Origin of the sequence: Nocardioides sp. NPDC101246, from assembly GCF_044767415.1 — a bacterium.
In the GTDB taxonomy this organism is placed as follows: Bacteria; Actinomycetota; Actinomycetes; order Propionibacteriales; family Nocardioidaceae; genus Nocardioides.
In genome coordinates, this window is record NZ_JBIWNX010000011.1 from 202,163 (window position 1) to 251,742 (window position 49,580).

Below are 49,580 nucleotides of genomic sequence, written 5' to 3' on the forward strand. Positions count from 1 at the left end.
CCACCGCCGAAGGAGTCGGCGACGGCACGGTCGGTGAAGATGCGGTACTCCATCGGCGAGGGCGACCCGAACGGCGCTTCCGGCACCGCGCCACAGACGATGACCAGGTTGCCGGAGCGGCGGCCCTTCATGGTCGCCGGCTCGACACCGACGACCATGTCACCGAGGTCTCTGGCCGCCGCGACGAAGTCACGCGCCTGAGGGAACGGCGCCCGGTCCACGAGGTTGGCGACGAAGACACCGGAGGGCGCGAGCACGCGGCGTACGTCCTCCACGAAGGCCGCGGAGGTGAGCTCGGCCGGGGTCTGACCGCCGTCGAAGGCGTCGAGGATCACCAGGTCGGCGAAGCCGTCGCGTACGCCCACGATGCCGCTCTTCCCGTCGACGGGGCGCACCTTGATGCCGCTGCGCGGCGGGAGCGGCGCCTCGCTGCGTACGCGCTCGATGACCTCGACCGACGGCTCCAGCACGATCTGCGAGGAGCGCGGCCGGGTCGCATGAACGTAGCGCGCCAGCGTCATCGCGGCGCCGCCGACGTGCAGAACTCGCACTGGCCCTGGAGGCAGTCGGTCGATAACATCGCCGATACGCCTCATGTAGTCGAACACGAGGCGGGTCGGATCCCCCAGATCGACAGCCGACTGTTGCATCTCGTCGAGCTCGAGCACATATACATCGTCGGCCATAGCGGAGATACCCTACCCCCCACATGGAAATAGGGGACCTGTTCCTCTATTGTGACCTGCGCTACAACGGCACCATTGCCCGCTATGGATGCATCTCGGATACCCCTAGGGGCATCCATGCGTGTTTCCAGATCTACCTCGCCGATCCCCCACACCCCGTCCGGCGAGGAACGAGAGGAAGTCAAAGCAGCGTGACAAGCATCGAGGAAGTCACGATCGGGGCGTTCAGCCAGCCCCTGGTCGGGATGTCGTTCATCATCTCCGTACTCGGTTCATGGGTCGGTCTGACCTGTGCGACCCGCGCTCGCCGGCGTGGCTCAGGCACCGGTGCCTGGCTCTGGCTCTTCGGCGCGGCCGCCTCGATCGGCGGCGGCGCGATCTGGTCCATGCACTTCATCGGCATGCTCGCCTTCGACAGCCACGTGGCGTACGCCCTCGACGTCGGCACCACCCTCATCTCGCTCGCCGTCGCGATCATCGCGGCGATGGTCGGCATGCTCATCGCGACCGCCATGCGCGGCAACGCGGGCTACATCGTCGGTGGCCTGGTCACCGGTGCCGGCGTGGGCGCGATGCACTACACCGGCATGTACGCGATGGACATGAGCGCCCAGATGGTCTGGAAGCCGCCGATCGTCATCCTCTCGATCGTGATCGCGCTGGTCGCCTCGGCGCTCGCGCTCTTCTTCGCCTTCAACGTCACCACACTGCTGATGCGCGTGGGCGCCGCGGTCATCATGGGCATCGGCGTGTGCGTCATGCACTACACCGGCATGCTCGCTCTCGAGATCCACAGCTCTCCCGAGGACAAGCTCGGGCACGTCAGCGGCGCCGACCCGGTCTATCTCGCCATGCCGATCTTCGCGATCTCGGCCGGCATGCTCATCGTGATCGGGTTCGCCACCATGTTCGCCGGCATCAACGACGACCTCGAGGACCCCTGGACGCCGGTCAAGCGGACGACCTCGGACTCGGGCTCCCACGCGATGATGCCGCAGCGGCCGGAGATGGCACAGCGCTACAACACCGGGCCGCAGCCGATCACGGGCCAGCAGCCGGCCCTGTCACAGCTGCAGCAGCCGCAACAGCCGCTCCAGCCGCTCCCGACGCGGCAGCCCGCAGCCTCGGGCAGCCCGCAGGCGGGTCAGCCCAACGGTGAGCCGGTGAGCGAAGGCTTCGGCAACGCGTTCGCCCAGCGCCCGCAGCGTCCGACCCAGCTGCGGCCGCAGAACGGACGCTGGACGCCCCGGCCCTACGCCCAGCAGGCCTCCAACAGTGCCTCGGAGCCCCAGCCGGACTTCTTCAGGCCCCAGGGTGGGCAGCCCGCCGACGAGGCGGGCAACGAGCCGCCGGCCCAGCCGCAGCAGCCCCGGCCGCAGCGCACGCCGGGCTGGCTCCCGCCGCGCAACGACAACAACCTCTAGAGCTCACTCCCAGAAGACGCGCTCGACCACACCGTGGGCGAGGCGGGTCATCCGCAGGTAGTCGTTGACCAGCTCGTCGGTCGCGCCCGCCGGATAGCCGAGGATGGCCGCTACGGCGTGCTGTTCGACCGGCCCGGCGGGCAACGAGTCCGCCGGGCGGCCACGCGCGAGCGTGACCGCGTTGCGGACCCGACTGACCATCCGCCACGCCTCGATGAGCGTCTCGGCGTCGTGGGCCTCGATCAACGAGGCGTCGCGGGCGGCCTGCAGCGCCTCGACGGTGCGTGGCGTGCGCAGCCCCGGGACGGCGTACGCATGCCGCATCTGCAGGAGCTGGACGGTCCACTCGATGTCGGCGAGCCCGCCGCGGCCGAGCTTGAGATGGGTGTTCGGGTCGGCGCCGCGTGGCAGCCGCTCGTGGTCGACACGGCCCTTGATGCGGCGCACCTCGACGACGTCGTCCTCGCTCAGCCCGCCCTCGGGGTAGCGCAGCGGGTCGATCATCTCGGTGAACGCATCGCGCACCTGCTGGTCGCCGACGACGGCGTCGGCACGCAGCAGCGCCTGCGACTCCCAGATGCCCGACCACTTGGCGTAGTAGGAGGCGTACGCCGGCAGTGTCCGCACCAGCGCGCCCTGACGCCCTTCGGGGCGCAGGTCGGCGTCGATCTCCAGTGGCGGGTCGGCGCCCGGCAGAGCCAGCAACCGGCGCAGGTCGGCGATGACCTTGAGCGCGAACTGGGTCGCCTCTCCCGGATCGGCCCCCTCGACGGGCTGATGGACGAAGAGCACGTCGGCGTCGGAGGCGTAGGAGAGCTCGAACCCGCCGTAGCGGCCCATCGCGATGATCGCGATCCGCGTCGGGGGCCCGTCGACCCCACGGCGGGCGACCTCCTCGGCCACGACGGTGCGCAGCGAGGCCTCCAAGGTGGCGTCGGTCAGCCGCGACAGAGCGGCACCGATCGTGTCGATCCCGGCCTCGCCGAGGAGCTCGGCGGCCGAGATCCGGAACAGCTCGCGACGGCGGATCGCCCGGATGTGGCGTACGGCCTCCTCGGCGGAGGTGGTGGTGCGACGGCGGGCGGCGCGGGCGACCATCTCGTCGGTCAGCGCCTCGGCGGACAGCGGCGCCAGATCGTGGCCCAGGAGGCGTAGCGCCTCGGGCTCCCGCTCGAGCAGCGCGGTGGTGTAGCGCGAGGTGGACAGGATCGTGGCGAAGTGCTGCGCGACCAGGCCCTCGTCGCGCAGGGAGCGCAGATACCAGGGCGTGGCGCCGAGGGCGTCGGAGATCCGGCGGAACCCGAAGAGCCCGGCGTCGGGATCGGAGCCCTCGGAGAGCCACTGCAGCATCACCGGCAGCAGCGCCCGCTGCAGCGCCGCGCGCCGGGAGACGCCCGTGGTGAGCGCCTCCAGGTGGCGCAGCGCGGCCTTGGGGTCGGCGTAGCCCAGCGCGGTCAGCCGCTCCTCGGCGGCCTTCGCGGACAGGTGTGCCTGACCGGACGGGATCCGGGCGACCGCGTCGAGGAGCGGTCGGTAGAAGAGCTTCTCGTGGAGGCGGCGTACCTCGATCCGCTGGTGGCCCCACTCCTTCTCCAGCCGCACCACCGGGTCGCGCAGGTAGCCGAGCGAGCGCGCGAGCCAGCGCAGCGATTCCTCGTCGTCGGGGACGACGTGGGTGCGCCGCAGCCGGTGGAGCTGGAGCCGGTGCTCCATCCGCCGCAGGAACGCGTAGGCCTCGTGCATGGCCTCGCCGTCCTCGCGCCCGACGTAGCCGGATCGGGTTAGCGCCGCCAGCGCGGAGAGCGTGGTGGGCTGGCGGATCCCGGTGTCGGTGCGGCCGTGGACCAGCTGCAGCAGCTGCACCGCGAACTCCACGTCGCGCAGCCCGCCGGCGCCGAGCTTGAGCTCGCGGTCGGCCTCCCGGGACGGGATGTGGGCGATGACCCGGCGCCGCATCTTCTGGGTGTCGGAGACGAAGCCGTCGCGCTCGGCGGCCTTCCACACGAACGGGTTGACGGCGTCGACGTAGGCCTGGCCCAGAGCGAGGTCACCAGCCGCCGGCCTGGCCTTGAGCAGCGCCTGGAACTCCCAGGTGCTGGCCCAGCGCTCGTAGTAGCCGACGTGGCCGGCGATCGTACGCGAGAGCGCGCCCGCCTTGCCCTCGGGACGCAGCGCGGCGTCGACCGGCCAGATCGTGCCCTCGCCGGTGTGGGCCGAGCAGACCTGGATCAGATTGCTGGCGAGCTGGGTGGCGACCCGCAGCGAGACGTCGTCGCCGACCCCGTCGGCGGCCTCGTGGACGAAGATCACGTCCACGTCGGAGACGTAGTTGAGCTCGTGGCCACCGCACTTGCCCATCGCGACGACGGCCAGCCGGACCTTGTCGGCCTCGGCGCCCACCCGCGCGCGGGCGACCGCCAGCCCGGCGTCGAGGGTCGAGCAGGCCAGGTCGGAGAGCTCGGCCGCGACGTCGTCGACCGGGAGCTGGTGGGCCAGGTCGCGGGCGGCCAGCCGGAGCAGCCAGCGGCGGTACTCCACCCGGAGCGCGTCGACCGCCTCCGCGTCCGGGACCGTGGCCACCGGACTCTCGTCGCCCGGCTTCGCGCCGACGGCCTCGAGCAGCGAAGCCCTGAAGACGTACGCGGCGGGCCTGGTGGTGCCGAGGGTCGGGTCGGCCAGCTCACGCCAGTGAGCGGGATGGCGGGCCAGGTGGTCGCCGAGCGCGGGCGAGGCACCGAGCACCGAGATCAGCCGCATCGCGGTGCCCTCGTCGCCGGCGAGCTCCTCGACGAAGCCGGCGCCCTGGGACTCGGCGAGCATGACCAGGCCGGCCAGCGCCGCGTCGGGGTCGGCCGCCTGGCCCAGGATCGCCAGTAGCTCTTGGGCGCAGGGGCCGAGACCTGCCAGATCTGCCAGGGCCGTGTCCGGATCGTTGAAGCCGAGCCGGAGCAGCTCGCCCTTGCCTGGCAACGTCATGGCCCCGATTGTGTCACTGGCCGGTTTTCAGGCGCTCCAGGGCCTAGGGGTCGAGATGACGCCTCCGCGGGTGCCGCCCGGGGCGACGGCGGCGCTGCGTTCACGAACCAGGCGAGCGAACCCGAAGGCCAGCGGCTGCCAGGTCTTGATCAGCTCCTTCTCGGCGAAGGTGGCCGTCGCGACCACGTCCTCGACGCTGCGGCCGATCTGCTCGAGGTCCTCGACGGACTCCTCGGCCCAGACCGCGACCGCGGCGGCGTCGACCTCGGGGTGGAACTGCACGCCCCACACGGTCGGGGCGAACCGCGCCGCCTGGACCTGCCCGTCGATCGAGCTGGCCAGCTCGACGGTGCCCTCGGGCAGCCGGCCGACGACGTCGCGGTGCCAGTGCATGGCGCGGTCATCGCCCGCCAGCAGGCGCATCAGCGGGTCGAAGAGCACCTCGGGCTCCCAGGTGACCTGGCGTACGCCCACGGTCAGCCCGAACGGGCTGCGCTCCACGCTGCCACCCAGGGCCATCGCGGCCAGCTGATGTCCGAGGCAGATCCCGAGCGTCGGGATCCCGGCCTCGGCGGCCTGCGCGATCCGCTCGCGGGTGACCCGGAGCCAGGGGTGCTCGTCGTCGGAGTCGGCGTCCATCGAGCCGCCCATGACGAGCAGCCCCGAGTAGGAGGCGTTCAGCGACGAGAGCGGCGGGATCGGCTCGGCGTACGCCCGACAGACGTCGACGCACATGCCCGCCTCAGCCAACCAATGACCGAACAACGCCGGCGGAACTGTCTCCTCGTGCTGGATGACAAGCACTCGGGGAAGACTCACGACATCACTCCCACTCTCCCGTTCGATCCAGTGTGGCAGCACCGGATCGGAAGTGTGGAATCGGGCTTGAGTTGCCCTGACAACCAGTTATCGGAGGTCAGATGACCGGCAGCATCCGGGAGCGCTCGTAGGCGGTCACCTGCTCGCGGTAGGCGGCCCACTCGGCGCGCTTGTTGCGCAGGAAGAAGTCGAAGACGTGCTCGCCGAGGGTCTCGGCGAGGAGCTCGGAGTCCTCGGCCATCCCGATCGCCTCGTCGAGGTTCTCCGGCAGCGGATCGATGCCGAGGCTCTTGCGCTCGCGCTCGGTCAGCGCCCACACGTCGTCCTCGGCCTCGCGCGGCAGCTCGTAGCCCTCCTCGATGCCCTTCATGCCCGCGGCCAGGATCACGGCGAAGGCCAGGTAGGGGTTGCAGGCGGCGTCGAGGGACCTGACCTCGATGCGGGTCGACTGGCCCTTGAGCGGCTTGTACATCGGCACCCGGACCAGCGCCGAGCGGTTGTTGTGGCCCCAGGCGACGTGGGCCGGCGCCTCTCCCCCGCCGATCAGGCGCTTGTAGGAGTTGACCCACTGGTTGGTCACCGCGGTGATCTCGCCGGCGTGACGGAGCACGCCGCCGATGAAGCTGCGCCCGGTCTTGGAGAGCTGGTACTCGGCGCCCGGCTCGTAGAACGCGTTGGCGTCGCCCTCGAACAGGCTCAGGTGGGTGTGCATGCCCGAGCCCGGGTGCTCGGTGAACGGCTTGGGCATGAAGCTGGCCCAGATGCCCTGGCTCAGCGCCACCTCGCGGATGACGGTGCGGAAGGTCATGATGTTGTCGGCGGTGCTCAGCGCGTCGGCGTAGCGCAGGTCGATCTCGTTCTGGCCCGGACCGCCCTCGTGGTGGCTGTATTCCACCGAGATCCCCATCGCCTCCAGCATCGTGATCGCCTCACGCCGGAAGTCGGCGCCCATCGACTGGGCGGTGTGGTCGAAGTAGCCGCTGGAGTCGACCGGGGTCGGCTCGCTGCCGTCCCTCGGGTTGTCCTTGAAGAGGTAGAACTCGATCTCGGGGTGCGTGTAGAAGGTGAAGCCCTTCTCCGCGGCGTTGGACAGCGTGCGCTTGAGCACGTAGCGCGGGTCGGCGTAGGACGGCGAGCCGTCGGGCATCACGATGTCGCAGAACATCCGGCCGGTGGACGGGCCGTCGGTACGCCACGGCAGGATCTGGAACGTGCTCGGGTCCGGCAGGGCCAGCATGTCGGCCTCGGTCACCCGGGCGAACCCCTCGATCGCGCTGCCGTCGAAACCGATGCCCTCCGCAAAGGCGCTCTCGAGCTCGGCCGGAGCCACCGCGACCGACTTCAGATAGCCGAGCACGTCGGTGAACCACAGCCGCACGAAACGTACGTCCCGCTCTTCGAGTGCCCGGAGCACGAAGTCCTGTTGCTTGCCCATGCGTGAACACTAACGGTCCGACGTTACGGCCGAGACGTCCGCGCCACGCTGTGGCCGGGCTCAGCCTCGAGGACCCTTGAAGATCGAGATCACCAAGGCGACCCCGAACCCCGCCAGCGCCGCTCCGAGGACCGACCAGGCGGTGCTCGTGCCGCCTCCGCCGAGATAGCCCATGCCGGTGAGCGCCAGCGCTCCTCCGGCCAGGAGAAGCACCGCGGCCACCAGAAGTCCAAGAGCCTTACCCACAGTCATGACACCGCAATCTAGTCGCGGGCTAGGTGATGACCAGGGCAAGGGTCACCAGCGAGGTCATCCAGGAGACGAAGCTGCCGACCAGGAAGTATTCGGTCACGTCGTTGATGCTCGGCCCGTCGTTCCCACGGAACGACTGCAGCTCCGGCCAGCGGATCAAGCCCTTGGCCGCGACCACCAGGCCGGCGGCGGCGAGGTTGCCGGTGAGACCGAGCCCGAAGATCGTCAGCCGCTCGAGCGGGCCCAGGAGGCGGCCGCCCTTGAGATTGTTGCCGTCGACACCGTCGAGCGGGTTGGCCACCTTGGCGACGTCGAGGACGAGCTGCACCACGACGTTGCCGGTCGAGACCTGGACCAGCAGGCCGCCGAAGACGAGCAGCACGGCCTCGGGGCGCGCCGACTCGACCCAGACCCAGGGCGCCTGCTCCGCCCACGCGGCGACCGGTCCGCCGACCTCACCGGCCACCGGAGCCAGCAGGATCCCGACGAAGATCGTCCCGCCGAGCAGGGCCAGCGGGATCCCCGGCCGGGGGTTCGCGTCCGAGCCCTGGGGCGGGTGGGCCAGGAAGCCCCACAGCACCGTGATCCCGGCGATCACGATCACCGCCGCCAGGTCACCTCCGAAGAGAGCCGAGAGCAGGCCGAAGGCGATCACCGCGACCGCCCCGATCGCCTCGGGGACCCAGCGGATCCGCTTGAGCGGGTCGAGGATCGAATGGGCGAAGTCGACCGTCCCGATCCCGATCAGGAGCAGCGCTATCCAGCTCATGCCGCCGCCTCGCCTGCTCGCCGACGCCCGCTCATCGGACCTCCCCCAGAAGCTCGTCGGCGCGCACGATCACGGCGATGCCGTCACGGCGGACGCGCTGGGAGACCGCGGAGGGGGTGATGTCGAGCTCGGCGGCGATGGCCTTCTGAGACATGGCGGAGAGCATGCCAGAAAGCACCGACACCGAGGACCGATCCAGGCGAGAAAAGAGCTCGTCGCGCGCGACCAGAGCGGCGTTGACCGCGGCCGGCTCCGGCCCACCCGCGTCTTCAGCCGGCTGATACCAGGTCCGTACGCTGCGAGAGGCCGCCCTGTTCTCGGCGTTCTCCGCGGTCTCGATCGCCGCCCGAGCGGACCACCACCCCGGCCCGTCCTCGACCCGGGGGTCGTCGCGGAGCACCCGGGTCTCGCCCCAGCCGATGCCGTGGCGTACGCCGACCACGGGGTCGAGCGCGATCCGCAGCCGCAACGTGGCCCGGATCGCGGCGCCGACGGTCTTGAAGGCTCCCTGGTACTCATCGCCGACCGTGATCCGCAGCGGCGTGACCGGCTGCCACTCCCGGTTGATCTCCTCGATCGCGTCGGCGAACGCCTCGTGAACCTCGGCGCGGTCGGCCTTGGTGCGCGAGCCCACGAGGTCGCCGATCACGGTCGCCACTGACGTCATATGAAGATGATACCTTCATTCTCGCGTGATGAAGGTATTTGATTTACTTGATGCGAATGAAGCCATGAGCTTCAGGTGGCAACCACCGCGGCCGCGCCCGGCCCGGTGAGCTCGTCCGGCCCAACCTGACGCCCGGACAGCGCGAGCACGATCGTGATCGCGGTGCCGCGGACCTCAGGGCCGGTCCCGATCACCGTGTCGGCGTCGGTGGCCACAAGGCGTACGCGCTGGGCTCGCTCCTTGCCACCACCCCACTTCTGCGAGGTCTTGGCCAGGTAGCCCAGCGCCGTGACGACGTGCTCGACCGGGTAGTCGCGCCGCAGACCCAGCGGGCGCCGGATGTCCTCCCCGTGGGCGAACTCCTCGACCAGGCGGGTCGCGAGCGGAGCGGGCGGGGTCGCCGTCCGACCGGCGACCCTTCGGAACGCGGCCAGCGTCTCGGCCGGATCCTCGGCGCGCTCCCGGTCGACACCGGTCTGGTTGTCCCGGTCGAAGTCCCCGCCGGCGGCGACCAGGCGGCGTACGAACCCCAGCCGTGTCGTCGTCGCGACGTCGATCATGTGGGCGAGCACGTCGTGGACGGTCCAGCCCGCGCACAGCGACGGCGTCGCCCACTGTGCCGGGGAGAGGGTCTCGAGGTCCCGGATCAGCGCCTGTCGCTCGGCGTGAACGACGGACCAGACCAGGCTCTTGGACGACATGGTCACGACGCTACCGCGACTCCGGACCCACGCCCCGGCATGAAGGACCCGCTACCTCACCGGCTGCTGGAGCTCGGTGACCCAGGCATCCTGGTCCTCCGGCATCTCGAGGTAGATCTCGCGGCACGGGCCCGTGAACTCGAGACCGGCGTCGCTGACGTGGCGGGACAGCTCCTGCCAGGCCTCGCCGATCCCCGTCATCGCCCCGCGGTAGATCGCGGTGACCGCGCGGTCGTGTGCCGGCAGAGTGCCGATCTCGAGGCCGTCGACGGCCTTGCCGCCGAGCTCGGCCCCGGCGCCGAAGGCCATCCCGTCGCCGACGGCGTCGTACCAGCCGATGGCCGGCCCGGACGGCTCGATCCCGGCGGCCGCGAAGGCGCCGTAGACCCGTCCGAAGAGCGGGCCGACGCGGGTGCCGACCTCGTCGACGTCGTCGACCTGGTCGGTCAGCTGGGTGAGGCTGAGGGCCGCGAGCGGCTTCTCGGTGTAGGTGAGGGTGGACATGGGATCTCCTTCCAACAGTCGAAGACGTCGCTCCACCTCGCCGAGGCGCCGGCCGTCGGCCTCGATCTGAACGCGCAGCTCGTCGCGGCGCCGATGCAGCAGCGCAGCGAGCTCGGCCGGCGTACGGCCCTCGTCGAGCAGATCACCGACCTCCTCCAACGAGAAGCCCAGCGATCTGAATGCCACCAGCGCGTCGGCCCGGGCCAGCAGCGCCGGCTCGTAGAACCGGTAGCCGCTGTGCGGGTCGACACGTGAAGGCGAGAGCAGGCCGAGGGAGTCGTAGTGCCTCAGCATGCGCACCGACACCCCGGCGAAGCGGCCAAAGTCTCCGATACTCAACATGACGCCATCAGCCCATCGCCTGACACCGTGTGAGGGTCAACTACTCCACCGGAACCCGGGCCTCGATCTCCGCGAGCCAGGCGGCCGGGGAGGCGTCCGAGGGCATCCGCCAGTCGCCGCGCGGCGACATGGTGCCGCCGTTGTGGACCTTCGGCCCGTTGGGCAGCGCCGAGCGCTTGAACTGGTTGGCGAAGAAGCGCTTCACGAAGACCTCGAGCCAGGCGCGGATCTCCTTCATCTCGTACGCCGCCCGCTTGTCCTCGGGGAACCCCGGGGGCCACTCGCCGGCCTCGACGTCGTGCCAGGCGTTCCAGGCCAGGAAGGCGATCTTCGAGGGCGAGAAGCCGTTGCGGACGGTGTGGAAGAGGGTGAAGTCCTGCAGTGCGTACGGACCGATCTTCTGCTCCGTCGACTGCAGCTCCTCCCCCGGCACGAGCTCGGGCGAGATCTCCTGGTCGAGGATCTCCTGGAGGACCTCGTCGGCGGTGCCGTCGAACTGCTCGGTGGTGATCACCCAGCGGATCAGGTGCTGGATCAGGGTCTTCGGCACGCCCGCGTTCACGTTGTAGTGCGACATCTGGTCGCCGACGCCGTAGGTGGCCCAGCCGAGCGCGAGCTCGGAGAGGTCGCCGGTGCCGAGGACGATGCCGCCGCGCTGGTTGGCGATGCGGAAGAGGAAGTCGGTACGCAGCCCCGCCTGGACGTTCTCGAACGTCACGTCGTAGACCGGCTCGCCGTCACCGGCCGGGTGGCCGATCTCCTTGAGCATCTGGGTGGCGGTCGGGCGGATGTCGAGCGTCTCGTAGGTCGTCCCGAGCGCCTCCATCAGCTGGATCGCGTTGGACCTGGTGTCCTCGGAGGTCGCGAAGCCGGGCATCGTGAACGCCAGGATGTCGCTCGCCGGGCGGCCCAGGCGCTCCATCGCCTTGGCGGCGACGATCAGCGCGTGGGTCGAGTCGAGCCCGCCTGAGACGCCGATGACGATCTTCGTGTCCGGGCCGATCGACTGCAGCCGCTTCTCGAGCCCGGAGACCTGGATGTTGTAGGCCTCATAGCACTCCAGCGCGAGCTTGTCGGGGTCGTCGGGGACGAACGGGAACCGGTCCACCTTGCGCCGCAGCCCGTCGCCGGTCAGCGGCGGCGCCAGCTCGAACTCGATCTCGGAGTGGAAGGTCGCCTCGGCCCGCCGGTTGTCGTCGAAGGTGCCCTGCCGGATCCGCTCGGCGCGGATCCGCTCCAGGTCGACGTCGACCACGGTGCGCCGCGGCCCGTCCGGGAACCGCTCGGTCTCCCCCAGCAGCTCGCCGAGCTCGTACGCCATCGTCTGACCGTCCCAGGACAGGTCGGTGGTCGACTCGCCCTGGCCGGCGGCGGTGTAGACGTACGCCGCCAGGCACCGGGCGGACGCGGACTGGACCAGGAGTCGCCGCGCGTCGGAGCGGCCCACCGTGATCGGGCTGGCGGAGAGGTTGAGCAGCACGGTCGCGCCGGCCAGCGCGGCCTTCGCGCTCGGCGGCACCGGGACCCACATGTCCTCGCAGACCTCGACGTGGAAGACGAGATCCTTGACGTCGGTGCACCGGAAGAGCAGCTCGTTGCTGAGCGGAACCTCCTCGCCGCCGAGCATGATGGTGCCGTCGGCGCCGTCGCCCGTGCCGTACCACCGCTTCTCGTAGAACTCGCGGTAGGTCGGCAGGTAGGTCTTGGGCACCACGCCGAGCACCTCGCCGCCGTGGATCACGACCGCGGTGTTGAGCACCCGGTCGCCGTGGCGCAGCGGGGCGCCGACGACGATCACCGAGAGCAGCTCCTCGGAGGCCACCACGATCGCGCTGATCGCGGCGTGCACGGCGTCGAGGAGGGTCCGCTGCAGGACGAGGTCGTCGATCGAGTAGCCCGAGAGGCACAGCTCCGGGAAGACCGCTACCGCGACTCCCTCATCGGAGCACTCGCGGGCCTGCGCGATCACCTCGCGCGCGTTGGCCGCCGGGTCGGCGACGGAGATCGGGATGGTGCACGCCGCGACCCGCGCGAAGCCATGGGAGTAGGCGGAGTAGAAGTCCACACCCGGAGTCTAGGTGCTACCCAGCCTCCCGATCCCGCCACCGACCGCGGACGACCTCAGGACAGGTCGCGGATGCGGATGTTCCGGTAGGAGACCACGTCCGGGGTGCTGCCGTGCGCCTGAACCCCGACGTGACCGGTCAGCCCTCGGCTGCTGGAATCGGGGTCGTTGGGACGACCGGGGAACGGCAGCCCGGGCAGGTTCTCGAACTCGTTGATCACGACACCGTTGCGGATCACGGTGTACTGCTGCCCGACGACGCGGATCTCGAGGTCGTTCCAGGTGCCCTTCGGGGTCGGCCGCGCCTGGGCCAGGGTGAGGTCGGCGAAGCCGTAGATCGACCCGGTCTTGCGGGGGTCGTTGCTGCCGCCCTCCGGCGAGTCGTTGACCTGGATCTCGTGGCCGCAGTTGACCGCGATCCAGGACAGGTTGCCGGTCTCGCTGCCGTTGAACGTGGTGGGGCATCCTTCGACCGGACCCCACAGCTCGGGGAAGCGCACCTGGACGCCGCTGTTTCCGCGGGCCGCACCGGGCGCGTCGTCGCGGAACTGCAGTCGCAGCGAGAAGTCGCCGTACTCCCGTTCCGGGTACCACAGGGTTCCGAACCCGCCGCCCGCGCCGGCACGGCTGCGGATGGTGCCGTCCGGTACCAGGTCGAACCCACCGTCTCCGGCGTACGCCCAGTCGCCGAAGGAGTCGGCCGAGCCGTCGAAGAGCCAGTCGTAGCCCTCGACCTTCCCCACCTGCGAGCGAGCCGCGGCGGATCGCAGCCGGCTGGCCTCGGCCCGCGTCACCTCTCCGGTGGCGACCAGGTCGGCGGTGACGCCACGGACGTGCGTCACGAAGGCCCCATGGGTCGGCCATGTCCGCTCGTCGTCGATGACGTCGTTGATGGTGCAGCCGGAGCGCAGGGTGCTGTTGGCGACGCCGGTGTCGAGATCGAGGAGGACCACGCTCGTGCGGGCATCGGGTGCCGGACAGGTCGCGGCCGTCGAGGGTGTCTCGGTGGGAGTCGCGAGGGCGGCCCCGATCGGACCGCCCGTGCAGAGAGCGGTGATCCCGAGGACAGCCGACCCGACGGCGAGTCGGGTCCGAGTGCGGCGTGTGGAGGGGAAGCGAGACATCGAGACTCCGAACATCGGGACGCCGAATGGGATGTGATGCGCGTCACGCCGGATGCTAGTGTCGACGGTCGCCGACTTTCAACCGTTCCTGAACGACTTTCGCGGGTAATCTTCGAAAGTGGTCTTCCGGGTCAGCCCGCCGAGCGCTCCATCACGATCTCCTCCGGACCGTCGTCGATGGGGCTGGGAACCGTGGCGGACTCCACGAAGCCGAGCCGCTCGTAGACGGCATGGGCGCGGTCGTTGCCGACGAGGTGGGTGAGTCGCACGGGCAGGTCACCGGCGCGGGCGATCACCTCGCTCAGAAGCGCGCTGCCGGCGCCTGACCCTTGGGAGTCGGGCAGGACGTACAGCTTCCAGAGCATCAGGTGGTCCTCGAAGACCGAGTAGGAGGCCATCGCGACGACCCGGTCCTCGACCTCGGCGACGAGGACGGTGCCGGCCCTGATCCCGGGGAGCACCGCGTCCGGAGCCCACCACTTGGCGATGCCCTCCTCGACGTACGCCTCACCGGTGATCGGCGGGTACGTCGCCCGCCAGGTCGTCACGCCGACGTGGATCACCGCGTCGAGGTCCTCCGCCGTCGCCTGTCGCACCCGCATGGACGCGACGATAACCAGGAGCGCCGGGGCTGTCGCTCCGTTTAGCGTGGACGTGTGCTGATCCGACGTGAACGTCTCGAGGACGTGGCCGACATCCGTGCGGTCACTGCCGCCGCCTTCTCCGGTGTGGAGCATTCCGCGCCGCCGGTCGAGCCCGACGGGGCGCCCGGGGAGGCGACGCTGGTGGGGTGGCTGCGCGAGGATCCGGGCTGGGTCCCGGAGCTCTCGCTGGTCGCCGAGGCCGACGGCGAGATCGTGGGCCATGTCGTGGCCACCCGCGGCGAGCTCGCCGGTCGGTCCGCGCTCGGTCTCGGCCCGGTCAGCGTCTCCCCCGCCCGCCAGCGCGACGGCGTCGGCTCAGCGCTGATGCACGCCGTCCTCGGCGCCGCCGACGCACTGGGTGAGCCGGTCGTCGTCCTCCTCGGCTCGCCGGACTACTACGGCCGCTTCGGCTTCGTCCCCGCCTCCTCGCTCGGGATCGAGGCACCCGAACCCGCCTGGGGCGACTACTTCCAGGCACGGCCGCTGGCTGCGTACGAACCGGGTCTTCGGGGCCCGTTCCGCTATGCCGCCCCGTTCGACCGGCTGTGACCACCGCCACAGCGCGCCCGGTGTGAACTCGGCCTACGCTGGAGGTAGTCCGTGGACTCCATCAGGGAGCTGCGAGATGAAACCAGAAAGGCTCGATGATGAGCACGAACCCCTCTGCCGAGGAGACCGCCCCTTATGGGACCGGGGCCGCTGGGAACACGCCGGCCAAGCCCGTACGCAAGGTGCGCACGCATCATCTTCGCGAGATGAAGCAGCGTGGTGACAAGATCACGATGCTGACCTCCTACGACATGTACTCCGCCCAGATCTTCGACGAGGCCGGCGTCGACCTGCTGCTCGTCGGTGACTCGGCCTCCAACAACGTCCTCGGCAACGAGACGTCGCTTCCGGTGACCGTGGACGAGCTGCTGCCCCTGACCCGCGCGGTCTCGCGCAGCGTGAAGCGGGCGATGGTCGTCGGCGACCTGCCCTTCGGCTCCTACCAGGCCTCGCCGGAGCAGGGCTACCTGACCGCGGTGCGGTTCATGAAGGAAGCCGGCGCCCACTGCGTGAAGCTCGAGGGCGGCGCCGAGATGGCCCCGGTGATCAAGAAGCTGACCGAGGGCGGCATCCCCGTCATCGCCCACATCGGCTTCACCCCGCAGTCCGAGCACGTGCTCGGCGGCTACCGTGTCCAGGGCCGCGGCGACAACTCCGACCGGATCATCGACGACGCCAAGGCCGTCCAGGAGGCCGGCGCGTTCGCGGTGGTCATGGAGATGGTCCCCGGCGACGTCGCCGCGCAGATCACCAAGGAGCTGGACATCCCCACCATCGGGATCGGTGCCGGCCCCGACTGCGACGGCCAGGTGCTGGTCTGGCAGGACGCCTTCGGCATGCGTAGCGGCAAGATGGCCCGCTTCGTGAAGCAGTACGCCGACGTGAAGTCGGTCCTGTCCGAGGGCGCCGAGGCCTACATCTCAGACGTCAAGGGCTCGACCTTCCCCGGCCCCGAGCACACCTTCTGAGGATCTGCGCCCCATAAGTGGTCGATCCGGGCCGGCCGGCTCGAGGCCGGGCCCGGATCGACCGCTTGGCAGACTCCCCCGGCTACACGCGCCGTGCCCTGGCGGCCGCCAGCCCGACCAGGCGGGCGACCACCATGGCGACGTAGAAGACCCCCGCGATCTGCTCGATCATCACCACCGAGCGGGCGTGCGGGAGCACCGGCACGATGTCGGAGAGTCCGACCGAGGTCAGCGTCGTGAACGAGAGGTAGAGCAGGTCGAACCACTGCCGGTGGTCGCCGAACGAGCCGGGCCAGATCACCTGGATCGCCGCGTACAGGTAGGCGAAGGCCCAGGCGACGACGGTGAACGCGGCACCGGTCGCGAAGAGCTCGTCGCGGGTGACCACGTCGTCGTGGAAGAGATAGCGGATCATCGCGTACGAGACGAACAGATAGAACGGGACGTGGAAGAAGGCCGAGGTCAGCACGACCCAGCCCTCGTTCGGCGCGACGGACTCCCACACCGCGAAGATCGTCGCCGGTCCACCGAAGATGATCGCCGCCCAGGAGAAGGCCGGAGTCATGCGCACCGCAGCGACCGCTGCCAGCAGGAGCAGCAGCTGCAGCACGCCCAGTGCGGCGCGGCCGGCGGTCGAGCCGTCGAGGAAGGGGTAGGCCAGGATCGCCACCACCTGTCCGAGCAGCAGCACCGCGGAGGGGTGTTCGCGCATCGCCCTGATCACGTTCGTCACAACCGCACACCCTAGAGCCCACCGGGCCAGTAGCGTCGACACCATGCGCGCCGCCATCGCACTCGCCTCCGTGATCGCTCTCGGGCTCTCGACCGCCGCGTGCGCGGGAGACTCCTCTCCCGCCTCCACTCCCCCGCCGCTGAACCCGTCGGGTTCGCCGAGCGCCTCCGCCAGCGCGTCCTCATCGGCTCCCCCAGCCGTGCTGCCGACCTCCGACCGGGTCCCGGAGCTCGACGTCGAGGTGGTCAACGACGAGCTCGACCACCCCTGGGACGTCGCCGACATCGGCGAGGACCGGTACCTGCTCACCGAGCGCGACCGGGCGGTCCTGTCGCTGGTCGAGGGCGGCGAGCGGCGGGAGATCCCGCTCGAGGACAACGACATCTGGGTCTCCGGTGAGACCGGGCTGATGGGGCTCGAGATCGACCCCGGCTTCGCCGAGAACCGGCGCATCTACACCTGTCAGGGGTGGAACGACGGCCAGGACGTACGCGTCATCTCCTGGACCCTCGACGCCGCACTGACCAGGGCCACTCAGGAGCGGACGCTGATCGACGGCTTCCCGACCTCGTCAGGAAGGCACGGTGGCTGCCGGCTGCTGATCACCGCCGACGGGGCGCTCTGGGTCGGCACCGGGGACGCCGCCAACGAGGAGAACCCGCGCAGCCTCGACTCCCTGGGCGGCAAGACGCTCCGGCTCGACCCGGAGACCGGCGAGCCCTGGCCGGGCAACCCGTGGGCCGGCGACGAAGGACCGCGCCGATTCATCACCAGCTTCGGCCACCGCAACGTGCAGGGGCTGGCCCAGCGCGCCGACGGCACGATCTGGTCGATCGAGCACGGCTCCGACCGCGACGACGAGGTCAACGAGATCACCCTCGGTGGCGACTACGGCTGGAACCCCGGCCCCGGCTACGACGAGTCGGTGCCGATGACCGACCAGAACCTGCCCGGAAAGCAGATCGAGGCGGCCTGGGACTCCGGCAACCCGACCGTCGCGACCGGTGGCGGCACCTTCATCCCGGTCCAGGAACGATGGGGCGCCTACGGCGGGGCGCTCGCGGTCGCCGTGCTCAAGGACCAGGAGCTGCTGATCCTCTCCTTCGACGAGTCCGGGAAGCTCACCGACGACAGCTCACCCGAGGTCATGCGCGACTACGGGCGGCTGCGTACGGTCTCGCTGGCCGCGGACGGTGACCTGCTCGTCACCACCGACAACGGAGGCGGCGACGAGCTGCTCCGGGTCACCCCGCGCTGAGGATCAGCCCGACTGAAATCACTCAGTCTCGTTGCCCGCGTCGCCCTCCCAGGCCTTGTCTTCCTTGTCCCAGCGCTCGTTGTTCTCCTGAACGTGATCGAGCGCTCGGGAGGCCTCGGCGTGGGAAGCGTAGGGACCGAGACGGTCCTTGGCCTTGCAGCCCTCGTACGGCTCGACGGTCTTGTGCTTGAGGCAGTAGTAGTACTCACCCGCGTGCTCGTCGCTCATAGATCCAACCTACCGTTGCGCGAGATGTTCGCGTGGGCAACAGCGCTGTTACAAGGATTTCAGTAGGTTGCCTTCATGAGCCAGATGTTCGACGCCTACGAGACTCGGGATCCGGCCTTTGACGAGATGTTCGTCGGCAGCGAGCTCCGGCCTCCCTATCAACGGCTCGGCGACTCGCTGCGCCGGCTCAGCGCGGCGGAGCTGATCAGCCGGGTCGAGGCGATGCAGGCCAGCTACCTCGACCAGGGCGTCACCTTCGACATCGGCGGTGAGGAGCGGGCCTTCCCGCTCGACATCGTGCCGCGGGTCATCGAGCGGGACACCTGGGCGACGATCGACAAAGGGGTCCAGCAGCGGGTCAAGGCCCTGGAGCTGTTCCTCGCCGACGTCTACGACGAGGGCAAGGTGTTCGAGGACGGGGTGATCCCGCGCGAGGTGATCACCACCTCCAGCCACTACCACCGCGCCGCCGCCGGGGTGCACCCGCCCAACGGCGTACGCGTCCAGGTCTCCGGCATCGACCTGGTCCGTGACAACAACGGCGAGTTCCGGGTGCTGGAGGACAACGTGCGGGTCCCCTCGGGTGTCTCGTACGTCATGACCAACCGTCGCGCGATCTCGGCCGCGCTCCCGGAGACGATCGCCGAGCACCGGATCCGGCCGGTGGCCAACTATCCGCAGAAGCTCCTCGCGGCGCTGCGCGCGGCCGCTCCCGCCGGTGTCGCCGACCCGACCGTGGTCGTGCTGACCCCGGGCGTCTACAACGGCGCCTACTTCGAGCACGCGCTGCTGGCCCGGACGATGGGGGTCGAGCTCGTCGAAGGGCGCGACCTGGTGTGCCGCAACGGGCAGGTGCTGATGCGTACGACCAAGGGGCTGGCCCCGGTGCACGTCATCTACCGGCGCATCGACGACGAGTTCCTCGATCCGGTGCACTTCCGGCCCGACTCGATGCTCGGCTGCGTCGGCCTGATCGACGCCGCCCGGATGGGCAACGTGACGCTGGCCAACGCGGTCGGCAACGGGGTCGCCGACGACAAGCTGGTCTACACCTACATGCCCGACATCATCCGTTACTACCTGGGTGAGGACCCGGTGATCCGCAACGTCGACACCTGGCGGATGGGCGATGCGTCCTCCCGCGAGGAGGTCCTCGACCGGCTCGACGAGCTGGTGCTCAAGCCCGTCGACGGCTCCGGCGGCAAGGGGATCGTGATCGGACCGGCGGCCTCGACCCGCGAGCTGGAGGTGCTGCGCGGCAAGATCCTGGAGGACCCCCGCTCCTGGATCGCGCAGCCGGTGGTGCAGCTCTCCACGGTCCCGACCTTCATCGATGGAGATCTCGGGGCGCGGCATGTGGACCTGAGGCCGTTCGCGGTCAATGATGGCGACAAGGTCTGGGTTCTTCCCGGTGGCCTGACTCGGGTGGCGCTCGCAGAGGGCGAGCTGATCGTGAACAGCTCCCGTGGCGGCGGCTCGAAGGACACCTGGGTGCTCGCCGGACCGACGTCGTCCCGGCCGTCCGGTCGGGGTCAGGGTCAGTCTCAAACGCAGGGGGTTGCGTGATGCTGAGTCGCATCGCCGAGTCGATGTTCTGGATCGGGCGCTATGTGGAGCGTGCCGAGGACACCGCGCGCATCCTCGACGTACAGACCCAGCACATCCTCGAGGACGCCGCCACCGACGAGGAGACCGCCTGCCGCTCGCTGCTCGCGGTGATGGGCATCGAGATCCCCCCGACCGAGAAGGTCGGGCTGCCGCAGATCCTGGACATGCTCGCGTACGACACCACCCAGCCGACCTCGATGGCCTATGCGCTCGGCGCGGCCAGGGAGTCGGCCCGCGGGGCCCGGGAGACGCTCTCGGTGCCGTTGTGGGAAGCGCTCAACACCACCTACCGGGCGATCCCGGCGGGCCAGTTCAAGCACATGCGGGCGCCGTTCATCTTCAGCTGGGTGCGCGACCGGGTGGCTCAGATCAACGGCACCGCCGACGCCACGATGATGCGTGACGAGTCCTGGCAGTTCCTGATGCTCGGGCGCTACGTCGAGCGCGCCGACATGACCTCGCGGCTGGTCGCGACCACGTCGCTGACCTCCGCCGGCGGTGCCTCGCAGTGGAACTCCACGCTGCGTGCCTGCGGGGCGTACGACGCGTTCCTGCGGGTCAACAAGGGGGTCGAGACCGAGCAGGCGGCCGCCGAGTTCCTGCTGCTGGACCGGATCTTCCCGCGCTCGGTCGTGCACGCGCTGCAGCGGGCCGAGGGGGCGCTGGACACCCTGGAGGGGACGACCCGTCGCGCCGGCTTCACCGACGAGGCCCACCGGCTGATCGGCCGGATGCGGGCATCGCTGGAGTACCGCTCGCTCCACGATCTGCTGGCGGACCTACCCGCCGAGATGGAGCGGCTCCAGGTCACCTGTGCCGAGGCCACCGAGGCGGTCACCAAGCGCTACTTCGCCGGTGCCGAGGCGCTGGCCTGGCAGCCGATCTGAGGAGCCTGATCGAGATGAGCATGCAGTTCCGCATCGTGCACACCACGACGTTCGCCTACGACGGACCGGCGGTCGCCTCCTACAACCAGACGCGACTGACGCCCCTGACCACGCCCGACCAGATCGTGGTCCACCACCGGATCGACGTCTCTCCGAAACCGTGGACCTATGAGTACAAGGACTACTTCGGCAACGAGGTCACCGCGATCGAGGTGCTCGAGGCGCACCGTCGGCTCAAGGTCTCCGCGACCAGCACTGTCCACGTCGACCGGAAGCCCGGGGCGGCTCCGGTGCTCACCTGGGAGGAGGCCGCCCTGCCAGGGGTCGCGGACCGGTTCATCGAGTTCCTGGGGCTGCCTTTGCTGGTGGCACCGGGCGAGGAGCTCGCGGCCCGGGCCAAGGAGATCGCCGCCTCGGCGGGGATGCCGGGCGAGGCCGCCTTCGAGATCGCCCGTGCGGTCGCCGAGGCCGCGCCGGCCGATGCCGCCCACCAGCTGCTCGGCGCGCTGCGTACGGTCGGGATCCCGGCGCGCTATGTCTCCGGCTACGTCTATCCCGGCGGCGCCCACTCCTGGGTGGAGTGGTGGGACAACGGCTGGCACGGGATCGACCCCGCCACCGGCACCGAGCCCGGCGACGCCTACGTCGGTGTGGCCACGGGTCGTGACCACACCGACGTCAAACCGTTGGGCGGGATCTACTCGGGCCCCGAGGAGCCGACCGTCGAGGTCAGCGTCGAGATGACCCGTCTGGCCTGAGTCGGCTCAGAGCGCGGACTCCGCCGAGAGCCCGTTGATCACCTTCGCCAGCGCGATGTCCCGGCTGGTGACCCCACCGGCGTCGTGGCTGGAGAGCCGGATCTCGACGTACGGGTAGCGCAGGTCGATGTCGGGGTGGTGGTTGGCCTCCTCGGCCTTCGCCCCGATCGCGTTGACCAGCGCCAGACCGGTGACGAAGTCACCGGTCTGGACGCGGGCGACGATGCTGTCGGCCTCGCCGCTGGTGTCGAACGTCCAGCCTGCCAGGTCCTCCTGGGCGACCTGCTCGGCGTTGAGGGTCGTGGTGTCAGGTTCCATACCCCCACCCTGCCACCGCCGAGGCCGCCGCGTCATCCGGGTCACCCCTCGCGCTGCGCCAGCCGGTTGCGTACGCGGTAGACGGCTGCGTGATGGTCGTAGTCGTCGCTCATCACGGCCGCCAGACGCAGCGGGCCGAGCGCGTCCTCGAGACGGTCCTGGCGCTCCAGGACGCGGCCCAGCGAGTGCTGGCTCCAGGCGTCGCTGGGGTCGCGCTCGACCAGCCAGCGCAGCTCGGCCTCGGCCTTGGCGAGCTGCGCCCGCAGCATGTAGGCCCACGCCCGCATGCTCCGCAGCCCGATGTTGTCGGGGTCGTCGGCAAGCGCCGGCTCCAGGATCTCGAGCGCCTCCACGGGAAAACGCCGCGAGAGCAGGTCGTGGGCCGTCCGGAAGGCCGCCTCGTGCGAGGCCTGGCCCGGGAAGACGACAGCCGGGGCTACGTACTCGAACTCTTCGTTCTCTGTCATCACACCCTCCGAACGCGATACCCCCACATGGTATTCCATCGGCACCTGCGTTGGGAGCACCATGGTGACGGTGAGGAGGTGAACGCGCATGCACGCATCAGTTGGTGACCACCTCGTCGTGGCGGGCCAGCACGTCGGGGACCACGTTCGGGAGGCCGAGATCATCGAGGTCAGCCACCCCGACGGCAGCCCGCCCTACCTCGTACGCTGGAGCGACAGTGACCACGAGTCGCTCGTCTTCCCAGGTCCGGATGCCCACATCGAGCCTGCCTCGCACTAGACTTTTCCTGCGGACGGGCTGGCCGGGCGATCGCGTCGTCTCCTTGCTGATGCGGGGAGGCGTCGAGGAAAGTCCGGGCTCCACAGGACAGGGTGGTGGCTAACGGCCACCCGGGGTGACCCGCGGGACAGTGCCACAGAGAACAGACCGCCGCTACCCTCCAGGTAGCGGTAAGGGTGAAACGGTGGGGTAAGAGCCCACCAGTCCTCGTGGTGACACGAGGAGCTAGGTAAACCCCACCCGGAGCAAGACCAGACAGCATGCGCTCGAGGGCTGTCCGCCCGAGCATGCGGGTAGGTTGCTAGAGGCCATCGGCAACGATGGTCCGAGATGGATGGTCGCCGACTACAGAACCCGGCTTACAGGCCAGCCCGTCCGCTTTATAAGTTCTGACCTGGTGTTTTACTTTACGCGGGGCGCTACTGTCCGGTTACTGTCCGGTCCAGCGCCGAGTGCGGACTGGAGCACGAGTCTCGTGCGCTCGTCCTCGTCGCCGATGAGATGGCCGTACGTGTCCCAGGTCTCTGATGCTTTCTTATGACCCAGAAGCGCTTGGAGCGCCTTGATCGAGGTGCCCGAGCGGATGTGCATCGAAGCGAAGTAGTGCCGCAGGTCGTGCGGCGTCGCATCGGTGCCGATCTTCGTGGCGGCGGTGCGCCAGGCCATCCAGAGCGTGCTCTTGCCGATCGGATTTCCGGAGGAGTTGGTGAAGATCAGCCCGCTCGGGTGGACTCCGTAGGTCTCCTTCTGGTTCTCGATCGCCTCGAGCACGACGTCGGGCACCGCCATGGTCCTGACGCTGGACGGTGTCTTCGGCGGCTTCCAGGTGGGCTCGGTGGTTCGCAGCTGGCGGTCGACACGGATCGTGTTGAAGTCCCTGGAGACCCGATCGAGGGTGAGACCAAGGATCTCCCCACGCCGCATGCCGGTCGCGGCCGCGACGATGACCAGGTTCTTGTAGCGCGGATAGATGGTCTCGCTGAGGTTCTTGACCACGTCGGTGGTGATCGGCACCAGCGCCGACTTGGGGTCGAGCTTGGGCAGCTTGGTTCCCTCGCAGGGGCTCCGGGCGATGACCCGCTCCCTGACGGCCGAGTTCAGCACGATGGCGAGTACGCCATAACGCAGATGCACCGTGGTCGCTGCGGCCGTCGAGGCCCATTTCGCCACCAGCTCCTGGATGTCGGCTTGCCGGATCGAGTCGATCGCCCACCCGCCGACGGCCGGGTAGAGGTGGGAGTTGAGGACGATCTCGAAGGTCTCCTTCGTCGACTCGGCATGGATCTGCCGGGCCCGCCACGCCTCGGCGTACGACTTGAAGGTCTGCTTGCCTAGCTCCGGATCGACCCAGTCGCCGCGCACCATCGAGGCGGTCTGCTCGTCGATCCAGATCTGACCTTCGGCCTTACGGTCGAAGTGCTTGACGTGCTCCTCGCCGGCACGGTCGGTGTAGACGGCTCGCCAGCGGACCTTGGCCCGTTTCTCGCCGTCTTTGGTGGTCCATCTCGCGGTGTGCTTGCGGATCGTTGCCATCGTTCACCCGAGCTCCTCTCGGTTTCTTGTGTCTCTCATGGCTCCCAGGGTAGGCGCTGCCCCGAACATGCGTTCGAGGCAGCGCCCTCCTGATGGGCCACCGGGTGCACGGCCAGTCTGCAAGCCCTATTCGAGGCCGCCCTCGCGCTTGCGCTCTGCGAACCAGCGCTTGAGCTCGCCGACCGTGGTGACCAGTCGTCGGCCGAGCTTGGTGAACCTCGGCCCGGTGTCGAGCTGACGCCACCAGCGCAGCGTGTTGACCGACACCTTCAGGATCTCACTGACCTCCGACAAGGTCAGGATGTCGTCGTCGCTGCCCTCGGGCATCGACACCGTGGTCACCGTCATGGTGACCACCTCCAATCTGTTGAACTTCTCGTGGACGGGGCGAGAACGCCTTGATCCAACAAGCAACACCAGACCGGCAGGGCCGGACACCTTCGCCCAAGTTCACCGCTGCTCGCGCCTGTTCAGCGTTCTCGTCGGGTAGGTGCGCACGGCTTCCCAGATTTGAGTGACTTATTTGGGATCCGATATGTGACCGATAGAATGCGAGGATCGACCCGACGTTGATCCTCCGGACCGCGCGCCGCGCCGCCGGCCTGACTCAGGCGGAGCTGGCTCGGCTCGCGGGCACATCTCAGGCCACGCTCTCGACCTACGAGCGCGGCAGACAGGCGCCGTCTCTCAAGACCGTCGGACGGCTCCTCGCCGCCGCCGGCTTCGACCTCGCGCTCGCGCCGCTCGTCGACTTCGAGGAACACCAGCGACCGGGCATCGAGCCGTTCTGGGTGCCGTCCACGTTCTGGCGTGTGCACACTCCCGACTGCTTCGCGACGATCGGCGTCCCGGATCTCACCGGAGACACCGACCAGCACGAGTGGGACCTTCGCGACCGTGCGCAGCGCCGCCGAGCGTACGAGATCCTCATCCTCCACGCGCTGCCCCAGTCGATGATCCGCTGGCTCGACGGCGCCCTCCTCATCGACCTGTGGGACGACCTCGACCTCCCCGACGTCGTGCGGAACGCCTGGACCCCCGCCTACGCCCTCGCCACCAACACCAAGCGGGTCGACGTCCTTACCTCGATCACCGAACCGAAGCACGGCGCCCTCCCGGAGGAGGCCCATCTCGCCCGCGTACGCGGCTACCGGATGCTCCCTCGAGCGCGCATGACGGAGGAGAAGTACGTCACCGCCGCCCACGCTGCTGAAATGCTCGGCCTCAGCTCGTCGCTCCTGAACCGGCTGATCGCCGACGGAGTCGTGCCGGCTGAGACCCCGATCGCCGGTCACCAGCTGATCCGTCTACGAGACGTACGCGCGTTCCAAGATCAGCACCAGAACACGAACCGACCCGCCCATGAATGAGTGACCAGGGGGCCGTTCGGTGTTCGGTATTGATCGAACACCGAACATCACCCGATCGTCGACGTAAACAATCAGCCTTGCCCCGGCCGGAAGACCGGGTCCAAGAAGGCGGTCACGCGCCCAATCTGGTCATCGAGGAGATCGGCACAGATGTCCTCGAGCCGTTCCTTGCGCCGCCAGGCCGCCCACTTCGGCTGCGCGAGCGCGCCGTAGCCGGCGAGAACCGGTGCGACTGGGCCCAGTTCGACCTGCCGGTACGCCGCGACGGCCCGTGCGGCCTCGAGGAACTGCCGACCATCGATGTCGAAGTGCTCGAAGAGCTGGACGATATCGACGTAGTCGCGCCAGCGCGTGCTTGTGATGCCGCGTTCGAGGATCGTGACGCCCTTCTCCGCGATCGCCGTCTCCGGGCGGTAACCGAGCACCACGATGTCCTCGCCATGGACTCGCGGCAGGCGCGCCCGGTGCGGCGCCGGAACGATCGGATCACCGGTCGACACGTCCCAGGCGGTCACGCCGTTCCAGGTGGCCAACCGCGCCCTCATCCGCAGGCGGAGGCCCGGATACTCGGCGTCGTCTCGGATCTCGCGGATCGTCAAGGTGTCGAGGTCGAACTCGATCCCGTCGTGCGCCTCAACCGCGACGACGTCGCTCACGACTTGGCGTAGGAGCCCAACGCTGACATCGGCCCCGATCGCCTCGGCGTCGAGATCCTTCGTCGGCCGGCGTACGCCGTAGGCAGCGAGGAGGACACCGCCCTTGAGCACGAAGCCATCGGCATGCTCGCTACGGGACAGTCGGTCGAGGAACGACTCCAGCAAGTGGCGCGTGAACAGCTTGCTGGTGTCGACCGGCTTCCCGGTCTTGGCCTGCTCGGACCGGGCCTGGCCCTGGATCGCTCGATAGATCCGCGCGGCATTCTCGGCGTCAGTCACGTCAGCATCTCCAAAGCTGTCAGAATCGGCGTACGCGCCCGCGGAAGCTGGGCAGCCATCGCTGCAATCGCCGCCGGCTTGCCACCTCGGCGCAGCCACTCCTTGAGGGCATCCCGACCAAGCTCATAGCCGACACCGCCCCGAAGACGGAACGCGTCGGCAATGCACCGCTCCGGGCTGTAGATCCCGATCCGAAGCTCGGAGCCCGGAATATCGATCTCCTCCCGACCCAGGCCGAAGGTCTCCCGATCGAAGAGGTGCCAGGTGATCGCGGCCTGGGTCGCGGGCAAACGGGACCCACGCGGAATCGCCACATCCAGTGTCTCCGGGATCTCGTCGGTCAGATCATGGTGCGCCAGGGCTGAGGCCAGGCAGATCGTCGCGTCCGAACGCCGCATCGCCGCCTCGATCCACTCCGAACTGGCGGGATCCGCCTCGGCGTGGCGATAGATCCCTCGGGCGATGCGCTCGTACTCACCACGCAACGCAGCCCGTTGCAGGCCACTGGGCGAGAGGCCCGCAGCCTTCGCCTGACGCGCCCGTAACGTCTCCACCTTGACCCACCTCCTGACTGATTTCGTATACAGATAGTACTTACTGCCTACGTTTTTGACCACCTTACCCTCCCGATGGCCAGCCCCGCAGACTCGGGCGGGCTTGCTGTCGCGATGCCGGGTCGGGGCCCGCCCCGATCGTCTCGCTGACCGACCTAGAGACCGATCCCTCGTGGCTCTGGTGCGGAGCGGGGACGGTCAAGACCCGGCGGGTAAGGATCGGGGTTACGTCGACGGCGCGCCTGCTCGAGCGCCGCCCTCTGCAGCGCCTGGGAGCCGTATCGTTCCATGTCCTCAGCGGCACGTTGGGTGGCATGCGCGGGGCCAAGGTCGGCACGGTCGCGGCTGAACACATCGATCCACTGTCGCTTGGCGTCGTCGAGGTCTTCGGCAACGAGGTGGGCGATGTTGTGTTCGCGACCCCGAGTCATGCCGACGTACGCGGAAGCGGCTCCGGTGTGGTCGCCGATGACGACGTGGCCGTCTCGAACGGTCTCACCCTGGGCACCGTAGGCGGTGGTCGCGTAGGCGAGCTCGACGTGTTGAGCCACGTACGCGGCCGGCAGGGTGCGGACGCCGAGACGTCCCCTGGCGGCGAGGCGGCCGTCGGAGCCGACCGCGGTGACGGTCCAGGTGTCGCGGTTGGAGACGTCGAGGTCGCGGTCGTTGCGCCTGGTCGCGATGCGGTCGCCCATGCCGATCCGTTCGCCGCTCTCGGTGATCACGATTGCCGGGCCGGGATCGGAGCCACTGAGTCGGCGGTCGCGAATCGCGGCATTGAGGTCTCTGACCTGCTCACGGGTGTCGGCGATCAGCAACGGCGCCCGGTCGGCGGCCGCGAGTTCGGCGAGGGCATCGGTACGTTCGGCCTCGCTGGCGTGCACGGCGATCTCGCCACGCGCCACCAGCTTGTCGAAGACCCGACCTGCGTTCTCACCGCTGCGCATCCGCAGGCTCAGGTCGGCATAGTCGGGATCAGTGAACCGATGTACGACATCGAGGGTGTGGTGAGCGTCGGGCTGCACCCACCGGGCAGCCAGGTCGAGCACTCCCCCACGACCGACCGCGGGCAACTGGTGGCGGTCGCCGACCAGCGCAACCCTGGCGCCGGTCTCGTCGGCGATGGTGAGCAGTACACGGGCGGTGTCTTGATCGAGCATCCCGGCCTCGTCGACCAGCAGCAGGTCGCCGCCGTGCAGTCTGGCCTGCTCGTCGGGCGGGGTGATGCCGTCGGAAGCAGCGGTGGGGACGCGACCCCAATGGCCGTCCTCGTCCCAGCGGTACCCGTATTGGCGGATCAGCCAGGCGGCCGAGGATGCCGCGCCTCCGATCTCGGCCGACGCGACGCTGGCAGCCTTCCGAGTCGGGGTGACCACGACCATCCGTGATCCGCGGCGAGCGAGCTGAGCAGCGGCGACGGCGAGCGTTCTCGTCTTCCCCGCGCCGGCAGCGCCTTCGATGACCAACAGCGGACCGTCGCCGACCATCAACCGGAGGGCCTTGATCTGCGCGTTGTCGACGCCACGGAGACGTACGAGCACCCCGCCGATATGTGGCTCGATCTCCGCGCGCAGCGCGAGGCGCGCGTTCAGGTCAGCCTCGACCTCGAGAACCCGCGTCAACGTCAGTGCTCGGATGTGCTCGGGTACATCCGCTCGTGACAACAGCCGCTCGCATCTGGTCACGGCTCGGGCGGTGAGGTCCTCGGCCAGCTCGCGTCGGACCGCCGACTCAGCCACGATGCCGACCTCTGCGACGAGTTGCTCAGCGCGACCTCGGATATCGGCAGCGTTCCACGCGGAGGCCCTCGCGCTCAGCCGATCAACGACCAGACCGGCAGCCAAGTCACGATCGAGTCCCCCGATCGCGGTCGCCGACAGCCGCACCTGCCGCTTCGGGGGTCTGTGGCCCAGCGCGTACAGCTCCTCGAGCCAAGCCCGCGCGAGAGCTGCTCCGCCAAGGGGAGCAACCTTGTCGGGGCGAGCGTCCGCCCACGCCCGCGTATCCCATGCTCGCCGCAGCCGAGGACCAGGCTGCTCCCCGGGATGCTCCCCGCGCCACTCAGCCTCGTAACGCTCGATGTTGCGGGCGATCTGCGCGGTGCGAGCGGAGAACACACCGACGTACGTGCGAAGCTGCTCGACCTCGCCGGTCACCAGGTCCAGGGTGTAGCCGTGCGCCGCCAGGACGCGCCGGAACTCCGGGTCAGACATCATCGCAGCGTGACCGATCCCGTTGAGCGCACCGATGCTGTCCCGGATGCCAACGGTGTGCAGGCCACGCCACTTCGCGCGGGCGAAGACGCGGCTGTTGATCTGCACGTGCAGATGCCGATGCGGATCCCCAGCCCGCGAAGTGAAGTGCCGGATCACCGCTGCCTCCAGCGACTCGATCGGCACCTGCACCTGCCGACCCTTCGGCCCGATCCGCGTGGTCGCATGCTGCGCCGCCCAGCCGATGATCTCCTGCGCCGCCCTTCCCTGCGCGGCGTCGTACGCGACCCCGATATCCGGATGTAGCGCGGCCGCCAGCGACCACGTCTTCGGCCCGTTCACGACCACCTCCACGAACCGCACCGGCTTCCGCTTACCACCATCCTTGAGCAACCGACCCTTCGCAGCACCGGTGTCGACGTCGTACCCCGCGACCCACCGCTCGTAGGCATCACCGTCCATCGGACCACGATCAACCACCCCGACCGGGGTCGCCTCGAACCTCTCCGCGAGACCCGTTCCCTCGGCCAGGTAGTAGTCATCGGCACGGGAGGTGTCCTTCTCCAAGTAGTTCCTGGCAGCCGCCACCGTGCCGGTGTAGAACTTCACTCCCCCATGCACCAGATACCCCCTGGATACCCCCTGTTACAGGCACGTCTGACGGTTCCAGCGAGGTTCGTCGACAACCGTCAAGTACCCTGAAAATGCACTTCGGGCCGCCCGAAGGCGGCCCATCACTACATACTTTCGTAGCATACGTGCCGCCGCTTTGGAAGAGGTATCGGGGCAGGTCAGGCCTGGAATTGCGGCGCCCGTCGATCTTCGCCAAGAGCCGTTATTCCGACTGCTTGGTAACGGAGCCGTGTCGTGTGGAGTCTGAGATCCATTCTGAGCCCAGAGTGTTGGGGCGCAGTCCCTCCCCGATAGTGGGGCTACACCCTTCGTTCGGCTCCCACCTTCGGCGACGAGCCCGGGCCGAGCCGGCGTTCACCCGATCAGCTCCCGACGCGAAGGCTCGTGCGGGCGACGACCGATGATGAGCATGTCGACGAGCAGCACAGCACTGGCGATGCCATGGTCGACCACCAGATGAGAGAGGAGACGTCCACGAAGGGACTCCTTAGATCCTTGAAGGGTTACGGGACTGCGGTCAGGGGTTCGAAGTCGTACAAGGTCTCCGGGTTGTCCACGAGGATCTGCCGGATCGTTCTCCTGTCTCCGGCCCAGTCTGCGAAGAGGTTGACGAGGTCTGCGTCGTTCGGCATCGGCACCTCACCGCGGGACGCCGTGGTGTGCGGCCAGTCGGTCCCCCACACCATCCGCTCGGGTGCCGCCCGCACGAAGGCCTTCGCGATCGTGCTGCGGTCGGCGTATGCCGGCGGGCCGTCGGTTGACTCGAGATAGACGCCGGAGAGCTTCACCCAGGTACGTCCGGCGTCGATGAGGTTCCGGATGGCTCCAAAGGCCGGGTGGCTCGTCCCTGCGTCCCCCGGAATGCGTCCTAGGTGATCGATCACCAGATCCGTGGGAAGGTCGGTCAGCACAGGCAGGTTCTCGATGATGCCGTCGGCAGTCATGTGGACCTGTACGTGCCAGCCAAACGGTGCGATCCGCTCCGCGAGCGGCCGGATCAGTTCCGCTCCCGCGCCACCCGACCGGGTCAGGTTGAACCGGATCCCGCGGATGCCGCCGGCGTGGAGCGTCACGAGCTCGGCATCCGTGGTGTCCGCACCGATGACGGCTACGCCGCGGGCGTCGCGCCGTCCCAGCCGGGCGATCGCATCGAGCGTGCACCGGTTGTCGGTGGCGTAGTTCGACGGGGTCACCACCACCGCTCGCGTCGTACGTAGCCGTCGGCGCAGGAGTCGGTAATCGTCCACCGACGCCCGCGGCGGCGGGGTGCTCGTCGGGTTCGGATACGGGAACCGCTCGGGCTCGAGGATGTGGATGTGGCAGTCGACGGCTCCGTACGGGACGGGGAAGGCCGGACGGTTGGTTCCGGCCGAGAACGGGACCGGAGGCGGTGCGGCCGACGCCGGGTCTGAGGCGATCGTGAGTGCACCCGCCGCCGCACCGGCGCCGCCGACGAATGCTCGACGTGAAAGGTAGGTCATTGCTTTCTCCGTTCTTGGACCGGCCGGAACCAGGGGCTCAGCTCTCAGTGGTGAGAGCCTCGACCACCGAGCGTGCGAACTCGGCGGTCGTGGCGGTGCCGCCGAGGTCGCGCGTGCGAAGCTCCGGCTTGGCGAGTGCGTCGTTGACGGCTGCTTCGACGGCCGCGCTGGCCTCGCGGAACGTCGCGGTGTCGTCGCGCCGGCCGAGCCAGTCCAAGAGCATCGCGGCCGACAGAATCAAGGAGGTCGGGTTGGCGATTCCCTGACCGGCGATGTCGGGGGCGGAGCCGTGCTGCGCCTGGGCCACGCAGACCTGTTCGCCGGCGTTGATCGCACCGCCGAGCCCGAGGCTTCCGCAGAGCTCGGAGGCCTCGTCCGAGAGGATGTCGCCGAACATGTTCGTCGTCACCAGCACGTCGAAGGTGTGCGGGCGGCGCACCAGGAGCGCGGCGGTCGCGTCGACGATCAGCTCCTCGAGCTCGACGTCGGGGTACTCCTCGGCAACCTTGCGCACCTCGCGCAGGAACAGGCCGTCGGTGGTCTTCAAGACGTTCGCCTTGTGAACGGCCGTGACCTTCTTGCGCCGAGCGCTGGCGATGTCGAAGGCCGTGCGTGCCACGGCCTGGCAGGCCCGCGCGGTGATCTTGCGGACCGACAGCGCGGTGTCCTCGTCCGGCATGAACTCAGGCACCCCGAGGTGCATGTTGCGGTCGGCGTAGAAGCCCTCGGTGTTCTCCCGGATGATCACGATGTCCATCGGATTGCGCAGCACCGTGAGGTCCGGCACCGAGCGGCTCGGACGGATGTTGGAGTAGAGCTTGAACTTGGTCCGCAGCTCGGCCGAGGGGTTGATGCCGCCCTCGGCCCGCGGCGGGTAGTCGTAGTGCGACACGGGACCGAGCAGAACGCCGTCGACCTCGGGGATCCGAGTGAGGATCTCGGGACGGAGCGTGATGCCGTGCTCGGCAAGAGACGCCAGGCCGATGTCCTGCTGCTCGATCTCGAGCCCGAGCCCGAATGTACGATCGGCTGCCTCGAGGACTTCCAGCGTCGCCGCGGTGATCTCGGGCCCGATGCCGTCTCCGGGCAGGACAAGGATGTTGGTGCTCATCAGGTGTGACCTCTTCAGCTAGTTGGGCGTGTGTACGGGGAGGGGCGTGCTCGTCTGCGCTGCGAGCTCGGCGAGGCTGGTCCAGGTGTTCGGTGGCAGTGGGATGCCACTCGTTGCGCGGCTCTCGGCGGCGCGGTCCTCGAGCTCGCCGGGGAAAAAGATCTCCGCGCTGCCGTCGGCTTTCTCCGCGGCCTTGGTCTCCTCGATCAATGTCTCCATACGGCCGGTGAACTCCTCGATATCCGTCAGCGAGGCGATGTCGAGCGTCAGGACGAGGTGGCCGCAGCCGCTGCGGCCCTCGGGTTCGTACGGGCCGACGACACCGGTGCCGAAGGCACTTCCGGTCAGGACCCCGGCGAGGGCGTCCATCATGAAGGCGATGACGTAGCCCTTGGGGCCGGCCATGGGGAGGATCAGCCCTTCGATCCCAGCCGCAGGATCGGTGGTCGGCACGCCGTTCGCATCGGCGGCCCAGCCGTCCGGGATCTGTTCTCCCCGCTCGGCCGCGAGGTAGAGCTTTCCGCGGGCCACGGCGGTGTTGGCCAGGTCGATCACTGCCAGGCCGTATCTGCCGGCGGGCACCGCGATCGACCACGGGTTCGTGCCGATCGTCTTCTCACGGCCACCCCACGGCGCCATCGCCGGGCTGGCGTTGGTGAACAGCAACGAGACGCACCCCTCGGCGGCTGCCTTGCGGGTGTAGTAGGCCGCCATCCCGAAGTGGTTGCTGTTGCGTACGGCCACGCCGCTGATGCCGTGGGACTGAGCGCGCCGAACGCTCTCGCTCACGGCGTGGTCTGTCAGGACCTGGCCGATCCCGTCGCGACCGTCCAGCAGGAGCAGGCTCCCGGTGTCACTGAGCACCGCCGGGTCGGTGATCGCGCTCATCGCCCCGCTCCGCAGCCGGTCGACGTACCACGGCAGACGAAGCATGCCGTGGGACGAGTGGCCCCAGAGCTCAGCCTGCACCAGGCTGTCGGAGACCAGGTGCGCGTCGGCCTCCGGGACCCCGTGGGCCGCGAGGACCCGCTCCCCGAAGACAACGAGGTCCGCGGCCTGGATGCCACGAGCGGGCGCATCGGTCGTGCTCATGGCTTCACCGCCAGGACGTCGCAGTGCGCATCCAGCAGGATCCGCTGAGCGATGCTGCCGAGCAGGAGCTTGCCGACGGCCGAGCGGCGGCGCAGGCCGATGACGATCAGCTCGGCGCCGACCTCGTCGGCCGTTGCGACGACCTCATCGCCGCCGTCGCGGCCCCGCATCGGCCGCCGGATCTCGAACGAGACACCCTGGTCTCGTAGCTGGCGCTCAAGCTCGCCGATCTCCTCGCTGGTGGCGAAGGACGGGTCGGAGTAGCGGTCACCCGGCGTTGCGTTCACCACGACGAGGTGGGCGGAGCGGTTGTGCGCGATCTCGATCGCCCTGACCAGCGCGGCACGTGAGTGCGGCGCGGGCGTGTAGCCGAGGACGATGTTCGTGTGGCCGGCGTTCACTGGTGGGTCTCCTGTCGTTCGAACTCCTCGAGCACACCGACCTCTTCGGCCGTACGCCGCTCCCACCGCCGCAGCAGACGGGGCACGACCAGCACCAGCGCGAGCACCACGTAGGCGCAGATCGAGAAGGGAGTGGAGATCAGCGCCGTCGGGTCGCCGTCGGAGATGGCCATGGCCCGTCGGAGCTGGGTCTCGGCGATCGGGCCGAGGATCGCGCCGATGATCAGCGGGGCGACCGGGTAGCCGTACTGGCGCAGGAAGTAGCCCAGGATGCCGATGGCGAGGAGCAGGAAGATGTCGAAGGTCGAGGCGTTCAGGCTGTAAGCGCCGAGCAGCGAGAAGACCGTGATGCCGGCGTAGAGGTAGGGCGTCGGGATCTTCAGGACCTTCGCCCACATGCCCACCAGAGGCAGGTTGAGGAGCAGCAGCATGGTGTTGCCGATGAGCAGGGCCGCGACCAGTCCCCAGACCAGCTCGGGCTCCTTCTCGAGCAGCAGAGGCCCGGGCTGGATGCCGTACTGCTGGAAGGCGACGAGCATGACGGCCGCGGTCGCGGAGGTGGGCAGGCCCAGGGTCAGCAGCGGCATCAGGGAGCCGGCGGCGTTCGCGTTGTTGGCGGACTCGGGACCGGCCACGCCCTCGATGGCACCGTGACCGAACTCCTCGGGATGCTTGGTGAGCTTCCGCTCCGCGGCGTACGAGAGGAACGTCGGCACCTCGGAGCCGCCGACCGGCACGGCTCCGAGCGGCCAGCCGATGAGGGTGCCGCGCAGCCAGGCGGGCCACGAGCGACGCCAGTCCTCGCGCGTCATCCAGACTCGGCCCCGCAGGGCCAGCGGCTTGGGCCTTGTGGGGCTCATCTTGGCGGCGAGGTAGACCGCCTCGCTCATCGCGAAGAGGGCGACGATGACCAGGACGGTGTCGATGCCGTCCAGCAGGCGCGGGACGCCGAAGACGAACCGCTGGGCGCCGCTCTGCCCGTCGATCCCGATCAGTCCGATAGCCATGCCGAGCGCGACGCTCACCATCCCGCGGGCCACCGAGCTGCCGATCATGGCGCCGACGGTCATGAAGGCCACCACGATCAGCGCCAGGTAGTCGGCCTCCCCCAGACCGATGGCGATGTCGACGACGTACGGTGCCAGGAACGCCAGCGCGAGCGTCGCGATCGTTCCGGCGACGAAGGAGCCGATGGCCGCGGTGGCGAGGGCGGAGGCCGCCCTGCCGGCGTGCGCCATCTTGTTGCCTTCGATCGCGGTCATCATCGCCCCCGACTCACCGGGGGTGTTGAGGAGGATCGAGGTGGTCGAGCCGCCATACATCGCGCCGTAGTAGATGCCGGCGAACATGATGAAGGCTCCCTGGGGCTCGACCGTGTAGGTGATCGGGAGCAGCAGGGCGATGGTCAGCGCCGGGCCGATGCCGGGAAGGACGCCGACAAGCGTCCCGGCCAGGACGCCGACCAGGGCGAAGAGCAGGTTCTCGGGAGTCGCGGCGGTCGCGAATCCTTGAGCGAGTGCGTTGAGTCCGTCCATGGGAGCTCACAGGATCCCTTCGAAGATGCCCGGCGGCAGGTAGATGCCGAGCAGCCGGGTGAATGCCAGGTAGACGACGGCCGCGAGCACCAGAGAGCCGACGGCGAGACGTACGAAACGCCGCGACCCGAGGGTCACCGAGACGGCGAAGAAGGCCAGCGCGGTCGTCAGCAGATATCCGAGCGGCTCCAGGAGGAGTGCGTAGCCGACGATCGTCGCGATGAAGGCGCCTACCCGGCGGAGGTTGACCGGGAGGGTCGGGTCGACCAGCTCCGCCTCGTCGGGCTGAGCGTGGCCGCCGCGCAGGACGTTGATGATGACGGCCAGGGCCGCGACCGTGAGCAGTCCTCCGACGAGATAGGGCACCGGGCGGGGACCGACGTTGCTGGCCGCTTCCGGGACGTCGATGGTCGCCGTGTAGACGAGGATGAAGACCCCGAGAGCGAGGAGGAGACCGGCGAACCCGAGCTCCCCCTTGCTCTTGACGCCTTTCAGGACGGGTGCGCTCATGCCAGGCCCAGCTCCTGCAGCTGCGTCTCGGCCTCGGCTTCGTCCTTCTCGAGCTGTGCCTCGAAGTCGTCGGTGCCGAGATACTCGTCGGTCCAGCCGTTCGTCTTACGCACCTCGGCCCATGCCTCGCTGTCGTTCATGGTCTTGAACGCCTCGTCGAGAGCCTTGCGGTCGCTCGCGCTGATGCCCGGAGGGGCGAAGATGCCGCGCCAGTTGACGAAGACCGCATCGGGATAGCCGGCGTCGGCGATCGTCGGGATGTCCGGGTTCACCTCGAGGGGCGTGTCGGAGGAGGACGCGAGCACCTTGAGCTTGCCGGCCTCGACCTGCTCGGCGAACTCGGCGTAGCCGGAGATGCCGGCGGCGACCCGGTCGCCCAACATGGCGGTGGTGACCTCGGCTCCCCCGTCGTACGTCACGAAGTTGACGTCCGTGGGCTTCACGCCGACCTCCTGGGCGAGCACGCCGCCCCACTGGTGGTCGACACCTCCCTGGTTGCCGATCGCGATGGGGTTCTTGCCCGGGTCCGCCTCGAGCGCGGTCAGGAAGTCCTCCAACGTCTCGAACTCCGACTCCGCCGGGACGACGACGACCTCGTACTCGCCGATCAAGCGGGCGATAGGGGTCGCCTCGCTGAGCTTGTTGTCGGCCTTGTTGGTCAGGACCGCGCCGACGAGGGCCTTGCCCGCGACCATCAGGTCGCTGGCGTCGTTGCCCTGGACGTACTGCGAGAGGGCGACGGTGCCGCCGGCTCCTGGGGTGTTGGTCACCTGGACCCGCTTGGCGATGCCTTCTTCGGTCAGGACCTTCTCCATGGCACGAGCGGTCTGGTCGTAGCCGCCGCCGGGGTCGGAGGGAACCACGATGCTGGCTCCCCTGGCGAGCGGGCCAGCGGCCGGCTCGGCGGCGCCTCCGGTGCCACACGCAGTCAACGCGGTCGCGCCGATCAGCGCAGCCGCGAGCAGCGTCACGGACTTGTTCTTGGACAGCTTCCTCATGTCTCTACTCCCCTGCCCCTCGTGGGCTCTCGTGGTGGTGTGACGCTGGACACTACTCGTCTGCGCACATGTATACAAGTATGAAAGAAGACTGATCTCTGTTAAAGTTTTCGCTATGGCCCCGAAGACACACACCCGGATGTCCGGAGCCCACCTCGTCTACCTCGAGCTGAAGCGCCGGATCCTCGACCTGGAGCTCGCGCCCGGCGAACGGCTCTTCGAACCCGCCCTCTCGGCAGACCTGAAGGTCAGTCGCACGCCGGTCCGCGAGGCGGTGCGACGGCTGATCGCCGAGAACCTCCTCGAGCAACAACCCACCGGTGGCGTCGTGGTGCCCGACCGCGGCGAGCACGAGGTCGCCGAGCTCTACGACGTGCGCGCGAGCCTCGAGGCACTGATGGCGGCCACGGCCGCCCGTCGTGTCACCGATACGGACCAGGCCCAGCTCCGGAGCCTGATCGAGCGCAATGCCGCGCTGGTGGGCTTCGCGGACGACGCGATGTCGACCGGCAAGGCGATCCACACCGAGATCGCACGTATCGCCGACAACGGCTGGGCCCTGCGGCTGCACGAGCAGGTCTCCAACCAGCTCCAGCGCTATCGGATGTACACCAACCACACCCAACGACGCCGCGACGAGGCCCTCGCCGAACATCAGGAGCTGGTCGACGCCGTCGTCGCGGGCGACGCCGAGCGCGCCAGCCGACTCGCGTTCGCCCATGTGACCCATGCGCGCGATGAGGCCATCCGCGCGATCAGCGCCCGTGACTGAGTCAGCTTCCGCCCGCCACTGGGCCGTGCCGTTCTACGCCCACACCGTCCTGATCCAGGCGGTCACCTTCGTGCTGCGCCCGGCGGCGGTCTACCGCGCCCTCGAGCTCGACGTATCGTCCTACTGGCTGGGCGCCCTCGGTGCCACGTTCGCGATCGTCCCGCTGGTACTGGCCGTCCCGGCCGGTCTGCTCTCGGACAGATACGGCGAGCGGCCGGTGATGGTGGCCGGAGGGCTGGTCACCATCGCCTCGGCGACAGGCTTCCTCCTCCTGGGCCAGAGCGTGGCCGGCGTGGTCGCGACCACGGTGCTCCTCGGAGTCGGCCACCTGCTCTCGGTGGTCGCCCAGCAGGCCATGGTGGCCAACCGGACGCCGCGCGATCGCTACGACTCCGCGTTCGGCCACTACACCTTCGCCGCCTCAGCCGGTCAGGCGATCGGCCCGGGACTCATCATCGCCTTCGGCGGCTCCCGGGCGATCCCCGACACCGAGGCCATCTTCACGGCCACCCTCGCGCTGAGCGCCGCCCTCCTCCTGGCCGCCCTGGCGACGCCGTCCACGCACGACCGCCGCGACGCCCGCGGACCTGTCGAGGGCTCGATCCGCGACCTCGTACGCCGCAAGGGCCTGCTCCGCGCCCTGACGGTGAGCTGCGTCGTGCTCGCCGCGGTCGACATCAGCCTGGTCTACCTGCCGCTGCTCGGCGCCGAGCGCGACATCGCCTCGGGCACGATCGGCCTGCTCCTCGCGCTCCGTGCCGGCTCCTCGATGATCTCCCGCCTCATGCTCGGCAGGCTCACCGAGCGGCTCGGCCGGCCCCTGGTCCTCACCGGGAGCGTCACGCTCTCGGCGCTCGCCATGGCCGCAGCACCCATCCCGATGCCGGTGGTCCTGCTGGGCCTGGTCGTCGTCGTGATGGGACTCTCCCTGGGCGCCGGCCAGCCGTTGACGATGTCATGGCTGGCCGAGGCCACTCCCCCGGGCCTGCGCGGCCGGGCGATGTCGCTCCGCCTCACCGGCAACCGCCTCGGCCAGGTCGTCGTCCCATCGCTGGCCGGCCTCGTAGCGGTCGGCGCAGGCGCCTCCGGGGTGCTGTGGGTGACAGCCGCGGCGCTCGGAGTCGTCGCCGCGGCCTCACGGTCGATCCCGAGATCCGACCCGAACCCCTAGCCGGACTCCTCAACCGATGAGGCGGACTCCCCGCGCTCCGTCCAGGGCGGCGACCTTCTCGACGATCTCGTCCGCAGGGCGCTCCGCAAGGTCGGTCAGCCCGTAGCCCAGGTGGTCGCGCGTGGCGAGAACCTGACCGCTGACATTCAGACCCGCATCCAGCAGCAGCTGGGTCATGCCTGCGAGCACACCGGGGATGTTGTCGTGCAGCACGGCGAGCCGGAACGCACTGGCACGCGGCACCTGGACGTTGGGGAGGTTGACGCACAGTCCCGTGTTGCCGTCGGCGACGAAGCCGACCAGCTTGCCGGCAACGAACTCGCCGATCTCCTCCTGTGCCTCCTGGGTGGAGGCGCCGACGTGCGGCGTCAGGATGACGTTGTCGAGTCCGCGCAGCGCGGAGACGAACTCGTCGCCCTGCGCCTTCGGCTCGATCGGGAAGACGTCGAGCGCGGCACCGGCGAGGTGACCGGACAGCAGGTGCTCACGGAGGGCGACGTCGTCGACGACCATCCCGCGCGAGGCGTTGATGAAGACCGCTCCGTCGCGCATCTGCCGGAACTCGGCGTCACCGAACAACCCGGCGTTGCCGGGGCGTCCGTCGACGTGGATGCTGACCACGTCGGCGACGGCGAGCAGCTCCTCCAGCGACGCGAGGCGGCGTACGGTGCCGTGCGCCGGACGATCGGCCACATCGAAGAAGACCACCCGCATGCCCAGGCTCTCGGCCACATTGCCCAGCTGCGTACCGATGTTGCCGTAGCCGACGATGCCCAGGGTGCGGCCGCGGACCTCATGGCTGCCCTTGGCCGACTTGTCCCAGACGCCCTCGTGCATGCGCTGGGTCTTCTCGGTCAGCCGCCTGGCCAGCGCGATGATCTCGCCGATGACGAGCTCGACCACGCTGCGGGAGTTGGAGTAGGGCGCGTTGAACACCGGCACCCCAGCGGCCGCGGCGGCCTCCAGGTCGACCTGGTTGGTGCCGATGCAGAAGCAGCCGAGTGCCCGAAGGTCCGGCGCCACCTCGATCACGGCAGCGCTCACGCTCGTGTTGGAGCGGATCCCCAGCAAGGACACGCCCGGAAGCGCGGCGATCAACTCAGCCTCCGACATCGACGCCGGGTGCTGACGGACCTCGTAGCCGGCCCGCTCGAGCGTCTCGACCGCGCTGGGGTGGATGTTCTCGAGGAGAAGTGCGCGGCCCCGCGCGCCGTCGGCCCCACTCATGCGCCGACCCAGTAGGAGCGCATGTTGGTGAACTCGCGCATCCCGACCCCGGCCAGCTCACGGCCGTAGCCGCTCTTCTTGGTGCCACCGAAGGGCACCCGCGGGTCGGAGGCGACGATGGCGTTGATGAACGCGGCTCCGGAGGTGATCCGGCCGGCGACGCGTACGCCGCGGTCCACGTCGGTCGTCCACACACTCAGGCCCAGGCCGAACTCGGTCCGGTTGGCGAGCGCGATCGCCTCCTCGTCGTCCGCGGCGACGCTGATCGCTGCCACCGGGCCGAACGTCTCCTCGTCGAAGACCGGCATTCCCGGACGTGCGTCCGCCAGGACGGTCGGCTCGAAGTAGTAGCCAGGGCGCTCTGCGGCGCCGCCCCCGGCGAGAAGCTTCGCTCCCGCCGCGACCGACTCCTCGACCTGGCGGGTCAGGCTCGCACGTAGGTCGTCGCGCGCCATCGGCCCGACGTCGACACCCTCGGCTGAAGGGTCGCCCATCCGGAGCGCCTCCACACCGGCGACGAACGCTTCGGTGAACTCCGCGGCGACGGCCGCGCTGACGATGAACCGCTTGGCGCACACACAGCTCTGGCCGGCGTTGTGGAACCGCGCGCGTACGGCGGCGGTCGCAGCCGCGGGCACGTCGGCATCGTCGAGCACGACGAAGGCGTCCGAGCCGCCCAGCTCGAGGACCGACTTCTTGGCGGCGCGGCCCGCGGCCGCACCCACGGCCGCACCTGCGCGGTTGCTACCGGTGAGGGTGACCGCGGCGATGCGCTCGTCGGCGATCAGCGCCTCGGTCGTCGCGGGGACGTCCGCCTCGGCGATCACGAGGGTGGTCACGAGGCCTTCGGGGAAGCCTGCGCGGACGAAGAGCTCCTGGATCGCCAGCGCGCACCCGGTCACGTTCGGCGAGTGCTTGAGCAGCACCCCGTTTCCGGCGGTGACCGCCGGGATCGCGAAGCGCATGACCTGCCACAGCGGGAAGTTCCACGGCATCACCGCGAGGAGCAGCCCGAGCGGCTCGTAGGAGACCCACGCCCGCGACTCCCCCACCTCGATCTGTTCCCGGCCCAGGATCTCGGGGGCGTTCGCGGCGTAGTACTCCGCCGTCAGGGCCGACTTGTCGACCTCGCCGGAGGCCTCGGCGACAGGCTTGCCCATCTCCCGCACGATCTGCTCGGCGAGGGCGGTGCGGTCGGTGCGGAGCTGGTCCACGAGCCGCTCGACCGCGCGGACCCGATCCACGAGCGGTACGTCTCCCCAGACCGCCGCGGCCTCCGCGCCCTTCGCCACCAGGGCCTCGATCTCCTCGGGAGTGTGCGGCTGATAGGTCGCCAGGATCTCGTCGGTCGCCGGGTTGCGGACCTCGATGGTGTGCTGGTCGGTGCTCACTGGTCGCGCGCTCCCTTGTCGTTCTCCGAGAGGTGCTCGAAGGTCTCGCCGGTCTCGGTCATGGTGCGGGTGACGTACCTGCCGCCGTAGACCCAGTAGATGCGCATGACGCCCTCGCCGCGGTTGAAGAAGCGGTGCGGCACTCCGGCGGGCACCCAGGAGGCGTCGCCGACCTCCATGTCGAAGGTCTCCTCACCGATCTGCGCCGTCGCCTGCCCCTCGAGGATCAGCACCGACTCCTCGACGTTGTGGCTGTGCAGGGGCAGGCCGCGGCCGACCTGGAAGACGGTCTGGCCGGTGGTGACCAGGTTCCGGTCGCTGTTCCACTTCCCGACGTACGGGATCGTGGCGACGCCGCCGCCGCGGTCGAACGGCTCGACCTCGTTCGGGCGGATGATCATGTTCGGGGCTTCGGGTTGCTTGCACATGGTGGTTCCTTCGGGGCGGATCAGGCGTGATGGAAGAGCTGGTCGGCGAGGCAGTTCACCTGCGAACCGGGAACGACGTAGGCCGCGGCAGCTTCCCGCCAGACCTTGAAGTGAGGCGCCGCCCGGTGCGCCTCGACGGCCGCCTCGTCGGCGTACAACTCGTAGAAGAAGAAGTGATGATCGTCCTTCTGATCGCAGACGACATCGAAGTAGAGACAGCCCGGCTCGTCGTTGAAGGACGCATGGGCGTTCGCCTCGATGGCGGCGAGGAAGTCCGACCGGGATCCGGGCTCGACCTGGACGGAGACGACGAGAGCGATCATGCGGGCTCCTTGCATACGGGGCGTTGACGTGTCTGTGTACATGTATACATGCACGCAGGGGCTGTTGCCAAGGCGAAGGCGCCGGGTTCCGGACCCCTCTCGGGCAGCCGGTCGGGTAGCCTCGACCGCGAATCGCCATGACAGAGAAATCCATGGCTCGCCCATCGGGCGGGCAATACGCCTACGAAGAGCTCAAGCGACGCATCTTGGAGCTCGAGCTGGAGCCCGGGACACGGCTCTACGAGCCCCAGCTCGCCACCGAGCTCGACATCTCACGGACCCCGCTGCGCGAGGCCCTGCGACGGCTGATCGCGGAGAACCTGCTCGACCAGCACGCCACCGGCGGTGTCTTCGTGCCCAAGCTCGATGCTCGCGACATCGCCGAGCTCTACGAGGTGCGGGCCGCACTCGAGTCGATGATGGCGGCTGCCGCGGCCAACCGGGCGACATCCGACGACATCACCGAACTCGAAGGCATCGTGGCGCGCAACGCCGCGTTGGTGACCTTCGCCGACGACGCGATGAACCTCGGCAAGGCACTGCACGCGAAGGTCGGCGCCATCGCCGACAACACCTGGGCTCTCCGACTCCACGATCAGGTGGCGAACCAGATGGCGCGCTACCGCCTCTTCACCAACCACACCCAGGAACGACGGGACCAGGCCCTCGCCGACCACCAGGTGATCGTCGATGCGGTCCGCGACCGCGACGCCGAGCGCGCCGCCTCCATCGCTCACTCACACGTCCTGGATGCCCGTGACGAAGCACTGCGGGCGATCGGGAGCAAACTGGACTGATTCCCCGTCTCCGCCGAGTACGCCACAGTGGCACTGTGCTCAGGGGCACGTCACTCTGTGACGGGCGACTCACCTTTCGTGATCGCAGGTATCGACACGACTGACTGGTCGTGTTCCGACCTTCTGGCAAGGATGTCCTCATGAGTGCGCTGCTCGCGCCAACATCACAGGAGGGGAACATGAGACGCCTGGACGGGAAGGTTGCGGCCATCACCGGCATCGGGGCCGGCATGGGTCGGGAGGCTGCGCGCAGGTTCGCTGCGGAAGGCGCGAAGGTCGTCGGCTGCGACATCGACGTCGAGGGGCTGGAGGAGACGCTCTCGATCGTCAGGTCGGAGGGTGGCGAGATCTCTGGCAGCGCCCCGGTCGACGCCGGAGACCCTGCCGCCGTCGCCGCATGGATCGACGGTGCCGCTTCCACGTACGGCGGCCTCGACATCCTGTACAACAACGCCTCGATCCAGCGGTTCGGCGCGATCGACGAGATCTCGGTGGAGGACTGGGAGTTCGCGATCGACATGGAGCTGAACATCGTCTTCTATGCCGTTCGCGCTGCGTGGAAGCATCTCAAGGAGCGCGGCGGCGTCATCGTGAACATCGGGTCGATCGCCGGGACTCGCGGCGTCGAGTTCATGCCGCAGAACGCTCACGGCGCCGCCAAGGCCGGGGTGATCAACCTGACCCAGCAGCTCGCCGTCGAAGGCGGCCCGCACGGCATCCGTGCCGTCTGCATCTCCCCCGGCTTCGTCGAGACCCCGGCGACCAAGTTCCTGGTCGACTCCCCTCCGCCGCCTCTCAAGGCCACGTGGGACCGGATCCCGCTCCAGCGTGTGGGCCGACCGGACGATGTGGTCAACGCCGCGGTCTTCCTCGCCTCCGACGAGGCGACCTGGATCACCGGCATCAACCTCGTGGTCGACGGCGGCGGTTCGGTCCTCGGTTGACGCCGACTTCCCGGCACACGCGAGAGGACATTCCTTGAGCATCGACATCGACCACGTCGGGCTGAGCGTCGGTGACCTCGACGCCGTCGCGGCGTGGTACTCCACCGTGTTCGACCTGGCCACGGCCTTCCCGTTCGAACTCGACGCCATCGGCCTCCGTGGGATGTTTCTCATCGACGGCCGTGGGGGTGCCATCGAGCTTCTTCAGCGCAGAGGCTCGCAAAGGTCGCCGACACCTGCGGACCCCAACGAGGCACTACTGCGGCGAGGGTACGGACACGTCTGCCTCCGTGTGGACGACGTCGACGAGGTCCATGCGCGGGCCCTGGCTGCGGGGGGAACCGAGAAGATGGCCCCTCAGCCGTCGCCGGAACCCGGGGTCCGGATGAGTTTCGTGGCAGACCTCGAAGGAAACCTCGTCGAGCTGTTGGACCGGGCCCATCCGGTAGGGCGCCCCGACATGTCCCCAGACGACCCCGTGTCACGCTGAGCGACAGGGGCCGGCTCCTCAGGACGGGGCGAGCAGCTCGGCGAGGGTGTCCTCGACCCAGTCGGCGACGTACGCGTTGATGTGCGGCATGTGGTCGAGACCGACGTGCTCGGCCGCGCCTTCCTCGACGGTGAAGATCCGCAGCTCACGCTTCCGGCTGTTGACCGCCAGGTCGTGAGACCGGCGTGCGTAGTCCACGGAGATCTGCCGGTCGTTCTCACCATGTGCGATCAGGAAGGGCACGGTGATCTTGTCGACCACGTTCTCCAGGTTGATGCCCTCGGCGTACTCGATGAACGCGTCGATCTCCTCGAAGCCCCACACCCACAGCACGTGCTCCCAGTAGTGCGGCACCGGGTTCTCACCCTCGCGCTGCAGGCGCTTCTTCTGCACCTCGCCCCAGTTGTGGTTGGCACCCCAGACGGCGATGAACTTGACCCGCTTCTCGAACGCCGCTGCCCGCGGGACGTAATAGCCGCCGAGCGACCACCCGACCAGACCGATCCGATCGGTGTCGACGTCGGGGCGGGACTCGAGCCAGTCGATCTGGGCCTTCGCCCACTCCTCGGACTCGATCCGCGAGGTGAGGCCCTGGAAGCGGAGCGCCTCGCCGGACCCGGGGTTGTCGACCATCAGCACCGAGACGCCACGCTCGCGCATCTCCTGGGCCCAGCCCGAGACGTACATGTGCTCCTTGGTGGAGTCCAGACCGTTCCACATGATCACGCACGGGACCGCCTCGCCGTCCTTGCTGGCGTTGGAGAAGTACGCCGGCAGCGTGGTGTCCTCGAACGACACCTCGACACGGGTGGTCGCCGGGTCCGCGAGCTGGAAGACCTTCTCGAAGGCGTCCAGCGCCTGTTGGTAGAACTCCCGGCGCCCAGGGTCGGTGTTGCTGAGCATCCGTTCGGCCTGGCAGACGTAGAGGCCCGAGCGATACCACTGCTGGCCGGCAGTGCGCAGGTGACCGGCGGCCTCGGATGCGCGCGCCTGGTCAGCGACCTGGTCTGCGACCGCCTTCCACGACTGCATGAAGATCCTGCTGCCGGAGTCGACATCGGGAGCCTCCCGCGCCGGACGGCAGGCTCGGTCCACCTCGTCGATCGCACCGCCGTTGTTCAGCGTCGCACACACACCGAGGTTCCAGACGTACTTGGGTCCAGTGAAGTACTCGAACATGCTCGCCACTGTGCCGCCTGTCGCAGCGCCGCGGAACCCGTCGATTGCGATGACTGGTATCGATGCCGGCCCCTCACGGGAGGCGTCGAGGGACCATGACCGATGACGTCAGGGTGCCGATACCTGCGACCTCCATCGTCACCACGTCGCCAGGCTCCAGCGGCGGCGGAGTCTGAGTGCCCGAGCGGCCCCAGAGCTCTGCAAGGCAGCCACCTCCCCCAGTGGTGCCGGACGCAAGCAGGTCACCCGGCACGACGAGCGAGTCCCGGGAGGCGTACGCGATCATCTCGGCGAAGGTCCAGTTCATGTTCGACAACCGGTCCTGGCCCACGAGCTCACCGTTGACCGCGACCCAGCAGTCGAGGTCGAGATGACCGTCGGCTCGGCGATAGGGGGCGAGCTCGTCGGCCGTGACGATCCACGGGCCGATCGAGCTCGCGAAGTCCTTGCCCTTGGCAGGGCCCAGACCCACCTGCATCTCGCGAGACTGCAGATCTCTCGCCGACCAGTCGTTGAAGATGGTGTAGCCGAAGATGCCGGCGTCCGCCTCGCCCTCACTGAGCGACGTACCCCCGGCCCCGACGACGACCCCGACCTCGAGCTCGAAGTCGAGCGCGCGGCACGTGAGCGGACGCGGGACCTGCTGCCCCGGCCCATAGAGAGCATGAGGGTTGGTGAAGTAGAAGGTCGGCGCGTCGTACCAAGCCTCCGGCACACCGGTCGCGTTGTCGACGCTGCGCCGGACTCCCTCCACATGGCTCTCGAACGTCACGAAGTCACGGATCGCCGCCGGCCTGAAGGGCAGGAGCAGGTCCTCCATGGCGAATGGGACGGGGCGTCCGGATCGGGCACGATCCACGATCTCGAGTGCGCGCGGAAGGCCTACCGCGACGAGCTCCGAGACAGAGACGGGCAGCGGATACGCCACATCTCCCTCGACCGCCACCGCACCGTCGCGGACCGTCGCGAGTTTCATCCTGTCTCCTCTTCGTGCACCTGAGGATCACGATCGCGATCCTCCTGCGGCCCACTCTCTCGTGATCACGCCGACAGCGACATCGCACGACGGCGATGTCAGGCATCACCGATTCCGAGGGTTCAACCGTGCCCGCGTGGCGATCGTCACCGCGAGCGTCGATGGCTGACATCCCGCTTCGTGGCTTCCGAGCGGTCGGGGCGGAGATTAGGTTCGCACCCGTGACCACCGACTCGAACGACGACATCCGCTCCGGCTGGAAGGGCCGCTTCGTCGCCGCCGGCGATCCCGGCTTCGACGACGCCGTCCACAGCCGCGTCTTCAATCGACGACGTCCCACCGATCGGCTGCCGGTCGCCGTCCTGCAGGCCGCTGACGTCGACGACGTCGTACGAGGCGTCCGGCTGGCGCACGAACGAGGTTGGTCGGTCACCACCCGAGCCGGCGGTCACAGCTGGATCGTCTGGAGCGTCCAGAACGACGCCCTGCTCGTCGATCTCGCCGCCTTCGCCGCCATCGATTACGACGACGTGACGGGGATCGTCAGCGCAGGCCCTGCGGTGCGCGGGGGCAGCGACCTCGACCCCGTGCTGGCGGCACACGGCCGGTTCTTCAACGGCGGTCACTGCCCCACGGTCGGGATCGGCGGCTTCCTCCTCCAGGGCGGTATGGGCTGGAACTGCCGCGGCTGGGGCTGGGCGACCGAGTCGGTCGTCGCGGTGGACGTCGTCACGGCATCAGGCGAGGTGCTGCGCTGCGATGCCGAGCAGAACTCCGACCTGTACTGGGCGGCACGTGGCGCCGGGCCCGCCTTCCCTGGCGTGGTGGTGACCTTCCACCTGCAGACCCGCCCGCGCTACACGGCGCTCACCAGCTCGATGCAGATCTACCCTGCCGCGGTCGCCCCCGAAGTCCTGGCCTGGATGCACGAGACCCGCTGGGACCTGGACGACTCCGTCGAGCTGGTGATGGTCAACCTCGACGCCGCCACCCTGCCCTTCCTCGACTACGAAGGACCGGTCCTCGTCGTGGACGGCCTGAGCTTTGCGCCCACCGCGGAGGAAGGCAGAGCCGCGCTCGCCCCGCTGGAGACCTCGCCGTACCTCGGCCAGGCGATGTTCCATGTCACCGCCGCTCCCGCGGACATGGAGGAGCTGCGCGAACGGCAGACCAACGCCAACCCCGAGAACCACTTCTACGTCTCCGAGGGCGCCTACCTCGTCGGCGGGACCGCCGAACTCATCTCGGCGATCACTCCAGCGTTCACGACACTGCCGACGACCAAGTCCTTCGCGATCTGGTTCGACATGGGCCGGGCACCTCAGCGCGCTCTGCCCGACATGGCGCTGTCCCTCCAGTCCGACATCTACTTCGCGGCCTATCTCGTCGGCGAGGACGATGCCGACGTACGGGCTGCGACCAGCTGGATCACCGATCGGATCGCCGAGCTCGAGCCCGTCAAGTCCGGCACCTACCTCGGCGACAGCGATCTCATCTCCCGGCCGGCGAAGTTCATGAGCGACGAGGCGTACGCCCGCCTCAACAAGATCCGCGAGTGCCGGGATCCGGCAGGCATCTTCCCGACCTATCTGCACGCACCGGACGTGCCGATCAACCAGAACCCTTGGGAGGTTTGACCTTCCTCCCGACGCAAGCACGGTCGGCTCGCCCACACCGGCGGGCCGACCGAGCTCGTGGCCTCAGGCCGGGTCGGTGAGCGCGAGGAGCGCCGCGTTGAGGACCTCGCCGTCGCGGCCCTGGGACGAGCCAGGGTTCTGTTCCCAGCGCGCGAGCTGCATCGAGGCGTCGACGACACCCTTGACACGCGGCAGCCGTCGCTCGTAGAACGCCTTGAGCTGCTCCTCCAGGTCACCTTCCTGAGTGATGTGCTCGGCCAGCACGAGGGAGTCCTCCACGCACTGCGCCGCGCCCTGGGCGATGAGTGGCGGGACGGCGTGCACGACCTCTCCCAGGGCGAGGACGCGTCCCTGGTGCCACGGGCCGTCGACGAAGATCCATTCGATCTCCTGGAAGTTGAGGAAGGTGTCCTCGACGATGGTGTCGCGCAGCAAGTCGAACGATCCGTGGAACGGCTCCAGCAGTCGTCGGACCTCCTGCCAGTCCTCGAGTCCGTTCTCGGGGCGGATCGGCGGGCAGAGCACGAAGAAGTAGCACTGGTCGTCGCTGATCGGTGTGTACCCCGCCTTGTACGCACCACCGTCGTGGGATGTCGGGAAGAAGATCTCCCCATCCATCTCGGGAGTGCGCGCCGCGAGGCCGCGCCAGATGCCGAGCCCCGAGGATGCCTGCTCCTCGCTGATCCCCAGCTTGGCACGGGTCTTCGAGCGGATTCCCTCGGCGACGATGACCAGATCCCACTCTTCCTGCGTGCCGTCGGAGAGCGTCGCAGCAGCCGTCTCCCCGCGGTTCTCGAAGTCGAGCAGCTCGGTGCCGAGCTGGAATGTCACGCCGTGCTCCTCCGCCTTGGCGACCAGGAGCTCGTGCAGGTGCGGACGCAACGTACCGATGGTCGGAGGAAGGTCCTCACCCCCGGTTCGGGGTGTGTTGATGTGCATCAGCAGGTCGCCGTTGGACAGCCGGAGCGTGACGCCGTTGTCCTCGGGGCACGCCCGCCTGATCAGATCGTCGTAGATGCCGAGATCCTTGAAGACCTTCAGCGCGTTTCCCTGGATCGTCAGGCCGTGACCGACCGGCGCCCATTCCTTGACCCGGTCGATCACATGGACCTGGACCCCTGTGCGCCCCAGCGCTATCGCAGCTGTGAGGCCGGTGAAACCTGCGCCTACGACGAGAACTCTCTGCATGCTCATGCGGCTGACGTTAGGCGCCGGATGTGACCGACACCACGCGCTTTCTGCTATGGGAGGTATCCGGCCCGAGAGGGGGAGAACGACGCCGCGAGGGGGGGGGGGGGGGGGGGGGGGGCCCCCCCCCCGCCGGGCCCCCCCCCCCCCCCCCCCGCCCGGGGGGGGGGGGGGGGCCGGGGCGGGGGGGGGGGGGGCGCGGGCCGCTCCACCAGGAGAGGAAGCTGAT

Annotated in this window: 50 protein-coding genes and 1 other RNA gene (1 of these 51 cut by a window edge); 16 read left to right on the forward strand and 35 right to left on the reverse strand. The window is 68.9% G+C overall.

The genetic code is table 11. The features are described 5' to 3' along the window. On the reverse strand, positions 1-686 hold the 5' portion of the coding sequence (locus tag ACIRON_RS20815; RefSeq protein WP_402995046.1) for a spermidine synthase. The gene continues 13 nt to the left of window position 1, outside the view; 686 of the gene's 699 nt are visible here — the first part of the coding sequence; its start codon is at positions 684-686; its stop codon lies beyond the left edge, outside the window. A gap of 191 nt (positions 687-877) precedes the next feature. Between ACIRON_RS20815 and ACIRON_RS20820 the strand changes: the two genes are divergently transcribed. Next, complete coding sequence (locus ACIRON_RS20820; protein ID WP_402995048.1) at positions 878-2,110, forward strand: MHYT domain-containing protein; 1,233 nt, start codon at positions 878-880, stop codon at positions 2,108-2,110. A gap of 3 nt (positions 2,111-2,113) precedes the next feature. Here the strand turns inward: ACIRON_RS20820 and ACIRON_RS20825 are convergent, their stop codons facing one another. The 11 genes from ACIRON_RS20825 to ACIRON_RS20875 all read right to left on the reverse strand — a co-directional run bounded on the left by ACIRON_RS20825 (position 2,114) and on the right by ACIRON_RS20875 (position 14,366). After that, a complete protein-coding gene (locus tag ACIRON_RS20825) occupies positions 2,114-5,086 on the reverse strand; it encodes a bifunctional [glutamine synthetase] adenylyltransferase/[glutamine synthetase]-adenylyl-L-tyrosine phosphorylase (RefSeq protein WP_402995050.1) in 2,973 nt (990 codons plus the stop codon). Positions 5,087-5,113: 27 nt separating this feature from the next. Beyond that, positions 5,114-5,905 carry a type 1 glutamine amidotransferase gene (locus tag ACIRON_RS20830; RefSeq protein WP_402995052.1) on the reverse strand — a complete coding sequence of 264 codons (792 nt, stop codon included), beginning with the start codon at positions 5,903-5,905 and terminating at the stop codon, positions 5,114-5,116. Positions 5,906-6,002: 97 nt separating this feature from the next. Beyond that, positions 6,003-7,340 (reverse strand): type I glutamate--ammonia ligase, encoded by a 1,338-nt coding sequence (gene glnA / locus ACIRON_RS20835; protein ID WP_045550195.1) that lies wholly within the window; start codon positions 7,338-7,340, stop codon positions 6,003-6,005. Between the two features lie 60 nt (positions 7,341-7,400). After that, positions 7,401-7,592, reverse strand: coding sequence for a hypothetical protein (locus tag ACIRON_RS20840; protein WP_143033908.1), 192 nt, complete (start codon positions 7,590-7,592; stop codon positions 7,401-7,403). A 22-nt stretch (positions 7,593-7,614) separates the two neighbouring features. Then, positions 7,615-8,361 carry a hypothetical protein gene (locus tag ACIRON_RS20845; protein ID WP_402995055.1) on the reverse strand — a complete coding sequence of 249 codons (747 nt, stop codon included), beginning with the start codon at positions 8,359-8,361 and terminating at the stop codon, positions 7,615-7,617. 31 nt (positions 8,362-8,392) lie between these two features. Continuing rightward, positions 8,393-9,028 carry a SatD family protein gene (locus ACIRON_RS20850; protein WP_402995057.1) on the reverse strand — a complete coding sequence of 212 codons (636 nt, stop codon included), beginning with the start codon at positions 9,026-9,028 and terminating at the stop codon, positions 8,393-8,395. A gap of 71 nt (positions 9,029-9,099) precedes the next feature. Next, complete coding sequence (locus ACIRON_RS20855) at positions 9,100-9,729, reverse strand: maleylpyruvate isomerase family mycothiol-dependent enzyme (RefSeq protein WP_402995059.1); 630 nt, start codon at positions 9,727-9,729, stop codon at positions 9,100-9,102. A gap of 51 nt (positions 9,730-9,780) precedes the next feature. Next, positions 9,781-10,575, reverse strand: a complete 795-nt coding sequence (locus tag ACIRON_RS20860) for a MerR family transcriptional regulator (protein WP_402995061.1) — start codon at positions 10,573-10,575, stop codon at positions 9,781-9,783. Between the two features lie 40 nt (positions 10,576-10,615). After that, the gene (locus ACIRON_RS20865; RefSeq protein WP_402995063.1) at positions 10,616-12,640 is read right to left on the reverse strand and encodes an NAD(+) synthase; all 2,025 of its coding nucleotides are present in this window, start codon (positions 12,638-12,640) and stop codon (positions 10,616-10,618) included. A gap of 56 nt (positions 12,641-12,696) precedes the next feature. Continuing rightward, entirely contained in the window at positions 12,697-13,764 is a 1,068-nt protein-coding gene (locus ACIRON_RS20870) for a DUF1080 domain-containing protein (protein ID WP_402995065.1), read from the reverse strand. 131 nt (positions 13,765-13,895) lie between these two features. Continuing rightward, positions 13,896-14,366, reverse strand: coding sequence for a GNAT family N-acetyltransferase (locus ACIRON_RS20875; RefSeq protein ID WP_402995067.1), 471 nt, complete (start codon positions 14,364-14,366; stop codon positions 13,896-13,898). A gap of 54 nt (positions 14,367-14,420) precedes the next feature. Between ACIRON_RS20875 and ACIRON_RS20880 the strand changes: the two genes are divergently transcribed. Further along, complete coding sequence (locus ACIRON_RS20880) at positions 14,421-14,957, forward strand: GNAT family N-acetyltransferase (RefSeq protein ID WP_402995069.1); 537 nt, start codon at positions 14,421-14,423, stop codon at positions 14,955-14,957. A gap of 95 nt (positions 14,958-15,052) precedes the next feature. Next, positions 15,053-15,925, forward strand: coding sequence for a 3-methyl-2-oxobutanoate hydroxymethyltransferase (panB, locus tag ACIRON_RS20885; protein WP_402995071.1), 873 nt, complete (start codon positions 15,053-15,055; stop codon positions 15,923-15,925). Between the two features lie 82 nt (positions 15,926-16,007). Here the strand turns inward: panB and ACIRON_RS20890 are convergent, their stop codons facing one another. Then, on the reverse strand, positions 16,008-16,658 hold the full coding sequence (locus tag ACIRON_RS20890) for an ion channel (RefSeq protein ID WP_402995073.1): 651 nt from the start codon (positions 16,656-16,658) through the stop codon (positions 16,008-16,010). Positions 16,659-16,701: 43 nt separating this feature from the next. On the opposite strand from ACIRON_RS20890, the gene ACIRON_RS20895 reads away from it, so the two are divergent. Continuing rightward, the gene (locus ACIRON_RS20895) at positions 16,702-17,916 is read left to right on the forward strand and encodes a PQQ-dependent sugar dehydrogenase (RefSeq protein ID WP_402995075.1); all 1,215 of its coding nucleotides are present in this window, start codon (positions 16,702-16,704) and stop codon (positions 17,914-17,916) included. A gap of 18 nt (positions 17,917-17,934) precedes the next feature. Here ACIRON_RS20895 and ACIRON_RS20900 read toward each other — a convergent pair whose 3' ends face one another. Then, positions 17,935-18,144, reverse strand: a complete 210-nt coding sequence (locus tag ACIRON_RS20900) for a hypothetical protein (protein ID WP_402995077.1) — start codon at positions 18,142-18,144, stop codon at positions 17,935-17,937. Positions 18,145-18,219: 75 nt separating this feature from the next. On the opposite strand from ACIRON_RS20900, the gene ACIRON_RS20905 reads away from it, so the two are divergent. Genes ACIRON_RS20905 through ACIRON_RS20915 form a run of 3 tightly spaced genes read left to right on the forward strand, consistent with a single transcriptional unit; the run spans position 18,220 to position 21,397 of the window. Beyond that, positions 18,220-19,710, forward strand: a complete 1,491-nt coding sequence (locus ACIRON_RS20905) for a circularly permuted type 2 ATP-grasp protein (RefSeq protein ID WP_402995079.1) — start codon at positions 18,220-18,222, stop codon at positions 19,708-19,710. Further along, complete coding sequence (locus ACIRON_RS20910) at positions 19,710-20,639, forward strand: alpha-E domain-containing protein (protein WP_402995081.1); 930 nt, start codon at positions 19,710-19,712, stop codon at positions 20,637-20,639. The genes ACIRON_RS20905 and ACIRON_RS20910 overlap by 1 nt, the downstream gene beginning before the upstream one ends. A 14-nt stretch (positions 20,640-20,653) precedes the next feature. Further along, positions 20,654-21,397, forward strand: a complete 744-nt coding sequence (locus tag ACIRON_RS20915; RefSeq protein ID WP_402995083.1) for a transglutaminase N-terminal domain-containing protein — start codon at positions 20,654-20,656, stop codon at positions 21,395-21,397. Between the two features lie 6 nt (positions 21,398-21,403). Here the strand turns inward: ACIRON_RS20915 and ACIRON_RS20920 are convergent, their stop codons facing one another. Together ACIRON_RS20920 and ACIRON_RS20925 are read right to left on the reverse strand one after the other, a co-directional pair. After that, positions 21,404-21,715 carry a 4a-hydroxytetrahydrobiopterin dehydratase gene (locus ACIRON_RS20920; RefSeq protein WP_402995085.1) on the reverse strand — a complete coding sequence of 104 codons (312 nt, stop codon included), beginning with the start codon at positions 21,713-21,715 and terminating at the stop codon, positions 21,404-21,406. A 41-nt stretch (positions 21,716-21,756) separates the two neighbouring features. After that, on the reverse strand, positions 21,757-22,182 hold the full coding sequence (locus ACIRON_RS20925; protein WP_402995087.1) for a tetratricopeptide repeat protein: 426 nt from the start codon (positions 22,180-22,182) through the stop codon (positions 21,757-21,759). An 88-nt stretch (positions 22,183-22,270) separates the two neighbouring features. Between ACIRON_RS20925 and ACIRON_RS20930 the strand changes: the two genes are divergently transcribed. Beyond that, the gene (locus tag ACIRON_RS20930; protein WP_141794223.1) at positions 22,271-22,462 is read left to right on the forward strand and encodes a DUF1918 domain-containing protein; all 192 of its coding nucleotides are present in this window, start codon (positions 22,271-22,273) and stop codon (positions 22,460-22,462) included. A gap of 14 nt (positions 22,463-22,476) precedes the next feature. Beyond that, an RNA gene (gene rnpB / locus ACIRON_RS20935) (RNase P RNA component class A) lies at positions 22,477-22,840 on the forward strand. Between the two features lie 24 nt (positions 22,841-22,864). Here the strand turns inward: rnpB and ACIRON_RS20940 are convergent. Both ACIRON_RS20940 and ACIRON_RS20945 read right to left on the reverse strand, forming a co-directional pair. After that, positions 22,865-23,995, reverse strand: coding sequence for a tyrosine-type recombinase/integrase (locus ACIRON_RS20940; RefSeq protein ID WP_402995090.1), 1,131 nt, complete (start codon positions 23,993-23,995; stop codon positions 22,865-22,867). 126 nt (positions 23,996-24,121) lie between these two features. Beyond that, positions 24,122-24,343, reverse strand: a complete 222-nt coding sequence (locus ACIRON_RS20945) for a helix-turn-helix transcriptional regulator (protein ID WP_402995092.1) — start codon at positions 24,341-24,343, stop codon at positions 24,122-24,124. 221 nt (positions 24,344-24,564) lie between these two features. Between ACIRON_RS20945 and ACIRON_RS20950 the strand changes: the two genes are divergently transcribed. Beyond that, positions 24,565-25,365 (forward strand): helix-turn-helix domain-containing protein, encoded by an 801-nt coding sequence (locus tag ACIRON_RS20950; RefSeq protein ID WP_402995094.1) that lies wholly within the window; start codon positions 24,565-24,567, stop codon positions 25,363-25,365. 71 nt (positions 25,366-25,436) lie between these two features. Here ACIRON_RS20950 and ACIRON_RS20955 read toward each other — a convergent pair whose 3' ends face one another. From ACIRON_RS20955 to ACIRON_RS21000, 10 genes are all read right to left on the reverse strand, one after another. Beyond that, positions 25,437-26,300, reverse strand: coding sequence for a nucleotidyl transferase AbiEii/AbiGii toxin family protein (locus ACIRON_RS20955; RefSeq protein ID WP_402995096.1), 864 nt, complete (start codon positions 26,298-26,300; stop codon positions 25,437-25,439). After that, complete coding sequence (locus ACIRON_RS20960; protein ID WP_402995098.1) at positions 26,297-26,854, reverse strand: type IV toxin-antitoxin system AbiEi family antitoxin domain-containing protein; 558 nt, start codon at positions 26,852-26,854, stop codon at positions 26,297-26,299. Before ACIRON_RS20960 ends, ACIRON_RS20955 begins: the two co-directional genes overlap by 4 nt. A gap of 155 nt (positions 26,855-27,009) precedes the next feature. Next, the gene (gene mobF, locus ACIRON_RS20965; RefSeq protein WP_402995100.1) at positions 27,010-29,676 is read right to left on the reverse strand and encodes a MobF family relaxase; all 2,667 of its coding nucleotides are present in this window, start codon (positions 29,674-29,676) and stop codon (positions 27,010-27,012) included. A gap of 527 nt (positions 29,677-30,203) precedes the next feature. Further along, the gene (locus ACIRON_RS20970) at positions 30,204-31,181 is read right to left on the reverse strand and encodes an amidohydrolase family protein (protein ID WP_402995102.1); all 978 of its coding nucleotides are present in this window, start codon (positions 31,179-31,181) and stop codon (positions 30,204-30,206) included. 37 nt (positions 31,182-31,218) lie between these two features. Continuing rightward, on the reverse strand, positions 31,219-32,292 hold the full coding sequence (locus ACIRON_RS20975; protein WP_402995104.1) for an isocitrate/isopropylmalate dehydrogenase family protein: 1,074 nt from the start codon (positions 32,290-32,292) through the stop codon (positions 31,219-31,221). An 18-nt stretch (positions 32,293-32,310) separates the two neighbouring features. Then, a complete protein-coding gene (locus ACIRON_RS20980) occupies positions 32,311-33,384 on the reverse strand; it encodes an Ldh family oxidoreductase (protein WP_402995106.1) in 1,074 nt (357 codons plus the stop codon). Then, entirely contained in the window at positions 33,381-33,785 is a 405-nt protein-coding gene (locus ACIRON_RS20985) for a universal stress protein (protein WP_402995108.1), read from the reverse strand. Before ACIRON_RS20985 ends, ACIRON_RS20980 begins: the two co-directional genes overlap by 4 nt. Beyond that, positions 33,782-35,320, reverse strand: coding sequence for a tripartite tricarboxylate transporter permease (locus ACIRON_RS20990; protein ID WP_402995110.1), 1,539 nt, complete (start codon positions 35,318-35,320; stop codon positions 33,782-33,784). The genes ACIRON_RS20985 and ACIRON_RS20990 overlap by 4 nt, the downstream gene beginning before the upstream one ends. A gap of 6 nt (positions 35,321-35,326) precedes the next feature. Beyond that, on the reverse strand, positions 35,327-35,830 hold the full coding sequence (locus tag ACIRON_RS20995; protein WP_402995112.1) for a tripartite tricarboxylate transporter TctB family protein: 504 nt from the start codon (positions 35,828-35,830) through the stop codon (positions 35,327-35,329). Then, positions 35,827-36,828 (reverse strand): Bug family tripartite tricarboxylate transporter substrate binding protein, encoded by a 1,002-nt coding sequence (locus ACIRON_RS21000; RefSeq protein WP_402995114.1) that lies wholly within the window; start codon positions 36,826-36,828, stop codon positions 35,827-35,829. The genes ACIRON_RS20995 and ACIRON_RS21000 overlap by 4 nt, the downstream gene beginning before the upstream one ends. A 115-nt stretch (positions 36,829-36,943) precedes the next feature. On the opposite strand from ACIRON_RS21000, the gene ACIRON_RS21005 reads away from it, so the two are divergent. Then, a complete protein-coding gene (locus ACIRON_RS21005; protein WP_402995116.1) occupies positions 36,944-37,600 on the forward strand; it encodes a GntR family transcriptional regulator in 657 nt (218 codons plus the stop codon). After that, positions 37,593-38,771, forward strand: a complete 1,179-nt coding sequence (locus ACIRON_RS21010) for an MFS transporter (RefSeq protein WP_402995118.1) — start codon at positions 37,593-37,595, stop codon at positions 38,769-38,771. Before ACIRON_RS21005 ends, ACIRON_RS21010 begins: the two co-directional genes overlap by 8 nt. Before the next feature lie 9 nt (positions 38,772-38,780). On the opposite strand, the gene serA is transcribed toward ACIRON_RS21010, so the two are convergent. From serA to ACIRON_RS21030, 4 genes are read right to left on the reverse strand one after another with little or no spacing between them, the layout of a single operon-like run. Further along, on the reverse strand, positions 38,781-39,998 hold the full coding sequence (gene serA, locus ACIRON_RS21015) for a phosphoglycerate dehydrogenase (protein WP_402995120.1): 1,218 nt from the start codon (positions 39,996-39,998) through the stop codon (positions 38,781-38,783). Continuing rightward, complete coding sequence (locus ACIRON_RS21020; RefSeq protein ID WP_402995122.1) at positions 39,995-41,389, reverse strand: aldehyde dehydrogenase family protein; 1,395 nt, start codon at positions 41,387-41,389, stop codon at positions 39,995-39,997. Before ACIRON_RS21020 ends, serA begins: the two co-directional genes overlap by 4 nt. Continuing rightward, positions 41,386-41,817: a cupin domain-containing protein gene (locus ACIRON_RS21025; protein WP_402995125.1), complete on the reverse strand. Its 432-nt coding sequence runs from the start codon at positions 41,815-41,817 to the stop codon at positions 41,386-41,388. The genes ACIRON_RS21020 and ACIRON_RS21025 overlap by 4 nt, the downstream gene beginning before the upstream one ends. A 20-nt stretch (positions 41,818-41,837) precedes the next feature. Continuing rightward, positions 41,838-42,140: a putative quinol monooxygenase gene (locus tag ACIRON_RS21030; protein WP_402995127.1), complete on the reverse strand. Its 303-nt coding sequence runs from the start codon at positions 42,138-42,140 to the stop codon at positions 41,838-41,840. Positions 42,141-42,292: 152 nt separating this feature from the next. On the opposite strand from ACIRON_RS21030, the gene ACIRON_RS21035 reads away from it, so the two are divergent. The 3 genes from ACIRON_RS21035 (at position 42,293) to ACIRON_RS21045 (ending at position 44,371) form a co-directional block, all read left to right on the forward strand. Continuing rightward, positions 42,293-42,937, forward strand: a complete 645-nt coding sequence (locus tag ACIRON_RS21035) for a GntR family transcriptional regulator (protein ID WP_402995129.1) — start codon at positions 42,293-42,295, stop codon at positions 42,935-42,937. 179 nt (positions 42,938-43,116) lie between these two features. Next, on the forward strand, positions 43,117-43,881 hold the full coding sequence (locus ACIRON_RS21040; protein ID WP_402995131.1) for an SDR family NAD(P)-dependent oxidoreductase: 765 nt from the start codon (positions 43,117-43,119) through the stop codon (positions 43,879-43,881). Between the two features lie 34 nt (positions 43,882-43,915). Further along, positions 43,916-44,371 carry a VOC family protein gene (locus ACIRON_RS21045; RefSeq protein ID WP_402995133.1) on the forward strand — a complete coding sequence of 152 codons (456 nt, stop codon included), beginning with the start codon at positions 43,916-43,918 and terminating at the stop codon, positions 44,369-44,371. 18 nt (positions 44,372-44,389) lie between these two features. Here the strand turns inward: ACIRON_RS21045 and ACIRON_RS21050 are convergent, their stop codons facing one another. After that, on the reverse strand, positions 44,390-45,550 hold the full coding sequence (locus ACIRON_RS21050; protein ID WP_402995135.1) for an alpha/beta hydrolase family protein: 1,161 nt from the start codon (positions 45,548-45,550) through the stop codon (positions 44,390-44,392). Positions 45,551-45,623: 73 nt separating this feature from the next. After that, on the reverse strand, positions 45,624-46,526 hold the full coding sequence (locus ACIRON_RS21055) for a fumarylacetoacetate hydrolase family protein (protein WP_402995137.1): 903 nt from the start codon (positions 46,524-46,526) through the stop codon (positions 45,624-45,626). A 221-nt stretch (positions 46,527-46,747) separates the two neighbouring features. Between ACIRON_RS21055 and ACIRON_RS21060 the strand changes: the two genes are divergently transcribed. Continuing rightward, positions 46,748-48,163 carry an FAD-binding oxidoreductase gene (locus tag ACIRON_RS21060; RefSeq protein WP_402995139.1) on the forward strand — a complete coding sequence of 472 codons (1,416 nt, stop codon included), beginning with the start codon at positions 46,748-46,750 and terminating at the stop codon, positions 48,161-48,163. Between the two features lie 63 nt (positions 48,164-48,226). Here ACIRON_RS21060 and ACIRON_RS21065 read toward each other — a convergent pair whose 3' ends face one another. Beyond that, complete coding sequence (locus tag ACIRON_RS21065; RefSeq protein WP_402995141.1) at positions 48,227-49,357, reverse strand: FAD-dependent monooxygenase; 1,131 nt, start codon at positions 49,355-49,357, stop codon at positions 48,227-48,229. Between the last annotated feature and the right edge of the window lie 223 nt (positions 49,358-49,580).

Excerpts from the sequence above, each read along its gene's own strand:
- ACIRON_RS21005 (WP_402995116.1), top strand. The coding sequence starts at position 36,944 with ATGGCCCCGAAGACACACACCCGGATGTCCGGAGCCCACCTCGTCTAC.
- ACIRON_RS21065 (WP_402995141.1), bottom strand. The coding sequence starts at position 49,357 with ATGAGCATGCAGAGAGTTCTCGTCGTAGGCGCAGGTTTCACCGGCCTC.
- ACIRON_RS21000 (WP_402995114.1), bottom strand. The coding sequence starts at position 36,828 with ATGAGGAAGCTGTCCAAGAACAAGTCCGTGACGCTGCTCGCGGCTGCG.
- ACIRON_RS20860 (WP_402995061.1), bottom strand. The coding sequence starts at position 10,575 with ATGTTGAGTATCGGAGACTTTGGCCGCTTCGCCGGGGTGTCGGTGCGC.
- ACIRON_RS21035 (WP_402995129.1), top strand. The coding sequence starts at position 42,293 with ATGGCTCGCCCATCGGGCGGGCAATACGCCTACGAAGAGCTCAAGCGA.
- ACIRON_RS20855 (WP_402995059.1), bottom strand. The coding sequence starts at position 9,729 with ATGTCGTCCAAGAGCCTGGTCTGGTCCGTCGTTCACGCCGAGCGACAG.
- panB (WP_402995071.1), top strand. The coding sequence starts at position 15,053 with ATGATGAGCACGAACCCCTCTGCCGAGGAGACCGCCCCTTATGGGACC.
- ACIRON_RS20850 (WP_402995057.1), bottom strand. The coding sequence starts at position 9,028 with ATGACGTCAGTGGCGACCGTGATCGGCGACCTCGTGGGCTCGCGCACC.
- serA (WP_402995120.1), bottom strand. The coding sequence starts at position 39,998 with ATGAGTGGGGCCGACGGCGCGCGGGGCCGCGCACTTCTCCTCGAGAAC.
- ACIRON_RS20925 (WP_402995087.1), bottom strand. The coding sequence starts at position 22,182 with ATGACAGAGAACGAAGAGTTCGAGTACGTAGCCCCGGCTGTCGTCTTC.
- ACIRON_RS20940 (WP_402995090.1), bottom strand. The coding sequence starts at position 23,995 with ATGGCAACGATCCGCAAGCACACCGCGAGATGGACCACCAAAGACGGC.
- ACIRON_RS20875 (WP_402995067.1), bottom strand. The coding sequence starts at position 14,366 with ATGCGGGTGCGACAGGCGACGGCGGAGGACCTCGACGCGGTGATCCAC.
- ACIRON_RS20995 (WP_402995112.1), bottom strand. The coding sequence starts at position 35,830 with ATGAGCGCACCCGTCCTGAAAGGCGTCAAGAGCAAGGGGGAGCTCGGG.
- ACIRON_RS20915 (WP_402995083.1), top strand. The coding sequence starts at position 20,654 with ATGAGCATGCAGTTCCGCATCGTGCACACCACGACGTTCGCCTACGAC.
- ACIRON_RS20870 (WP_402995065.1), bottom strand. The coding sequence starts at position 13,764 with ATGTCTCGCTTCCCCTCCACACGCCGCACTCGGACCCGACTCGCCGTC.
- ACIRON_RS20910 (WP_402995081.1), top strand. The coding sequence starts at position 19,710 with ATGCTGAGTCGCATCGCCGAGTCGATGTTCTGGATCGGGCGCTATGTG.
- ACIRON_RS21040 (WP_402995131.1), top strand. The coding sequence starts at position 43,117 with ATGAGACGCCTGGACGGGAAGGTTGCGGCCATCACCGGCATCGGGGCC.
- ACIRON_RS20840 (WP_143033908.1), bottom strand. The coding sequence starts at position 7,592 with ATGACTGTGGGTAAGGCTCTTGGACTTCTGGTGGCCGCGGTGCTTCTC.
- ACIRON_RS20825 (WP_402995050.1), bottom strand. The coding sequence starts at position 5,086 with ATGACGTTGCCAGGCAAGGGCGAGCTGCTCCGGCTCGGCTTCAACGAT.
- glnA (WP_045550195.1), bottom strand. The coding sequence starts at position 7,340 with ATGGGCAAGCAACAGGACTTCGTGCTCCGGGCACTCGAAGAGCGGGAC.
- ACIRON_RS20905 (WP_402995079.1), top strand. The coding sequence starts at position 18,220 with ATGAGCCAGATGTTCGACGCCTACGAGACTCGGGATCCGGCCTTTGAC.
- ACIRON_RS21030 (WP_402995127.1), bottom strand. The coding sequence starts at position 42,140 with ATGATCGCTCTCGTCGTCTCCGTCCAGGTCGAGCCCGGATCCCGGTCG.
- ACIRON_RS20990 (WP_402995110.1), bottom strand. The coding sequence starts at position 35,320 with ATGGACGGACTCAACGCACTCGCTCAAGGATTCGCGACCGCCGCGACT.
- ACIRON_RS20980 (WP_402995106.1), bottom strand. The coding sequence starts at position 33,384 with ATGAGCACGACCGATGCGCCCGCTCGTGGCATCCAGGCCGCGGACCTC.
- ACIRON_RS21050 (WP_402995135.1), bottom strand. The coding sequence starts at position 45,550 with ATGTTCGAGTACTTCACTGGACCCAAGTACGTCTGGAACCTCGGTGTG.
- ACIRON_RS21025 (WP_402995125.1), bottom strand. The coding sequence starts at position 41,817 with ATGTGCAAGCAACCCGAAGCCCCGAACATGATCATCCGCCCGAACGAG.
- ACIRON_RS20945 (WP_402995092.1), bottom strand. The coding sequence starts at position 24,343 with ATGACGGTGACCACGGTGTCGATGCCCGAGGGCAGCGACGACGACATC.
- ACIRON_RS20845 (WP_402995055.1), bottom strand. The coding sequence starts at position 8,361 with ATGAGCTGGATAGCGCTGCTCCTGATCGGGATCGGGACGGTCGACTTC.
- ACIRON_RS20930 (WP_141794223.1), top strand. The coding sequence starts at position 22,271 with ATGCACGCATCAGTTGGTGACCACCTCGTCGTGGCGGGCCAGCACGTC.
- ACIRON_RS20975 (WP_402995104.1), bottom strand. The coding sequence starts at position 32,292 with ATGAGCACCAACATCCTTGTCCTGCCCGGAGACGGCATCGGGCCCGAG.
- ACIRON_RS20900 (WP_402995077.1), bottom strand. The coding sequence starts at position 18,144 with ATGAGCGACGAGCACGCGGGTGAGTACTACTACTGCCTCAAGCACAAG.
- ACIRON_RS20920 (WP_402995085.1), bottom strand. The coding sequence starts at position 21,715 with ATGGAACCTGACACCACGACCCTCAACGCCGAGCAGGTCGCCCAGGAG.
- ACIRON_RS21055 (WP_402995137.1), bottom strand. The coding sequence starts at position 46,526 with ATGAAACTCGCGACGGTCCGCGACGGTGCGGTGGCGGTCGAGGGAGAT.
- ACIRON_RS20895 (WP_402995075.1), top strand. The coding sequence starts at position 16,702 with ATGCGCGCCGCCATCGCACTCGCCTCCGTGATCGCTCTCGGGCTCTCG.
- ACIRON_RS20970 (WP_402995102.1), bottom strand. The coding sequence starts at position 31,181 with ATGACCTACCTTTCACGTCGAGCATTCGTCGGCGGCGCCGGTGCGGCG.